The 55,367-nt window shown below is 56.1% G+C and carries 55 protein-coding genes, 3 tRNA genes, 2 pseudogenes and 1 riboswitch (1 of these 61 only partly in view); of the genes and pseudogenes, 34 read left to right on the forward strand and 26 right to left on the reverse strand.

Going from position 1 to position 55,367, the window contains the following annotated elements; all coding sequences use genetic code 11:
• Positions 1–366 carry the 5' end (the start) of a LysR family transcriptional regulator gene (locus ACOTYH_RS02345; RefSeq protein ID WP_017384759.1) on the reverse strand. The gene continues 540 nt to the left of window position 1, outside the view, so 366 of the gene's 906 nt are visible here — the first part of the coding sequence; it begins with the start codon at positions 364–366; its stop codon lies off the left edge, out of view.
• Positions 367–475: 109 nt separating this feature from the next.
• Between ACOTYH_RS02345 and ACOTYH_RS02350 the strand changes: the two genes are divergently transcribed.
• From ACOTYH_RS02350 to ACOTYH_RS02360, 3 genes are all read left to right on the forward strand, one after another.
• Positions 476–1,336 (forward strand): pirin family protein, encoded by an 861-nt coding sequence (locus tag ACOTYH_RS02350; RefSeq protein WP_063413427.1) that lies wholly within the window; start codon positions 476–478, stop codon positions 1,334–1,336.
• A gap of 19 nt (positions 1,337–1,355) precedes the next feature.
• Positions 1,356–2,033, forward strand: coding sequence for an isochorismatase family protein (locus ACOTYH_RS02355; protein ID WP_003858068.1), 678 nt, complete (start codon positions 1,356–1,358; stop codon positions 2,031–2,033).
• A 137-nt stretch (positions 2,034–2,170) separates the two neighbouring features.
• Positions 2,171–2,258, forward strand: a tRNA-Ser gene (locus tag ACOTYH_RS02360).
• A gap of 244 nt (positions 2,259–2,502) precedes the next feature.
• Here the strand turns inward: ACOTYH_RS02360 and ACOTYH_RS02365 are convergent.
• The 5 genes from ACOTYH_RS02365 to efeU form a co-directional block, all read right to left on the reverse strand.
• Positions 2,503–4,008 (reverse strand): alanine/glycine:cation symporter family protein, encoded by a 1,506-nt coding sequence (locus tag ACOTYH_RS02365; RefSeq protein ID WP_017384761.1) that lies wholly within the window; start codon positions 4,006–4,008, stop codon positions 2,503–2,505.
• Between the two features lie 418 nt (positions 4,009–4,426).
• Complete coding sequence (gene phoH, locus ACOTYH_RS02370; RefSeq protein WP_017384762.1) at positions 4,427–5,218, reverse strand: phosphate starvation-inducible protein PhoH; 792 nt, start codon at positions 5,216–5,218, stop codon at positions 4,427–4,429.
• Positions 5,219–5,717: 499 nt separating this feature from the next.
• On the reverse strand, positions 5,718–7,001 hold the full coding sequence (gene efeB / locus ACOTYH_RS02375) for an iron uptake transporter deferrochelatase/peroxidase subunit (RefSeq protein ID WP_023296295.1): 1,284 nt from the start codon (positions 6,999–7,001) through the stop codon (positions 5,718–5,720).
• A gap of 3 nt (positions 7,002–7,004) precedes the next feature.
• Positions 7,005–8,132, reverse strand: a complete 1,128-nt coding sequence (gene efeO, locus ACOTYH_RS02380; RefSeq protein ID WP_421637532.1) for an iron uptake system protein EfeO — start codon at positions 8,130–8,132, stop codon at positions 7,005–7,007.
• Positions 8,133–8,172: 40 nt separating this feature from the next.
• On the reverse strand, positions 8,173–9,006 hold the full coding sequence (gene efeU / locus ACOTYH_RS02385; protein ID WP_017384765.1) for an iron uptake transporter permease EfeU: 834 nt from the start codon (positions 9,004–9,006) through the stop codon (positions 8,173–8,175).
• Between the two features lie 251 nt (positions 9,007–9,257).
• On the opposite strand from efeU, the gene ACOTYH_RS02390 reads away from it, so the two are divergent.
• The gene (locus ACOTYH_RS02390) at positions 9,258–10,442 is read left to right on the forward strand and encodes a NupC/NupG family nucleoside CNT transporter (protein WP_131492736.1); all 1,185 of its coding nucleotides are present in this window, start codon (positions 9,258–9,260) and stop codon (positions 10,440–10,442) included.
• 72 nt (positions 10,443–10,514) lie between these two features.
• Here ACOTYH_RS02390 and ACOTYH_RS02395 read toward each other — a convergent pair whose 3' ends face one another.
• Positions 10,515–10,934 carry a DUF3574 domain-containing protein gene (locus ACOTYH_RS02395; RefSeq protein WP_033487255.1) on the reverse strand — a complete coding sequence of 140 codons (420 nt, stop codon included), beginning with the start codon at positions 10,932–10,934 and terminating at the stop codon, positions 10,515–10,517.
• Between the two features lie 72 nt (positions 10,935–11,006).
• On the reverse strand, positions 11,007–12,515 hold the full coding sequence (gene putP, locus ACOTYH_RS02400) for a sodium/proline symporter PutP (RefSeq protein ID WP_017384768.1): 1,509 nt from the start codon (positions 12,513–12,515) through the stop codon (positions 11,007–11,009).
• A 422-nt stretch (positions 12,516–12,937) separates the two neighbouring features.
• On the opposite strand from putP, the gene putA reads away from it, so the two are divergent.
• Positions 12,938–16,900 carry a trifunctional transcriptional regulator/proline dehydrogenase/L-glutamate gamma-semialdehyde dehydrogenase gene (gene putA / locus ACOTYH_RS02405; RefSeq protein WP_015570863.1) on the forward strand — a complete coding sequence of 1,321 codons (3,963 nt, stop codon included), beginning with the start codon at positions 12,938–12,940 and terminating at the stop codon, positions 16,898–16,900.
• 99 nt (positions 16,901–16,999) lie between these two features.
• Positions 17,000–17,395, forward strand: coding sequence for a lysozyme inhibitor LprI family protein (locus ACOTYH_RS02410; protein ID WP_017384770.1), 396 nt, complete (start codon positions 17,000–17,002; stop codon positions 17,393–17,395).
• Here ACOTYH_RS02410 and rutR read toward each other — a convergent pair.
• Positions 17,392–18,030: an HTH-type transcriptional regulator RutR gene (gene rutR / locus ACOTYH_RS02415; protein WP_003858090.1), complete on the reverse strand. Its 639-nt coding sequence runs from the start codon at positions 18,028–18,030 to the stop codon at positions 17,392–17,394. The two genes, ACOTYH_RS02410 and rutR, sit on opposite strands and share 4 nt — an antisense overlap.
• Before the next feature lie 245 nt (positions 18,031–18,275).
• Here rutR and rutA point away from each other — a divergent pair, with 245 nt between their 5' ends.
• The 7 genes from rutA to rutG are packed head-to-tail and all read left to right on the forward strand — an operon-like array spanning position 18,276 to position 23,710.
• Positions 18,276–19,367 (forward strand): pyrimidine utilization protein A, encoded by a 1,092-nt coding sequence (gene rutA, locus ACOTYH_RS02420; RefSeq protein WP_003858092.1) that lies wholly within the window; start codon positions 18,276–18,278, stop codon positions 19,365–19,367.
• A complete protein-coding gene (gene rutB, locus ACOTYH_RS02425) occupies positions 19,367–20,056 on the forward strand; it encodes a pyrimidine utilization protein B (RefSeq protein ID WP_058689480.1) in 690 nt (229 codons plus the stop codon). Before rutA ends, rutB begins: the two co-directional genes overlap by 1 nt.
• 11 nt (positions 20,057–20,067) lie before the next feature.
• On the forward strand, positions 20,068–20,454 hold the full coding sequence (rutC, locus tag ACOTYH_RS02430) for a pyrimidine utilization protein C (RefSeq protein WP_015570870.1): 387 nt from the start codon (positions 20,068–20,070) through the stop codon (positions 20,452–20,454).
• A 7-nt stretch (positions 20,455–20,461) separates the two neighbouring features.
• Positions 20,462–21,262 carry a pyrimidine utilization protein D gene (rutD, locus tag ACOTYH_RS02435; protein ID WP_023296287.1) on the forward strand — a complete coding sequence of 267 codons (801 nt, stop codon included), beginning with the start codon at positions 20,462–20,464 and terminating at the stop codon, positions 21,260–21,262.
• 9 nt (positions 21,263–21,271) lie between these two features.
• Positions 21,272–21,862 carry a malonic semialdehyde reductase gene (locus ACOTYH_RS02440; protein WP_017693662.1) on the forward strand — a complete coding sequence of 197 codons (591 nt, stop codon included), beginning with the start codon at positions 21,272–21,274 and terminating at the stop codon, positions 21,860–21,862.
• A 12-nt stretch (positions 21,863–21,874) separates the two neighbouring features.
• On the forward strand, positions 21,875–22,366 hold the full coding sequence (gene rutF / locus ACOTYH_RS02445) for an NADH-dependent FMN reductase RutF (protein WP_015570873.1): 492 nt from the start codon (positions 21,875–21,877) through the stop codon (positions 22,364–22,366).
• 21 nt (positions 22,367–22,387) lie between these two features.
• The gene (rutG, locus tag ACOTYH_RS02450) at positions 22,388–23,710 is read left to right on the forward strand and encodes a pyrimidine utilization transport protein G (RefSeq protein WP_032670921.1); all 1,323 of its coding nucleotides are present in this window, start codon (positions 22,388–22,390) and stop codon (positions 23,708–23,710) included.
• A gap of 58 nt (positions 23,711–23,768) precedes the next feature.
• Here rutG and ACOTYH_RS02455 read toward each other — a convergent pair whose 3' ends face one another.
• From ACOTYH_RS02455 to ACOTYH_RS02470, 4 genes are all read right to left on the reverse strand, one after another.
• Positions 23,769–24,290, reverse strand: coding sequence for a GNAT family N-acetyltransferase (locus ACOTYH_RS02455; protein WP_032670168.1), 522 nt, complete (start codon positions 24,288–24,290; stop codon positions 23,769–23,771).
• Between the two features lie 6 nt (positions 24,291–24,296).
• On the reverse strand, positions 24,297–24,566 hold the full coding sequence (locus tag ACOTYH_RS02460; RefSeq protein ID WP_015570876.1) for a DUF1778 domain-containing protein: 270 nt from the start codon (positions 24,564–24,566) through the stop codon (positions 24,297–24,299).
• Positions 24,567–24,639: 73 nt separating this feature from the next.
• The gene (locus tag ACOTYH_RS02465; RefSeq protein WP_421637533.1) at positions 24,640–25,545 is read right to left on the reverse strand and encodes a DMT family transporter; all 906 of its coding nucleotides are present in this window, start codon (positions 25,543–25,545) and stop codon (positions 24,640–24,642) included.
• Between the two features lie 116 nt (positions 25,546–25,661).
• Positions 25,662–25,832, reverse strand: a complete 171-nt coding sequence (locus tag ACOTYH_RS02470; protein ID WP_001273664.1) for a general stress protein — start codon at positions 25,830–25,832, stop codon at positions 25,662–25,664.
• Between the two features lie 390 nt (positions 25,833–26,222).
• Between ACOTYH_RS02470 and wrbA the strand changes: the two genes are divergently transcribed.
• Together wrbA and ACOTYH_RS02480 are read left to right on the forward strand one after the other, a co-directional pair.
• Positions 26,223–26,819, forward strand: coding sequence for an NAD(P)H:quinone oxidoreductase (wrbA, locus tag ACOTYH_RS02475; protein ID WP_006809323.1), 597 nt, complete (start codon positions 26,223–26,225; stop codon positions 26,817–26,819).
• 18 nt (positions 26,820–26,837) lie between these two features.
• Complete coding sequence (locus tag ACOTYH_RS02480) at positions 26,838–27,065, forward strand: YccJ family protein (protein WP_006809324.1); 228 nt, start codon at positions 26,838–26,840, stop codon at positions 27,063–27,065.
• A 32-nt stretch (positions 27,066–27,097) separates the two neighbouring features.
• Here the strand turns inward: ACOTYH_RS02480 and agp are convergent, their stop codons facing one another.
• Positions 27,098–28,339: a bifunctional glucose-1-phosphatase/inositol phosphatase gene (gene agp / locus ACOTYH_RS02485; RefSeq protein ID WP_017693667.1), complete on the reverse strand. Its 1,242-nt coding sequence runs from the start codon at positions 28,337–28,339 to the stop codon at positions 27,098–27,100.
• 153 nt (positions 28,340–28,492) lie between these two features.
• Between agp and ACOTYH_RS02490 the strand changes: the two are divergent.
• Positions 28,493–28,594: pseudogene (locus tag ACOTYH_RS02490) on the forward strand (winged helix-turn-helix transcriptional regulator); the annotation flags it as partial.
• Between the two features lie 71 nt (positions 28,595–28,665).
• On the opposite strand, the gene ACOTYH_RS02495 reads toward ACOTYH_RS02490, so the two are convergent.
• Complete coding sequence (locus tag ACOTYH_RS02495; protein ID WP_017384779.1) at positions 28,666–29,025, reverse strand: winged helix-turn-helix transcriptional regulator; 360 nt, start codon at positions 29,023–29,025, stop codon at positions 28,666–28,668.
• 100 nt (positions 29,026–29,125) lie between these two features.
• Here ACOTYH_RS02495 and ACOTYH_RS02500 point away from each other — a divergent pair, with 100 nt between their 5' ends.
• Positions 29,126–29,875 (forward strand): SDR family oxidoreductase, encoded by a 750-nt coding sequence (locus ACOTYH_RS02500; RefSeq protein WP_069595750.1) that lies wholly within the window; start codon positions 29,126–29,128, stop codon positions 29,873–29,875.
• Position 29,876: 1 nt separating this feature from the next.
• Here ACOTYH_RS02500 and ACOTYH_RS02505 read toward each other — a convergent pair whose 3' ends face one another.
• Entirely contained in the window at positions 29,877–30,380 is a 504-nt protein-coding gene (locus ACOTYH_RS02505; protein ID WP_086524392.1) for a DedA family protein, read from the reverse strand.
• Between the two features lie 159 nt (positions 30,381–30,539).
• Positions 30,540–30,709: riboswitch (M-box (ykoK) riboswitch) on the forward strand.
• Positions 30,710–30,769: 60 nt separating this feature from the next.
• On the opposite strand from ACOTYH_RS02505, the gene ACOTYH_RS02510 reads away from it, so the two are divergent.
• On the forward strand, positions 30,770–31,771 hold the full coding sequence (locus ACOTYH_RS02510; RefSeq protein WP_015570882.1) for a magnesium transporter: 1,002 nt from the start codon (positions 30,770–30,772) through the stop codon (positions 31,769–31,771).
• A 42-nt stretch (positions 31,772–31,813) separates the two neighbouring features.
• Here the strand turns inward: ACOTYH_RS02510 and ACOTYH_RS02515 are convergent.
• A tRNA-Ser gene (locus tag ACOTYH_RS02515) sits at positions 31,814–31,901 on the reverse strand.
• 254 nt (positions 31,902–32,155) lie between these two features.
• On the opposite strand from ACOTYH_RS02515, the gene ACOTYH_RS02520 reads away from it, so the two are divergent.
• Complete coding sequence (locus ACOTYH_RS02520) at positions 32,156–32,674, forward strand: LuxR C-terminal-related transcriptional regulator (RefSeq protein ID WP_421637534.1); 519 nt, start codon at positions 32,156–32,158, stop codon at positions 32,672–32,674.
• Positions 32,675–32,714: 40 nt separating this feature from the next.
• Here the strand turns inward: ACOTYH_RS02520 and ACOTYH_RS02525 are convergent.
• Positions 32,715–34,328 (reverse strand): annotated as a pseudogene (locus ACOTYH_RS02525) (mechanosensitive ion channel family protein).
• 173 nt (positions 34,329–34,501) lie between these two features.
• On the opposite strand from ACOTYH_RS02525, the gene ACOTYH_RS02530 reads away from it, so the two are divergent.
• From ACOTYH_RS02530 to ACOTYH_RS02540, 3 genes are read left to right on the forward strand one after another with little or no spacing between them, the layout of a single operon-like run.
• Entirely contained in the window at positions 34,502–35,509 is a 1,008-nt protein-coding gene (locus tag ACOTYH_RS02530) for an ABC transporter substrate-binding protein (RefSeq protein ID WP_203453298.1), read from the forward strand.
• Positions 35,506–36,537 carry a FecCD family ABC transporter permease gene (locus tag ACOTYH_RS02535; RefSeq protein ID WP_017384785.1) on the forward strand — a complete coding sequence of 344 codons (1,032 nt, stop codon included), beginning with the start codon at positions 35,506–35,508 and terminating at the stop codon, positions 36,535–36,537. The genes ACOTYH_RS02530 and ACOTYH_RS02535 overlap by 4 nt, the downstream gene beginning before the upstream one ends.
• Positions 36,534–37,295 carry an ABC transporter ATP-binding protein gene (locus ACOTYH_RS02540; RefSeq protein ID WP_015570887.1) on the forward strand — a complete coding sequence of 254 codons (762 nt, stop codon included), beginning with the start codon at positions 36,534–36,536 and terminating at the stop codon, positions 37,293–37,295. The genes ACOTYH_RS02535 and ACOTYH_RS02540 overlap by 4 nt, the downstream gene beginning before the upstream one ends.
• A gap of 60 nt (positions 37,296–37,355) precedes the next feature.
• On the opposite strand, the gene ACOTYH_RS02545 is transcribed toward ACOTYH_RS02540, so the two are convergent.
• Positions 37,356–37,443: transfer RNA gene (locus ACOTYH_RS02545), tRNA-Ser, on the reverse strand.
• A gap of 144 nt (positions 37,444–37,587) precedes the next feature.
• Positions 37,588–39,216, reverse strand: a complete 1,629-nt coding sequence (locus ACOTYH_RS02550) for an ABC transporter substrate-binding protein (protein ID WP_023296279.1) — start codon at positions 39,214–39,216, stop codon at positions 37,588–37,590.
• Between the two features lie 270 nt (positions 39,217–39,486).
• Between ACOTYH_RS02550 and yccA the strand changes: the two genes are divergently transcribed.
• Both yccA and tusE read left to right on the forward strand, forming a co-directional pair.
• On the forward strand, positions 39,487–40,146 hold the full coding sequence (yccA, locus tag ACOTYH_RS02555) for an FtsH protease modulator YccA (RefSeq protein WP_003858127.1): 660 nt from the start codon (positions 39,487–39,489) through the stop codon (positions 40,144–40,146).
• Between the two features lie 88 nt (positions 40,147–40,234).
• On the forward strand, positions 40,235–40,564 hold the full coding sequence (tusE, locus tag ACOTYH_RS02560) for a sulfurtransferase TusE (protein WP_003858129.1): 330 nt from the start codon (positions 40,235–40,237) through the stop codon (positions 40,562–40,564).
• Here tusE and yccX read toward each other — a convergent pair.
• Positions 40,561–40,842, reverse strand: a complete 282-nt coding sequence (yccX, locus tag ACOTYH_RS02565) for an acylphosphatase (protein WP_017693676.1) — start codon at positions 40,840–40,842, stop codon at positions 40,561–40,563. The two genes, tusE and yccX, sit on opposite strands and share 4 nt — an antisense overlap.
• Positions 40,843–40,935: 93 nt before the next feature.
• On the opposite strand from yccX, the gene rlmI reads away from it, so the two are divergent.
• Both rlmI and hspQ read left to right on the forward strand, forming a co-directional pair.
• A complete protein-coding gene (rlmI, locus tag ACOTYH_RS02570) occupies positions 40,936–42,126 on the forward strand; it encodes a 23S rRNA (cytosine(1962)-C(5))-methyltransferase RlmI (protein ID WP_063135271.1) in 1,191 nt (396 codons plus the stop codon).
• Positions 42,127–42,186: 60 nt separating this feature from the next.
• Positions 42,187–42,504 (forward strand): heat shock protein HspQ, encoded by a 318-nt coding sequence (gene hspQ, locus ACOTYH_RS02575; RefSeq protein WP_003858136.1) that lies wholly within the window; start codon positions 42,187–42,189, stop codon positions 42,502–42,504.
• Between the two features lie 32 nt (positions 42,505–42,536).
• On the opposite strand, the gene ACOTYH_RS02580 is transcribed toward hspQ, so the two are convergent.
• Positions 42,537–42,950, reverse strand: coding sequence for a CoA-binding protein (locus tag ACOTYH_RS02580; protein ID WP_006809337.1), 414 nt, complete (start codon positions 42,948–42,950; stop codon positions 42,537–42,539).
• A 171-nt stretch (positions 42,951–43,121) separates the two neighbouring features.
• On the opposite strand from ACOTYH_RS02580, the gene csgI reads away from it, so the two are divergent.
• Together csgI and mgsA are read left to right on the forward strand one after the other, a co-directional pair.
• Complete coding sequence (gene csgI, locus ACOTYH_RS02585; protein ID WP_015570892.1) at positions 43,122–43,784, forward strand: curli synthesis inhibitor; 663 nt, start codon at positions 43,122–43,124, stop codon at positions 43,782–43,784.
• A gap of 80 nt (positions 43,785–43,864) precedes the next feature.
• Entirely contained in the window at positions 43,865–44,323 is a 459-nt protein-coding gene (mgsA, locus tag ACOTYH_RS02590; protein ID WP_063135272.1) for a methylglyoxal synthase, read from the forward strand.
• 53 nt (positions 44,324–44,376) lie between these two features.
• On the opposite strand, the gene helD is transcribed toward mgsA, so the two are convergent.
• A complete protein-coding gene (gene helD / locus ACOTYH_RS02595) occupies positions 44,377–46,431 on the reverse strand; it encodes a DNA helicase IV (protein ID WP_421637535.1) in 2,055 nt (684 codons plus the stop codon).
• A gap of 122 nt (positions 46,432–46,553) precedes the next feature.
• Here helD and ACOTYH_RS02600 point away from each other — a divergent pair, with 122 nt between their 5' ends.
• Positions 46,554–47,000, forward strand: coding sequence for a YccF domain-containing protein (locus ACOTYH_RS02600; protein WP_015570894.1), 447 nt, complete (start codon positions 46,554–46,556; stop codon positions 46,998–47,000).
• A gap of 18 nt (positions 47,001–47,018) precedes the next feature.
• Complete coding sequence (gene yccS, locus ACOTYH_RS02605) at positions 47,019–49,181, forward strand: YccS family putative transporter (RefSeq protein WP_015570895.1); 2,163 nt, start codon at positions 47,019–47,021, stop codon at positions 49,179–49,181.
• Here yccS and ACOTYH_RS02610 read toward each other — a convergent pair.
• The gene (locus ACOTYH_RS02610) at positions 49,138–49,764 is read right to left on the reverse strand and encodes a TfoX/Sxy family DNA transformation protein (RefSeq protein WP_063135274.1); all 627 of its coding nucleotides are present in this window, start codon (positions 49,762–49,764) and stop codon (positions 49,138–49,140) included. The genes yccS and ACOTYH_RS02610 overlap by 44 nt on opposite strands.
• Before the next feature lie 217 nt (positions 49,765–49,981).
• Here ACOTYH_RS02610 and sulA point away from each other — a divergent pair, with 217 nt between their 5' ends.
• Both sulA and ompA read left to right on the forward strand, forming a co-directional pair.
• Positions 49,982–50,491, forward strand: a complete 510-nt coding sequence (gene sulA / locus ACOTYH_RS02615; RefSeq protein WP_026094322.1) for an SOS-induced cell division inhibitor SulA — start codon at positions 49,982–49,984, stop codon at positions 50,489–50,491.
• Positions 50,492–50,847: 356 nt separating this feature from the next.
• On the forward strand, positions 50,848–51,900 hold the full coding sequence (ompA, locus tag ACOTYH_RS02620) for a porin OmpA (protein WP_017694761.1): 1,053 nt from the start codon (positions 50,848–50,850) through the stop codon (positions 51,898–51,900).
• Between the two features lie 65 nt (positions 51,901–51,965).
• Here ompA and matP read toward each other — a convergent pair whose 3' ends face one another.
• Complete coding sequence (gene matP, locus ACOTYH_RS02625; protein ID WP_006809347.1) at positions 51,966–52,418, reverse strand: macrodomain Ter protein MatP; 453 nt, start codon at positions 52,416–52,418, stop codon at positions 51,966–51,968.
• Positions 52,419–52,604: 186 nt separating this feature from the next.
• Between matP and ACOTYH_RS02630 the strand changes: the two genes are divergently transcribed.
• Together ACOTYH_RS02630 and fabA are read left to right on the forward strand one after the other, a co-directional pair.
• A complete protein-coding gene (locus tag ACOTYH_RS02630; RefSeq protein ID WP_017384808.1) occupies positions 52,605–54,365 on the forward strand; it encodes an AAA family ATPase in 1,761 nt (586 codons plus the stop codon).
• A gap of 68 nt (positions 54,366–54,433) precedes the next feature.
• Positions 54,434–54,952 (forward strand): bifunctional 3-hydroxydecanoyl-ACP dehydratase/trans-2-decenoyl-ACP isomerase, encoded by a 519-nt coding sequence (fabA, locus tag ACOTYH_RS02635; RefSeq protein ID WP_000227926.1) that lies wholly within the window; start codon positions 54,434–54,436, stop codon positions 54,950–54,952.
• A 71-nt stretch (positions 54,953–55,023) separates the two neighbouring features.
• Here fabA and rmf read toward each other — a convergent pair whose 3' ends face one another.
• A complete protein-coding gene (gene rmf, locus ACOTYH_RS02640; protein ID WP_003858162.1) occupies positions 55,024–55,191 on the reverse strand; it encodes a ribosome modulation factor in 168 nt (55 codons plus the stop codon).
• Positions 55,192–55,367 lie beyond the last annotated feature (176 nt).

The following is a 55,367-nucleotide window of genomic DNA, read 5'->3' on the forward strand; positions in this document are numbered from 1 at the left end:
GTTGATCCCCGGATAGCGCGCCATAAACCGTGCCAGCATGGGCCCCACGTGAACGTGCAGCAAGGTGACAGGACAGGTGATCCGGACCATACCGCGCGGCTCAGCCTGTAAAGCAGCCACCGCCTCCTCCGCAGCTTCAGCTTCCACCAGCATGGCTTTACAGTGCTGATAGAACGTCTGCCCCACCTCCGTCACCGCAAACTGCCGCGTGGTACGTTGGATCAACCGAACGCCCAGGCGTTCTTCCAGCTGCGCAATCCTACGGCTCAGTTTCGACTTAGGCTGATCGAGCGCCCGACCCGCCGCCGCAAAGCCACCATGCTCCACCACCTTCACAAACCATACGAAATCATTGAGATCCTGCATACGCCTCCATTGTTCCATTTAAGGAACAGTGTATGTCATTTTTGCTATCTACTGGGATATTAACCCTGAATATAAGCTAATTCCATCAACAGGACATCAGGAGTTAATCATGAAAAACGTAACAGGCGTGTATACCGCACCTCGTCCGCACTGGGTCGGTGACGGTTTTCCGGTTCGTTCGATGTTTTCTTACCAGACGCACGGCGAGCCCCTGAGCCCGTTCCTGCTGCTGGACTACGCCGGACCGCATACCTTCCCGGGGGACGGCGCGAAACGCGGCGTGGGCGAGCACCCTCATCGCGGTTTTGAAACGGTGACCATCGTCTACTCAGGCGAAGTGGAGCACCGTGATTCCACCGGCAGAGGCGGCGTTATTGGCCCAGGCGACGTGCAGTGGATGACGGCAGGCGCAGGCATTTTGCACGAGGAGTTCCACTCCAGCGCGTTTTCGCAGAAAGGCGGTGAACTGAAAATGATGCAGCTGTGGGTCAACCTGCCCGCCAAAGACAAAATGGCGACGCCTGGCTACCAGAGCATCACTCAGTCGGATATCCCGGTGGTCACCCTGCCGGATAACAGCGGAACATTGCGCGTGATTGCTGGCCGTTTTGGAGAGGTAACCGGCCCGGCGCATACCTTCTCACCGCTGAACGTGTGGGATCTCGCGCTGCGCCAGGGTAGCCATCTGACGCTCAATCAGCCCGAAGGCTGGAGCACGGCGCTGGTTGTCGTTGAAGGCAGCGTGACGGTGAACGGCACCACGCCTGCCGGTGAGGCGCAACTGGTCGTGCTGAGTCAGAGCGGTGACAAACTGCATTTCGAAGCCAGCAGCGATGCCAAAGTGCTGCTGATGGCTGGGGAGCCGCTGAATGAACCCATCGTGGGCTATGGCCCGTTTGTGATGAACAGTAAAACCGAAATTGCCGAGGCTATTCGCGATTTCAACTCCGGCCGCTTTGGCCAAATCTAAACGTAATAAGGAGCGCATTATGTCTACCCCTGCAAACTTCAACGGTGCACGTCCCGTTATTGACGTAAACGATGCCGTTATGCTGCTTATCGATCACCAGAGCGGGCTGTTCCAGACCGTAGGAGACATGCCAATGCCTGAGCTGCGCGCCCGTGCAGCAGCGCTGGCAAAAATCGCCTCGCTGGCGAAGATCCCGGTGATCACCACGGCGTCGGTTCCACAGGGACCGAACGGCCCGCTTATCCCGGAGATCCACGCCAACGCGCCGCACGCACAGTATGTGGCACGCAAGGGTGAGATCAACGCCTGGGATAACCCGGAGTTCGTGGCGGCGGTGAAAGCCACCGGGCGCAAAACGCTGATTATCGCGGGGACGATCACCAGCGTCTGCATGGCCTTCCCGTCCATCAGCGCGGTGGCGGACGGATATAAAGTGTTTGCGGTGATTGATGCCTCCGGCACCTACAGCAAAATGGCGCAGGAGATCACCCTGGCGCGCGTAGTGCAGGCAGGCGTGGTGCCGATGGACACGGCTGCTGTTGCTTCCGAAATTCAGCGCACGTGGAACCGTGAAGATGCGGGTGAATGGGCTGAGGTGTACACACACATCTTCCCGGCCTACCAGCTGCTGATCGAAAGCTACAGCAAAGCGCAGGACGTGGTGAAAAATAGCGAAGTGCTCGATTCGCAGCGTTAATCCTGCGCGCTGCGACATAAGCTGATTAAGGCTTAACCGAACAAGCACGAATGCTGAAAATCTGCTTGACCGTTTTAGCGCAACTCCCTATAGTAGCGCCCCGTTGCCCCCCAAGCGGTCAGGCAGCAAAACAATATGGTGAGGTGTCCGAGTGGCTGAAGGAGCACGCCTGGAAAGTGTGTATACGGCAACGTATCGGGGGTTCGAATCCCCCCCTCACCGCCATATTTAAGATGAGAGCTCGTACGAAAGTACGGGCTTTTTTCTTTTATATTCTCCGAAAAGGGGGGGATGAGAACCCCCGACTGGGGTTCGACAACTGGCGGCAGCCAGTTGGACAGACTGAGAGCATAGCGAACAGGCTGCCCGCAGGGCGAGCGAAGCGAGTCAATCCCCCCCGGTGCGACACGAGCTGCCTCACCTACAAAAAAAAGCCCGTACAAAAGCACGGGCCTGTCTCAACCATTCCTCAGCTATTCAGCTTTCCAGCCGGTTGCTTTCCCTCGGGAGCAAGTCTCTGGCCAATATTCAAACCCGCTTCATCCTTACGCTCCTCCAGCCAGTAATCCGCATTTTTAATCCCCAGCCGAACCGGGTCAAAGTGTGGATCCAACCCCTGTGCATTCTGGATTTCATAATCCTTCAGGCTGGCAAACGCTTTTTTATGCAACAGAACGATGGCAATAATGTTGAGCCATGCCATCAGCCCTACGCCGATATCCCCTAATCCCCAGGCCAGATCCGCGGTGCGTACCGTGCCATATACCGTCGAAGCCATCAGACACAGCTTGAGCAGGAACGTCAGCCACGGGCGATGAATCTTACGGTTGATGTAGGCGATATTCGTTTCAGCGATGTAGTAGTAAGCAATGATCGTGGTGAAGGCAAAGAAGAACAGCGCGATGGCAACAAAATAATTACCGAAGCCCGGCATCATACTTTCCATTGCCGTCTGGACATATCCCGGTCCTGCGGCCACGCCCGCTATTCCGGTATAGAGCGCTGCGCCGTCGACGCCCTGCACGTTATACAGCCCGGTGATCAACAGCATAAACCCGGTCGCGGAGCAGACAAACAGCGTGTCGATGTACACGGAGAACGCCTGAACCAGCCCCTGTTTCACCGGATGGCTTACGGCCGCCGCCGAGGAGGCATGTGGCCCGGTACCCTGCGCCGCCTCGTTGGAATAGACGCCACGCTTCACGCCCCACATGATGGCCTGGCCCAGAATAGCGCCAAACCCAGCTTCAAGGCCAAAAGCACTTTTCCAGATCAGCAATATAACTGAAGGAAGCTGATCAATATTGATAGCGATAATCACGCACGCCACAATAATATAGCCGAGCGCCATAAACGGAACCACCATGCTGCTAAAGCTGGCAATCCTTTTTACGCCACCAAAAATAATAAAACTCAACAGCACAGCAAGTAACGCCGCCGTGACATTTGGGCTCAGACCAAAGGCAATATCCAGGCTCGCACCAATAGAGTTTGCCTGCACACCTGGCAGTAATAATCCGCAGGAGAAAATCGTTACGATGGCAAATAACCATGCGTACCACTTCACGCCTAACCCTTTCTCAATATAAAAGGCAGGACCACCACGATATTCGCCGTTAATTTTCTCTTTATAAACCTGCCCTAACGTGGATTCGACAAAAGCAGAGCTCGCCCCCAAAAATGCCACGATCCACATCCAGAAAAGCGCACCGGGTCCACCAAAGGTAATGGCGGTCGCTACACCGGCAATATTCCCTGTCCCCACGCGGCCCGCCAGCGTCATCGTCAGCGCCTGAAACGACGACACGCCTGCCTCGGTAGGACGCCCCTGAAACATCAGGGTAATCATAAGTTTTATATGCCGTAATTGCAGAAAGCGACTACGCAGCGAGAAATAGAGGCCGACACCCAGACATAAAAATATTAACGCCGGGCTCCAGATAACACCATTAATTGCACTAACCAGTTCGTTCATGTATGACCCTTAGCGTGATGTTCCAGAGGAAACGATCCCCTGGCGAGTTTCTTTTTAGAATTTTGTCTGAACAAGTACGAAACATAGATAATTACCCAAAAGACACCAACTTAATTTTTACTGCTTAGTCATGTTCTGTGACAACATTCACGTTTAATTTTAAACCAATAATTAGCATGATCATTATATTCATAGATATTTTGTGGGTATTATAAATACATATCACATTTCCGTGACCTGTATAAAAAGCGTTCACAGCAAATTAACAGTAATATTATTATTACCGCAAAACGGGGCGTAAATCCCGTTGAATGCTATAGGAAATAAATATGATTTAAAAAAGCCACGCGTGCAGAGGGAATAAAGGAAGCTTCCCGGCATAACGCCGGGAAGAAATGACTTAAAATGTGAAATGATCTTAGTCGGAGTACACTTCCAGAGTTCGTTGGCACAGCGCTGAGCGGACGCAGTCCTCTTTTGTGAAGCGGACCACCCCTATCATCTCATCTTCCTCAAAACGTGACATGGCATCGCTCAGGCCGGACTTCACGCCCGACGGCAGGTCACACTGGGTAATATCGCCGTTGACGATAACCGTCACGTTCTCCCCGAGGCGCGTTAAAAACATCTTCATTTGCGCAGCGGTCACGTTCTGAGCCTCGTCAAGAATAACGACCGCATTTTCAAATGTACGTCCGCGCATATAGGCGAACGGCGCGATTTCCACCTTGCCAATCTCTGGTCGCAGGCAGTACTGCATAAAGGAAGCGCCCAACCGCTTCACCAGCACGTCATAGACGGGCCTGAAGTACGGGGCAAACTTCTCGGAAATATCGCCGGGCAGGAAGCCCAGATCTTCATCCGCTTGCAGTACCGGACGGGTAACGATGATCCTTTCCACGTCCTTATGAATCAGCGCCTCCGCCGCTTTGGCGGCGCTGATCCAGGTTTTCCCGCATCCGGCTTCCCCGGTTGCAAAGATGAGCTGTTTACTCTCGATAGCATTCAGGTAGTGCGCCTGAGCTTCATTCCGCGCCACAATTGGCGATGCATCGCGGCTGTCCCGCGCCATGCCAATGGATTCTACGCCGCTCATCTGCACAAGCGAGGTGACCGATTCTTCTTCACGCTGCTTATGGCTACGTGAATCCCGTCTCAGCACACGTTTTGCTTCACGACGAGCTTTGATCACTGCTTTCTGTCTTCCCATGGATAGCACCTTGAGTTGTTGGTATTCATCACACGCGCCAGCATCGGCACGATTATGCGCACGAACATCAGAGGGTTGGCTTCCTTGTAAGCCATTGCTTGCATTACCGGATGACGATATACAACGGCTACGCGCACCGTTATGCACGTCGGTAGAAAAAGGTTCTTGAGGTGAAGGAGAGAATTTGGTGGTGAAGAAATCGCTGCCGGAGTCTGAGCCTCCGCGCCGGGTACTGCGGTTGATGTGTTTACCTTGTCCAGTACAGGACGCAACCATTCGCGATCTCCATAGTGAGTTAGCATCACTGCCGGGAACTACCGCTGTCTTCTCTTAAGTACATCAGGAATTATCATAAATGCAACATTTATTTTACCTGAATGCAACTTTAGGACTGCCCCTACATGGAAAATCAGTCTTATATAGAAATATTACAGAAATATAACAATAAGATAGTCCTTCGAAAAAATAATGTCCCCGCGAACTGTCGCAGGGACGATTATCAGGCTTCTATCAGACCCTGAGCGAGCCAGGCGTTCGCGTCACGCGCGCCGGGCAGGGCAAAGAAATAGCCGCCGCCGATGGGCTTAATATATTCCTCCAGCGCTTCGCCGTTGAGCCGCTTCTGCACGGTGAGGAATCCCTTCTCCAGATCGTGCTGATAGCAGACAAACAGCAGTCCCATATCAAGCTGACCGGAGTTGGTCACCCCCAGCGAGTAGCTGTAGCCCCTGCGCATCATCAGGCTGGATTGCGTCTCTTTGGTGCGAGGATTGGCGAGGCGAATATGGCTGTCCAGCGCGATGACATCCCCGTTCGGATCGCGGGCGTAGTCGGGTTCATCGTGCTCGTGCTTCATGCCGAGCGGTGCGCCGGTTTGCTTATCGCGACCGAAGATAGTTTGCTGCTCTTTCAGCGGCGTGCGGTCCCAGAACTCCACGTGGAACTGAATGATACGCACCGCCTGATAGGTGCCTCCGACCGCCCAGGCCGGTTCGCCCTGATCCGCCGTCACCCATACCACGTTCTTCATCAACGCGGTATTGCTGCTGTCCGGGTTGGCGGTGCCGTCTTTGAAGCCCAGCAGGTTGACCGGCGTCTCTTTCCCTTTACTGCGCGCGGCGTGGTCAGAGATAAAACCTTCCCGCTTCCAGCGCACGCTCAGCAGATCCGGGGTGTGCTTGATAATATCGCGCAGGGCATGGATCACCGTATCCTGGGTATTAGCGCAGATCTGCAACAGCAGATCGCCGTGGCACAGCGCCGCGTCGAGAGAATCATTCGGGAATCGCGTCATTTTTTGCAGCGCTTTCGGCTTCTGCTTCGCCAGTCCGTAGCGATCATCAAACAGCGATTCCCCCACCGACACGGTGATGGTCAGATTATCGGGAGCGATAAACGCGCCGAGGATGCCGGAATCCATCGGCGGCAGGCGCGGATTCGGTGTTTCCGGTGCGGGACCGCCGGCGGTGAGGAAGGCAATACGCGTGGTCAACAGCCTGAACAGACGCTCAAGGTCGGCTTTATCACTCGCCAGCGAATCGAAAGCCACCAGCATCATCGAGGCCTGCTGCGGCGTCAGGATCCCCGCCTGGTGCTCACCATAAAACGGCTGCGTTTCCATACGCGCATCCGGGGAGAGCGTGCCAGGGGCGCTTTGCGGTTTTGCCGCATGCGCCACCGGACAGCCTCCCGCCAGGGCAAACGCGCCACCCAGCGCCCCTACCCCTTTTAACAACCGACGTCGGGAAGGTTCCGCCACGTCGTATTCGTCATGCTTGTTCATCGCTTAATCCAGACCCAGTACGCCACGCAGCAGGGAGAGATCTTCCGCCAGGGTGGTTATCGGGCCTTTCAGCGCGTTACGGTCAGCATCGGTCAGCTTGTCGTAGGTTTCGAACCCGTCTTTGGTGCGGTATTTCGCCAGGATAGCGTCAACTTTCTTAAAGTTGGCATCCACTTTCGCCAGCAGCTCGCCGTTCTCTTTTTGCAGCTTAGGCCGCAGCAGCTCGACAATTTTCTGTGCGCCGTCGACGTTCGCCTGGAAGTCCCACAGGTCGGTGTGGCTGTAACGATCTTCTTCACCGCTGATTTTGCTGGCGGCCACTTCTTCAATCAGGCCCGCTGCGCCACCCACCACTTTCGACGGTGGGAATGCCAGCTCGCTGATGCGTTTTTGCAGCTCCAGCACGTCGCTGTTGAGCTGCTCGGCGTATTTCTCCATCCCACTGGTGGAGTTATCGCCAAACAGGGCTTTTTCCAGACGGTGGAAGCCGGTGAATTTCGGATCGGCGGCCTTCTGCTCGTAGTCGTCTTCACGGGCGTCAATGCTGCCATCGAGGTCAGAGAACAGTTCGGCAATCGGCTCAATGCGCTCGTAGTGCTGACGGGTAGGCGCATACAGGGATTTCGCTTTTTCGATGTCGCCCGCTTTCACCGCGTCGGTAAAGGCTTTGGTGCCTGCCACCAGGTCCGCTGTCTCTTTGGTGACGTAGGCTTTATAGGCGGTAATGGCGTCGCCGAGGCTCAGCAGCGCCGTGCCTTTGGCCGCGTCCGCCGTCGCTGCGCCTTTGACGATCAGCTTACCTTTCGGGTTAGTCAGCAGGCCGCAGGTCATGTCATATTCCCCGGGCTGAAGATTTGCGGTCATCTTCTGGCTGAAACCCGGCGCGATATTCTCGCGCTCTTCCACCACCATCACGCCTTTCAGGATTTCCCACTCCAGCGCCTTCTGGCTGTGGTTCTGAATAATAAACTGCGTTTTACCGCTGTTAACCGTGATGGTCATCGGCTCGCACTGTTTATCGTTGACGGTGACTTTTACCTGCGGAATATCTGCCGCCTGAGCGGTGAAGGCAGACACGAACAGCGCGGCAATGCCTGCGCATAACGCACTACGACGGAACTGAATGGCCATGACTCTTCCCTTTAAAAGTATGTTGTAACTAAAACAGCACTTACGGCGCTACGCGCGACGTCTGCGAGCCGGTACGCGGCGGCATAGCGAACAGGATCAACGCCGGAACCAGATAGATAAAGTACATCGCCACTTCGCTGACGCTCGGCGTTTCCTGGTAGCCGAAGATCCCTTCGAGCAGTGTACCGGTCAGTGAATGGGTCGACAGGACGTTGCTGAGATCGAACGCCACGTCCTGGAAGTGGTTCCACAGACCCGCTTCGTGGAAGGCGCGGATCGCCCCTGCCGCCAGCCCCGCGGCCACCAGCAGAATAAACAGGCTGGTCCACTTGAAGAACGCGCCCAGGTTAAGACGAATGCCGCCCCAGTAGAGCAGGAAGCCAAGCACAACCGCCGTGGCTAGCCCGAGCACCGCGCCCAGCGGCGGCCAGATGCCCACGTCCTGCTGAAAAGCCGCGAGCAGGAAGAACACAGACTCCAGGCCTTCACGCGCCACGGCGAAAAAGACCATCATGATCAGCGCCCAGCCGTGGTGGTTGCCTTTTTGCAGGGCGTTATCCACCGCCTGCTCAAGCTGTACCTTCACGTTACGGGATACCTTGCGCATCCAGAACACCATCCAGGTGAGGATCACCACCGCAATTACGGCGACGATCCCTTCAAACAGCTCCTGCTCTTTCTGCGGGAACTCCCCGGTGGTTTCGTTGATGAGGATACCGAGGCCCAGGCAGAGCGCCGCAGCAAGGAAAACCCCAACCCACATCACGCCAATCCAGCGTCCGCGCTGGGTACGCTTCAGATAACTGGCGATAAGGCTAACAATCAGGGCCGCTTCAAGGCCTTCACGTAACATAATGAGAAAAGGAACAAACATGCCGACACCTTAAATGTTTATCGCGGTCAACTGATGCAAAGAAAAGTAAATTCTTGTGATAGTGATTATCATTACGGCAACAAGAAAAACAAGCGAAATGTGTTGCGTTTTGATGACCAGATGTAAACGCATTGCGAAGTAATAATTGCCTGAGTAACCGTTACGTTTATAAGGTATAACGAAAATGCCCATTTACGGTTAACCGGGGCTGTGGCTAAATGTCCTCCTCGAAAACCAACTGAAAATAAGCCATGTTTAAAATTGTCCATTTCCTGCTGGCGCTGGTGATTATTCTTGCGCTCGCCTGGCTGGTGAGTTTCGACCGCCGAAAAATTCGTATTCGTTTCGTTTTACAGCTGATCGTGATCGAAATCGCGCTGGCGTTCTTTTTCCTCCACGCAGAAAGCGGCCTGTTTATTATTAAATACGTCTCCGGTTTCTTTGAGTCGCTGCTTAAATTCGCTGCCGAAGGGACGAATTTTGTCTTTGGCGGGATGGGGGAAAAAGGGCTGGCGTTCATTTTCCTTGGCGTGCTCTGCCCCATTATTTTTATCTCGGCACTGATTGGTATTCTTCAGCACTGGCGTATTCTGCCGATCTTTATTCGGGTGATCGGGACGCTGCTGTCAAAACTGAACGGCATGGGCAAGCTGGAATCCTTTAACGCGGTGAGTTCGCTGATCCTCGGTCAGTCGGAAAACTTCATTGCCTACAAAGGCGTGCTGGGCGATCTCTCCTCGCGTCGTCTGTTTACGATGGCTGCCACGGCCATGTCGACGGTTTCGCTGTCGATTGTCGGGGCCTATATGACTATGCTCGACGCCAGATTTGTCGTCGCGGCGCTGATCCTGAACATGTTTAGCACCTTTATTATTCTTTCGGTTATTAACCCGGCCCGCCCGGAAGCGGAGCCGGATATCAGGCTGGAAAAACTGCACGAATCCCAGAGCTTCTTTGAAATGCTGGGCGAGTATATTCTGGCCGGTTTTAAGGTGGCGATGATTATTCTGGCGATGCTGATTGGCTTTATCGCCCTTATTAGCGCCATTAACGCCCTCTTCTCCGGCATATTTGGCATGAGCTTCCAGCAGATTCTGGGTTATGTGTTTTATCCACTGGCGTGGCTTATTGGTATTCCGCTGAGCGATGCCTTAAACGCGGGGAGCATTATGGCAACCAAGCTGGTGGCGAATGAATTTGTGGCGATGATCGAGCTGCAAAAAATAGCCCATCAAATGTCACCGCGCGGGCTGGGTATTTTGTCCGTGTTCCTGGTGTCGTTCGCTAACTTCGCTTCCATTGGCATTGTGGCGGGGGCAATAAAAGGTCTGAATGAGCAACAGGGTAACGTGGTGTCGCGGTTTGGTTTACGCCTTGTATACGGGGCAACGCTGGTAAGCCTGCTGTCGGCAAGCTTTGCGGGGTTGGTGCTGTAAGTTTTGTGCCCGGCGGCGCTTCGCTTGCACGGGCCTACGATAAAACAACGGCGGGATTTCCCGCCGTTTTCATTAAAACTGCACGCACACCGGCTGGTCGACCCGCATCACCGACTCCTGCGCGAAGCGTGACTTATAGATCCCGCGCAACGCTTCGATATTCTTCTCACTCTGCGCGTCTTTAGCGTGGATCAGCATCAATGCCTTGCTCGGCTCGCGCGCCACTTTTCCATCATTCCCCAGCCACTGACCGCGCGCATCAAATACCGTTAAACCATCGCGAAAGCGTGGCGTCACGTCCTGGTCGACAAACTGCTGCCATTCGTTGCCTGTGATTTGCGCCCCGGCAGGACGGTTTAAGCCGAAATAAAGCGTGGTCTGCTGCATCTGATTTTCTGCTTTGCAGGTTTCCACCGCCGCGTGCTGTGCGGGTGCGCTACAGCCCGCCAGCATCACGAATGCTGCCACCATTAACCCTGTTTTAATTCTCATTGATGAAGACTCACATAGGTGAAAGGACTATCCCCTCTCCCCACCGGGGAGAGGGTTAGGGTGAGGGGAAAATTACTCAGCCTGGAGCTTAGACGGCGGCGCTGAGTGATAGTGCGCGTCCGCCTCCGCAAAGCGTTTCTGCATAGACGCAGACGGCGCTTTACCCAGCAGGCTAAACACCACGATACCGAGGCTGCCGAAGATGAAGCCTGGAATGATTTCGTACAGGCCCAGCCACGCGAACTGTTTCCAGACGATAACGGTTACCGCACCGATAATCATCCCCGCCAGCGCGCCGTTGCGGGTCATGCGTGACCACAGTACAGAGAACAGCACCACCGGACCAAATGCCGCACCGAAGCCCGCCCAGGCGTAGCTCACCAGCCCCAGGACGCGGTTTTCCGGGTTTGCCGCCAGCGCAATCGCCACCAGCGCAACCACCAGCACCATAAAGCGCCCTACCCACACCAGCTCTTTCTGGCTCGCGCCCTTACGCAGGAACGCTTTGTAGAGGTCTTCGGTGATGGCGCTGGAGCACACCAGCAGCTGACAGCTCAGGGTGGACATCACCGCCGCGAGGATCGCGGAGAGCAGAATACCGGCAATCCACGGGTTGAACAGGATCTGCGCCAGCTCGATGAACACGCGCTCGGCGTTCTGGTTCACCGCGCCCGCCTGCGCCGGGTTGTTGTTGAAGTACGCGATACCGAAGAAGCCGACCGCACACGCCCCCGCCAGACACAGGATCATCCACGTCATGCTGATGCGACGCGCGTGAACGATGGTGTGGTGAGAATCCGCCGCCATGAAGCGCGCCAGAATGTGCGGCTGGCCGAAGTAGCCCAGGCCCCAGCCCATCAGAGAGACAATGGCGACGAAGTTCAGCCCTTTCAGCATATCGACGTTTTCGATGCTCTTCTGCTTGATCACTTCCAGCGATTCGCCAAAGCCGCCGACGGTGAAAATGACAATCACCGGAGTCAGGATCAGGGCGAAGATCATCAGGCTCGCCTGCACGGTATCGGTCCAGCTTACCGCCAGGAATCCGCCCACGAAGGTATAGAGGATGGTTGCTGCGGCGCCGGCCCACAGGGCGGTTTCATAGCTCATGCCGAAGGTGCTTTCGAACAGGCGCGCGCCCGCCACGATGCCGGAGGCACAGTAGATGGTGAAGAACAGCAGGATCACCACCGCGGAGATAATGCGCAGGATACGGCTGTTATCTTCAAAGCGTCCGGTGAAGTAGTCCGGCAGCGTCAGGGCGTTGTTGTTGGCTTCGGTGTGCACGCGCAGACGGCCTGCCACCAGCTTCCAGTTGATCCACGCGCCAACGGTCAGGCCGATGGCGATCCAGCTTTCGGAGATACCGGAGATGAAAATCGCGCCCGGCAGCCCCATCAGCAGCCAGCCGCTCATGTCGGAAGCGCCCGCAGAGAGTGCGGTGACCATCGGGCCTAAGCTGCGCCCGCCGAGGATGTAGTCGTCAAAGTTTTTAGTGGAACGCCATGCCAAAAACCCTATCAGGATCATGCCAAAAATATAAACGAGAAATGTCACCAGCATCGGTGTGCTAATAGCCATTCAAATTCTCCAAAATGTCGAGCGACAACCGTCCGGGTTGCCTTGTTATGTCATCACCGGAACGTAGTGATGTGTGTATGTGTTTCCGTTGGGCGCGCTATCCTGCCGTATACGCATCCCACTGACAAACGATTTAACACTGCATTTACATGAATTTCATCCCTGGTTTTATACGTCTTTCCTATAGGTTGCACTCGCTCACGCTTTTACGGGTTGCACCTTTAAAAAGTGTTAAGCACCGCATAAAAACTGGGCTCAGAAACGGCCGCACGTTCTTTTTCACAGCTAACTAATCGTTAACAATCCATTCATTTTCCAGCTTGCAGACCAGGTCACATTTAACACGGTTGCACAAAGTTGCAACATGGTGGATATTTCACGCTATCAACAGAACGCTATTACAGAACAACAGGAGTTTTGGCATGGGGATGACCACCATGGGGGTTAAGCTGGATGACGCTACCCGCGAACGGATTAAAACCGCTGCGACCCGCATCGACCGCACACCGCACTGGTTAATCAAGCAGGCGATTTTTAACTATCTGGAAAGACTGGAGAGTGAAGAAGGCCTGCCGGAGCTGCCTGCCCTGCTGGCGGGCGCAGCGAACGAAAGCGAAGAGGCCGCGACGGCCGTTGAAGAGAACCACCAGCCGTTCCTCGAATTTGCCGAGCAGATCCTGCCGCAGTCCGTCAGCCGCGCCGCCATTACCGGCGCCTACCGCCGTGCCGAAACCGACGCCGTGCCGATGCTGCTGGAGCAGGCGCGCCTGCCGGAAGCCGTTGCCGCTCAGGCGCACAGCCTCGCGTATCAGCTCGCCGACAAGCTGCGTAACCAGAAAACCGCCAGCGGACGCGCCGGTATGGTGCAGGGTCTGTTGCAGGAGTTCTCCCTCTCCTCGCAGGAAGGCGTGGCGCTGATGTGTCTGGCGGAAGCGCTGCTGCGTATTCCGGATAAAGCCACCCGCGATGCCCTGATCCGCGACAAAATCAGTAACGGCAACTGGCACTCCCACATTGGCCGCAGTCCGTCCCTGTTCGTTAACGCCGCCACCTGGGGCCTGCTGTTTACCGGCAAGCTGGTCTCCACCCATAACGAAGCCAACCTGTCGCGCTCTCTGAACCGCATCATCGGCAAGAGCGGCGAGCCGCTGATCCGCAAGGGCGTGGACATGGCGATGCGCCTGATGGGCGAGCAGTTCGTCACCGGGGAAACCATTGCCGAAGCGCTGGCGAACGCCCGTAAGCTGGAAGACAAAGGCTTCCGCTACTCCTACGACATGCTGGGTGAAGCGGCGCTGACCGCCGCCGACGCGCAGGCCTACATGGTCTCTTACCAGCAGGCGATCCACGCCATCGGTAAAGCGTCCAACGGTCGCGGTATTTATGAAGGTCCGGGCATCTCTATCAAGCTTTCCGCCCTGCACCCGCGCTACAGCCGTGCGCAGTACGACCGGGTGATGGAAGAACTCTACCCGCGCCTGAAGTCCCTGACCCTGCTGGCGCGCCAGTATGACATCGGCATCAACATCGACGCCGAAGAGGCGGACCGTCTGGAGATCTCCCTCGACCTGCTGGAAAAACTGTGCTTCGAGCCGGAGCTGGCGGGCTGGAACGGGATTGGTTTCGTTATCCAGGCCTACCAGAAACGCTGTCCGTTCGTCATTGACTACCTGATTGACCTGGCCAGCCGCAGCCGTCGCCGCCTGATGATCCGTCTGGTGAAGGGCGCCTACTGGGACAGCGAAATCAAACGCGCCCAGATGGAAGGTCTGGAAGGTTATCCGGTCTATACCCGCAAGGTCTATACCGACGTCTCTTACCTCGCCTGCGCGAAAAAACTGCTCGGCGTGCCGAACCTGATTTATCCTCAGTTCGCCACCCACAACGCCCACACCCTGGCGGCGATCTACAGCCTCGCGGGTCAGAACTACTATCCGGGCCAGTACGAGTTCCAGTGCCTGCACGGCATGGGTGAACCGCTGTACGAGCAAGTGACCGGTAAAGTGGCCGACGGCAAGCTGAACCGTCCGTGCCGAATCTATGCCCCGGTAGGTACCCACGAAACCCTGCTGGCCTACCTGGTGCGTCGTCTGCTGGAGAACGGGGCGAACACCTCCTTCGTTAACCGCATCGCCGATACCACCCTGCCGCTGGACGAACTGGTGGCCGATCCGGTACAGGCCGTTGAGAAGATGGCGGCGCAGGAAGGCCAGATTGGTCTGCCGCATCCGAAGATTGCCCTGCCGCGCGAGCTGTATGGTGCAGGTCGCGTCAACTCGGCGGGTCTGGATCTCGCCAACGAACACCGTCTGGCGTCGCTCTCTTCTGCCCTGCTAAACAGCGCATTGCAGAAGTGGCAGGCCAGGCCGATCCTTGAGCAGTCCGTTGAGGACGGTGAAATGCAGCCGGTGATCAACCCGGCAGAGCCGAAGGATATCGTCGGCTACGTGCGCGAAGCCACGGAAGCGGAAGTGGAGCAGGCCCTGGAGAGCGCGGTGAACAACGCGCCAATCTGGTTTGCCACCCCGCCGCAGGAGCGTGCCGCCATTCTGGAACGCGCGGCGGTGCTGATGGAAGATCAGATGCAGCAGCTTATTGGCATTCTGGTGCGTGAAGCGGGTAAAACCTTCAGCAACGCCATCGCCGAAGTGCGCGAGGCGGTCGACTTCCTGCACTACTACGCCGGTCAGGTGCGCGATGATTTCGACAACGAAACCCACCGTCCGCTCGGCCCGGTGGTGTGTATCAGCCCGTGGAACTTCCCGCTGGCGATCTTCACCGGCCAGATTGCCGCGGCGCTGGCCGCAGGCAACAGCGTGCTGGCGAAACCGGCAGAGCAGACCCCGCTGATTGCCGCCCAGGGCATCAACATTCTGCTGGAAGCGGGCGTACCGGCGGGCGTGGTGCAGCTGCTGCCAGGGCGCGGTGAAACGGTCGGGGCCAAACTGACCTCCGATAACCGCGTACGCGGCGTGATGTTTACCGGTTCTACCGAAGTGGCCTCCCTGCTACAACGCAACATCGCCACCCGTCTGGATGCGCAGGGCCGTCCTACCCCGCTGATCGCTGAAACCGGCGGCATGAACGCCATGATCGTGGACTCCTCCGCACTCACCGAGCAGGTCGTCGTTGACGTTCTGGCCTCTGCTTTCGACAGCGCGGGCCAGCGCTGTTCCGCCCTGCGCGTACTGTGCTTACAGGATGACGTGGCTGACCACACGCTGAAGATGCTGCGCGGTGCGATGGCGGAATGCCGCATGGGCAACCCGGGCCGTCTCACTACCGACATCGGGCCGGTGATCGACGCGGAAGCCAAAGCCAACATTGAAAACCACATTCAGACCATGCGTGCCAAAGGCCGTCCGGTGTTCCAGGCGGTGCGCGAGAACAGCGAAGATGCCCGCGAGTGGCAGACCGGCACCTTCGTGCCGCCAACGCTGATTGAGCTGGCAAGCTTCGACGAGCTGAAAAAAGAGGTCTTCGGTCCGGTACTGCACGTGGTGCGCTACAACCGTAACAACCTCAACGAGCTGATCGATCAGATCAACGCCTCGGGTTACGGCCTGACGCTTGGCGTGCATACCCGTATCGACGAAACCATTGCCCAGGTGACCGGCAATGCTAAAGTCGGCAACCTGTACGTCAACCGCAACATGGTTGGCGCGGTCGTGGGCGTGCAGCCGTTCGGCGGTGAAGGTCTCTCCGGCACCGGCCCGAAAGCGGGCGGTCCGCTCTATCTGTACCGCCTGCTGGCAAACCGTCCGGAAAATGCGCTGGGCGTGACGCTGGCGCGTCAGGACGCGGAATATCCGGTGGATGCGCAGGTGAAAGCCGTGCTGACCCAGCCGCTGGACGCGCTGATTAAGTGGGCTGAAAATCGTCCCGAGCTGCATGCGATTGCACAGCAGTACGGCGAGCTGGCGCAGGCGGGAACACAGCGTCTGCTGCCGGGTCCAACCGGTGAGCGCAACACCTGGACGCTGATGCCGCGCGAGCGTGTGCTGTGCGTGGCGGATAACGAGGAGGATGCGCTGGTGCAGCTGGCAGCCGCAACGGCAACGGGCTGTGAGGTGCTGTGGCCGGAAGATGCCCTGCATCGCGACCTCGCCAAACAGTTGCCAAAAGCGGTCTCGGCCCGCATTCGCTTTGCGAAGGCCGATGCCCTGCTGACCCAGCCGTTTGACGCGGTGATCTACCACGGTGATTCCGACCAGCTGCGCGAACTGTGCGAGCAGGTTGCGGCCCGCAGCGGCGCGATTGTCTCGGTGCAGGGCTTCGCCCGCGGGGAGACCAACCTGCTGCTGGAGCGTCTGTACGTTGAGCGCTCGCTCAGCGTCAACACCGCGGCGGCGGGAGGTAACGCCAGCCTGATGACAATCGGTTAATCGTGTAAACTCTCCCCGGTGACGCTACGCTTACCGGGGCGACAAAACAGCCCAGGCCGGATAAGCACAGCGTATCCGGCTTTTTACATGGAGGGGATGATGAAAAGAGTATTTCTCGCAGGTGCAGCCCTGCTCATGAGCGCCAGCGCGCTGGCCGACGAGTGCGATAACGCGACCACCCAGCTTGAACTGAACACCTGTAGCGCGCAGCAGTACCAGGCCGCCGATAAAAAGCTCAACGAGACGTATCAGGCCGCCATCAAACGTGCGGCAGCGCCTCAGCGCGATCTACTGAAAAAGGCGCAGCAGGCGTGGATTAGCCTGCGCGACGCGGACTGTGCGTTTATCGGTTCGGGTACGGAAGGCGGGAGCGTTCAGCCAATGATTGTTAACCAATGTCTGGCGGAGAAAACCGCGGAGCGCGAAGCGTTTCTGGCCACGCTGATGCAGTGTGAAGAGGGCGACTTAAGCTGTCCTCTTCCGCCGGGAAACTAGCGCACGCGGATCCCTTCGATAATCATCCGCTGTACGTTTTCCAGGGTGCTCTGGAAAAACGCCTCGTCCTGGAGCGTTTTACCAGTCACCGCCTCGACCTGGGCCGCGAAGTCAGCGTAGTGCTGGGTTGAGGCCCAAATCATGAAGATCAGATGATGCGGATCGACGGGCGCCAGTTTTCCGCTGGCGACCCATCCGGCAATAATGGCCGATTTATCGTCCACCAGCTGCTTTAGATCTCCCGTCAGCTCCGCCTGCAACAGCGGCGCGCCCTGCAACATCTCCAGGCAGAACAGCCTTGATGCCTGCGGGTAATCACGCGATACCTCCAGCTTCAGGCGTATGTACTCCTCTATCGCCACCAGCGGGGCCAGCTCTTCGCGAAACGCCTTGAGAGGTGCCAGCCAGATATCGAGGATCTGCTGCATCACCGCGATATAGAGCGCCTCTTTTGACGGGTAGTAGTAGAGCAGATTGGTTTTGGACACCCCGGCCTGCTCGGCCACCTGCTCAAGGCGCGTGCCGTGAATACCAAACTGCGAAAATGTCTCCAGCGCAGCGCTGAGGATCGCCTGTTTCTTGGCGCTCACCGCCTGCGAACGTTTACCGGGTGTTTTCACTGCGCCTTGTGTCATTTTCGCTCTCCATTTTCTGTCCTGCGCTCAGCATAGCAAAACCCCCGTCTCGCCACGACCTTCTGCACCCTCAGCGCGCATGAGTGCCTGTTTTCTGTGCAATGATTTTGACCATCCAGTCCACATTTTCGCTGTTAATTTTAACAACCATCATTTAACACATTAATAACAAAGTGATTTTCAAAACTGGCACTGCCTTTGCAAAAACATCGTGACACCTGCGACGTAATGAAGAGAGGTTCGTGATGAAAATTGGCGTATTTGTACCGATCGGCAACAACGGCTGGCTTATCTCGACCACTGCCCCGCAATACATGCCGACCTTTGAGCTGAATAAAGCCATCGTGCAGAAAGCGGAGCACTACCACTTCGACTTTGCGCTCTCGATGATCAAGCTGCGCGGTTTCGGCGGTAAGACCGAATTCTGGGACCACAACCTGGAGTCCTTCACCCTGATGGCGGGTCTGGCGGCGGTAACCTCGCGCATCCAGATTTACGCCACTGCCGCCACCCTTACCCTTCCCCCGGCAATCGTGGCGCGGATGGCCTCCACCATCGACTCCATCTCCGGCGGGCGCTTTGGCGTTAACCTGGTCACCGGCTGGCAAAAGCCGGAGTACGAGCAGATGGGGATCTGGCCGGGGGACGATTACTTCTCCCGTCGCTACGACTACCTGACTGAATATGTGCAGGTGCTGCGCGATCTATGGGGCACCGGCAAAAGCGATTTCAAAGGCGACTTCTTTACCATGAACGACTGCCGCGTCAGTCCGCAGCCGTCGGTGCCGATGAAGGTGATTTGCGCCGGGCAGAGCGACGCGGGAATGGAATTCTCGGCGAAATACGCCGACTTCAACTTCTGCTTCGGCAAAGGCGTTAACACCCCGGCCGCCTTCGCGCCCACCGCGGCACGCATGAAAGCGGCCGCCGACAAAACCGGGCGCGACGTGGGCTCCTACGTGCTGTTTATGGTGATTGCCGACGAAACCGACGACGCCGCGCGCGCCAAATGGGAACGATACAAGGACGGCGCGGATGACGAAGCGCTGAGCTGGCTTACCGAGCAGAGCCAGAAGGATACCCGCTCCGGCGCGGACACCAACGTTCGCCAGATGGCCGACCCGACGTCTGCCGTCAATATCAACATGGGCACCCTGGTTGGCTCGTATGCCAGCGTCGCCAGAATGCTCGACGAAGTGGCTGCCGTGCCCGGCGCCGAAGGCGTGCTGCTAACCTTCGATGATTTTCTCACCGGCGTGGAAACCTTCGGCGAGCGCATTCAGCCGCTGATGCAGTGCCGCGCCCACATCCCTGCCGTGACGAAGGAGGTGGCGTAATGACGACCCTCAACGCTCGCCCGGAAGCCCTTACCTTTGACGCGCAGCGCAGCGCGCTGATCGTGGTGGATATGCAAAACGCCTATGCCAGTAAAGGCGGGTATCTGGATCTGGCCGGGTTTGACGTCTCCACCACGCAGCCGGTGATTGAGAACATCAAAACCGCCGTGAGCGCCGCGCGTGCTGCGGGCATGCTGATCGTCTGGTTCCAGAACGGCTGGGACGACCAGTACGTCGAGGCTGGCGGTCCAGGTTCCCCCAACTTTCACAAATCCAACGCCCTGAAAACCATGCGCCAACGGCCCGAACTCCAGGGCACGCTGCTGGCGAAAGGCGGCTGGGATTATCAGCTGGTGGATGAGCTGGTACCGGAACCCGGCGATATCGTGCTGCCGAAACCGCGCTACAGCGGCTTTTTCAATACCCCGCTCGACAGCCTGCTGCGCAGCCGGGGCATTCGCCATCTGGTCTTTACGGGCATTGCCACCAACGTGTGCGTGGAGTCGACCCTGCGCGACGGCTTTTTCCTCGAGTATTTTGGGGTGGTGCTGGAGGATGCCACCCATCAGGCCGGGCCGGATTTTGCCCAGAAAGCCGCCCTGTTCAATATCGAAACCTTTTTTGGCTGGGTCAGTAACGTCAATGATTTCTGCGACGCGCTGGATCCCCCGCTCGCCCGCATCGCCTGAGGAGAACCGCTATGCCGAAATCCGTGATTATTCCGCCGGGCACCAGCACCCCGATTGCCCCGTTTGTGCCCGGCACCCTCGCCGACGGCGTGGTGTATGTATCGGGCACGCTGCCGTTTGATAAAGACAACAACGTGGTGTTTATCGATGACCCAAAGGCGCAAACCCGCCACGTGCTGGAGACGATCAAAACCGTGATCGAAACGGCGGGTGGCACTATGGAGGACGTGACCTTCAACAGCATCTTTATCACCGACTGGAAAAACTACGCCGCGATTAACGAGATTTACGCGGAGTTTTTCCCCGGCGATAAACCGGCGCGGTTTTGCATCCAGTGCGGGCTGGTAAAGCCCGAAGCGCTGGTTGAAATTGCCACCGTTGCGCACATCGCGAAGTGAGGCGGCCATGAAACTGTCCATTTCACCGCCCCCCTTTGCGGGCGCGCCCGTGGTGGTGCTGATTGCCGGGCTCGGCGGCAGCGGCAGCTACTGGCTGCCCCAGCTCGCCGTGCTGGGGCAGGAGTATCAGGTGGTGTGCTACGACCAGCGGGGCACGGGGAATAACCCGGATACCCTGCCGGAAGACTACACCCTCGCACACATGGCCGACGAGCTTGCGCTGGCGTTAGCCGAGGCCGGGATCGCCCGTTACTGCGTGGTCGGCCACGCGCTGGGGGCGCTGGTCGGCCTGCGGCTGGCCATCGATAAGCCCGACGCCCTCACCGCGCTGGTCTGCGTCAACGGCTGGCTGACCCTCAATGCCCATACCCGCCGCTGTTTTGACGTTCGCGAACGTCTGCTGCATGCGGGCGGCGCGCAGGCGTGGGTAGAGGCACAGCCGTTGTTCCTCTACCCGGCAGACTGGATGGCCGCCCGCGCCCCGCGGCTGGAGGCCGAGCACGCGCTGGCGCTGGCCCATTTTCAGGGCAAAGCCAATCTGCTGCGCAGGCTGCATGCCCTGAAACAGGCCGATTTCAGCCGCCACGCTGCACGCGTTCGCTGCCCCGTACAGATTATCTGTTCCACCGACGATCTGCTGGTGCCGTCCGTCTGCTCCGCTGAACTGCACGCCGCCCTCCCGCACGCCCGCAAAACGGTCATGCGCCAGGGCGGGCATGCCTGCAATGTGACCGCGCCGGACATCTTTAACACTCTGCTGCTGAACGGGCTTGCCAGCCTGCTGCACAGCCCAGAACCCGCTTTGTAAGGAGCTTGAATGAGCGAAGCCATCACGCCCGCCGCGCTGGAAACGCTGTTTACCGGCGCACGTACCCATAACGGCTGGCTGGATATACCGGTCAGTGACGAGACGCTGCGCGAGATTTATGACCTGATGAAATGGGGGCCGACGTCCGCCAACTGCTCCCCGGCGCGCATTGTGTTTGTGCGAAGCCCGGAAGGAAAAGAGAAGCTGCGCCCGGCGCTCTCCAGCGGCAACCTTGAGAAAACGCTCACTGCCCCGGTCACGGCGATTGTCGCCTGGGACAGCGAGTTTTATGAGCGCCTGCCTGAACTGTTCCCACACGGCGATGCCAGAAGCTGGTTTACCTCCAGCCCCGCGCTGGCGGAAGAGACCGCCTTTCGCAACAGCTCAATGCAGGCCGCGTACCTGATTTTCGCCTGCCGCGCGCTCGGGCTGGACACCGGGCCGATGTCGGGTTTTGACCGGGAAAAAGTGGACGCGGCCTTTTTCACGGGCACGCTACTCAAAAGCAATCTGCTGATTAACATCGGCTATGGCGATACGACCAAACTTTACGGACGCCTGCCGCGTCTGGCCTTTGACGATGCCTGCGGGCTGGCGTAAGGAGCGAACGTGATGACACCGGATAAACAAACCTTTCGCGACGCTATGGCCTGCGTCGGCGCAGCGGTCAATATCATTACCACCGACGGCCCGGCAGGCCTGGCGGGCTTCACCGCCAGCGCGGTATGCAGCGTCACGGATTCCCCGCCTACCCTGCTGGTGTGCCTGAACCGCGGCGCGTCGGTCTGGCCGATTTTCAGCGAGAACCGCACCCTGTGCGTTAACACGCTGAGTGCCGGACAGGAGCCTTTATCCAACCTGTTTGGCGGAAAAACGCCGATGGCGGACCGCTTTGCCGCTGCCCGCTGGCAGACAGGCGACACGGGCTGCCCGCGTCTGGAAAATGCGCTGGCCTCGTTCGACTGCCGCATCAGCCAGGTGGTGAGCGTTGGCACTCACGACATTCTGTTTTGCGACATCGTATCCATTGTACGCCACCCGGCGCCGCAAGGGCTGGTGTGGTTCGACCGCGGCTATCACGCACTTATGCGACCCGCCTGTTAATCCGCATTCAGGAGACAGATCATGTTCGGACTTCCCCACTGGCAGTTGAAATCGACCTCCACAGAAGAAGGCGTGGTCGCGCCGGATGAAAGGCTCCCGCTCGGGCAGACCATGGTGATGGGCGTGCAGCATGCGGTCGCGATGTTTGGTGCGACGGTGCTGATGCCCATGCTGATGGGGCTGGATCCTAACCTCGCCATTTTGATGTCGGGTATGGGTACCCTGCTGTTCTTTTTTGTCACCGGCGGGCGTGTGCCCAGCTATCTGGGCTCCAGCGCCGCCTTCGTGGGGGTGGTCATTGCAGCGACCGGGTTTAACGGTCAGGGTATTAACCCCAACCTGAGCGTGGCCCTCGGCGGCATTATCGCCTGTGGGCTGGTCTACACCCTGACCGGTCTGGTGGTGATGAAAGTCGGCACGCGCTGGATCGAGCGGATGATGCCCCCCGTCGTCACCGGGGCGGTGGTGATGGCGATAGGCCTGAACCTCGCGCCGATTGCGGTGAAGAGCGTATCCGGCTCGCCGTTTGAAAGCTGGATGGCGGTGATAACGGTGCTGTGCATCGGCGTGGTGGCGGTCTTTACGCGCGGCATGATCCAGCGTCTGCTGATCCTGGTCGGGCTGATTGCGGCCTGTCTGGTCTACGCGCTGCTGGCGAACGTGTTCGGTCTCGGCAAACCGGTTGATTTCACACTGATTCACCAGGCCGCCTGGTTCGGCCTGCCGCAGATGACCTCACCCACCTTTAACGCTCAGGCGATGATGCTCATCGCGCCTGTCGCGGTGATTCTGGTGGCTGAAAACCTGGGCCACCTGAAAGCCGTAGCGGGAATGACCGGGCGCAATATGGATCCGTATATGGGGCGGGCGTTTGTGGGAGACGGTCTGGCGACCATGCTCTCCGGCTCGGTCGGCGGCAGCGGCGTGACGACCTACGCGGAAAACATCGGCGTGATGGCTGTGACCAAAGTCTACTCGACGCTGGTCTTCGTGGCGGCGGCGGTGATGGCGATGCTGCTCGGCTTTTCCCCGAAATTCGGCGCATTGATCCACACCATCCCGGCCCCCGTGATTGGCGGCGCCTCGATTGTGGTATTTGGTCTGATTGCCGTGGCAGGGGCACGTATCTGGGTGCAGAATCATGTTGATCTGAGCCAGAACGGTAACCTGATCATGGTGGCGGTAACGCTGGTGTTGGGGGCGGGTGATTTCGCCCTGACGCTGGGCGGATTTACGGTGGGCGGGATTGGCACGGCGACCTTCGGCGCGATCCTGCTCAATGCCCTGCTGAGCCGCCGGGTGGCTGCCGCGCCGCAGGGCGCCGTGGCGACTCAGGATCCATGAGATCTGCACGTCGGGTGACGGCGACGCCTTACCCGACGTGCATGTTCCTTAAGAGCGATCACGCCTGCTCAAACAGTCGTTCGATAGATTGCGTGGGGAAGAACAGCGAACTGCTGTTTTCACCTGCCAACGGGATAAACCCCAGCTTCAGATAAAATCGTTTGGCCCGTTCGTTAAGCGCATCCACAAAAATTCCGTGGACGCCAACAGCCTGCGACGCCAGATAAACAACGCGCATAGCGTGTGTGACAAGCGTTGTTCCCCACTCGTTTCCCTGGAGTTCTTTATGGACAGCCAGACGCCCCAGCGTCACGCTGGGGACGTTGCTGTATGGGATGCGGCGCTGCTGAGTCTTTGAAGGAAGCATCGCTTTTTCAAAGCAACTTCCCGAGAGTGTGTAATAGCCCAGGACACGCGGATGGTCGCGTTCTTTAAGCAGGTAGCCGCGTAAAATACGCCCGCCGTGCTGACGTACCAGGTGCTCGGTAAGGAAGGCATTTAGCGAGGGTTCACCACAATCGAAATCGCCGAAATCGTAATCGGTTCCCTCTGATAACATTTCGATCGTGAGATTTGCCACGACGCTTCACTCCATGTTTCGAAGACGTTTCGCCGCTCGCTTCAGGCGTTCATTTGGCTCTGGCGGATTGTCGATGGCATCCATAACGGCAATCCATGAGGCTTCGTTTAATACGAGACGCCGATGCTGTTCGATGACTTCGGCAGCACGCTCTGACGCACTGTTCACCATAAACTGGGTGATCGTTTGGTTGGTCATCGCTGCCGCTTCTTCAATCATTGTTTTGTCTTCGTCCGACAGGCGAAGATCGATACGCTGTTTTTTGAGTGCTGGCATGGTTTCATTTATCGTGTACGGTTTTCATCCGTACACATCGTAGTTAAACCTGCCCTTTATTTCAATCAAAAGCTTATTCGGCCGTTAAATCGTTCACCGCATTCCGACGCTTTCTGAGCTTTAACTCACTCACCAGCACGCCGAGAACAATAAACGTCGCGCCCACCAGCGCCAGCAGCGGCAGACGCTCCCCGGCGAGTCGCCCGAAAATACCCGCCCACACCGGTTCACCGGTGTAAATGACCGTCGCCCGTGTCGGGGATACGCTGCGCTGCGCCCAGTTCATGGTGACCTGGATAATGGCGCTGAAAATGCCCAGCCCCAGCGCCACGACGATAAGCCCGGTAGACATCGGCGGGACGGACTCCCCTGCCGGCACCATCGTCGCGAACGCCACCAGCGACGCGGTGGCAAGCTGCACGACCGTCACCCGCTTGACGTCCACTTTTCCTGCCCAGGCGCTAATCAGGATAATTTCTGCCGCAATGGCGACGGCCCCCACCAGAGTGATGATCTCCCCCGGCCCCAGCGCCAGCAGATTATTTTCCGGCCCGGCTAATAAAATAAGGCCGATGAACGCCAGCACGATGCCAATGCACGACATCAGGCCCGGCATTCTGCCGAGGCACAGCCACTGCAACAGCGGCACCAGCGGTACGTACATGGCGGTGATGAAGGCGGATTTACTGCTGGAGATAGACTGGAGCCCCCACGTTTGCAGGCTGTAGCCCATGGCAATCGCCACGCCAATGGCGACACCCGCTTTAAGCTCTCTCAGGGTCAACCCGCGCAGGATTTTCAGCGAAATAAGCGCCACGGCAATCGCCGCGGTTGCAAAGCGCAGCCCCACGAAGAAAAACGGATCGCTCATCGTGACCGCGTACTGAACAGCAAGAAAGGTTCCGCCCCAGAACATGGTGATCAAAATCAGGATGGCTTCCTGAGGCTTAATGGAGAAGGTAAAACGGGAAACGGACATGGGACACCAGCACGAAGAATCAATCCTGTAGTGTGCGATGCCTTTGATGACAGTTCAATGTAGCAGACATAAAAAAACCGCCGGGAAACCCGGCGGCAGGGAGTTAACCCGGCGTACTACTTGTTGCTGCCGTGGCTATTTTTACCCCCTTTTTTACCAGCCTCTGATGCGCGCTGAGGGTCGTTTTTAAAGTTGCCCCCGCTAGACTGGCCACCTTTACGACCTGCTTCTGATGCTCTTTCACGGTCTTCAGCGAAATTACCTGAACCACCACGATGGTTTGCCATCTCTAACCTCCAGAGTGTGAAACATTAGACATCATATTGCATTCAGTAAAAGAGGATTCTTTCACCTCGCGGCTCAAGGACAGTGCCTTTATCTGTGCCGCGTGAAACTAAGCTTAGTGTAATGCGGCTATCCGGCAAGCGAGAGGTAATATTCTGCAACATGATCTCAGCCTTTCGTATGTAATATCGGTGAAGTCATTCATAAGCCATTCTTATATTTTGAAAATCCGCGCCGCGAAAGTTGTTTCATTTTGCTACAAGGCGCGTAACCAAAAGATATTGTTATATATCAAAGAAATGCCGTTCATTTTTGCAGTCTGGCTGTGATGTCATATCTTTAAAGGAACGCAGCGATCCGCTGTAAGAAAAACCAACGAGGAGTGATGCAAAATGGCAAAAGTTCTGGTGCTCTATTATTCCATGTATGGACACATTGAAACCATGGCTCACGCAGTAGCAGAAGGCGCAAACAGAGTAGACGGCGTTGAGGTCGTGGTTAAACGCGTACCGGAAACCATGCAGGCGGAAGCCTTCGCCAAAGCCGGGGGGAAAACACAAAACGCCCCGGTCGCCACCCCGCAGGAGCTCGCGGACTATGATGCCATTATCTTCGGTACCCCGACCCGCTTCGGCAATATGTCCGGCCAGATGCGCACCTTCCTCGACCAGACGGGCGGGCTCTGGGCCTCCGGCGCGTTATACGGCAAGCTGGCCAGCGTGTTCAGCTCTACCGGCACGGGCGGCGGCCAGGAGCAGACGATCACCTCCACCTGGACTACTCTTGCCCATCATGGGATGGTGATTGTGCCGATTGGCTACGGCGCGCAGGAACTGTTCGATGTTTCCCAGGTTCGTGGCGGGACACCGTATGGTGCGACCACCATTGCCGGTGGCGATGGTTCACGTCAGCCAAGCAATGAAGAACTTTCAATCGCCCGCTATCAGGGTGAATACGTCGCGGGTCTTGCCAAAAAACTGAACGGCTAACCCAACAGGAGGACAAGTATGCCAACTCAAGAATCCAAAGCTCACCACGTGGGCGAATGGGCAAGTTTACGCAATACCTCTCCGGAGATTGCCGAAGCCATCTTTGAAGTCGCCAATTATGACGAAAAGCTGGCTGAGCAGATTTGGGAAGAAGGCAACGATGAAGTGCTGGTTCGCGCCTTCGAAAAAACCGACAAAGACTCGCTGTTCTGGGGCGAGCAAACCATCGAACGTAAAAACGTCTGAACGTTCCCCCCGCCCACGCGGGGGGTTATCTTCTATTTCGCCGCGTTGTTCATCACCGCATTGAATTTATCGACAGGACAGAAGCCGTTGCCATCCACCGGACAGCCCTTCAGTTCCAGCGTCACGCGCTGCGCAGGGGATTGCAGCGACAGTACGCTGGCGTTACGCAGTTGCTCTGAACTCTGGTAGACATACTCAATTTTCATCAGCTCCTGATTAGTGTTTTTGTCATGCCAGCGCTGGAAGACAATTTTACCGCCAATCGGGGTTCTTTCCTGCTGGTCGTGCAGCTGATAAGGCCTGAAGTCCAGCGCGGTCAGCAGCGAGGCGATGTTAGAGTCGTGCCCCACCAGCAGGGTGATTTTTGGCGCTTTTGCCTGGTCGGTCACCAGCGCTTTATCAATGTACTTCACCAGCGGTTTAGCCACGTTCTGCGCCACCTCCGTCGACGTAAACAGCGAGTCCTGATAGCCGTTTTTCAGCTTCGACAGCACGCGCCACTGCTGATCGGTTTTGATTTCCCCCCAGGCCACCTGGTCTGTCGGGAAGCCTTCGTAATACTGTAGCGTGAACGCATCCACCAGCGAGTTACCCACCTTCAGCGGCCCGGAGACGCCCGGCTCTTTTTCATAATCGGCGCTGAACGTATCTTTCGCCTCCGTCAGGGAGCAGACTTTTTTCTCCTTGCAGGACGGCGAGTCGCTGTAGTTTGTCAGCTGTTCCAGCAGTTTGTAGCTTTCATCCAGCTGCATTTTCTGCCGTTCCGTCTCCATCGCTTTCAGCGCTTTCTCGCGAAACTCAGGGGAGTTATCGGTAATGACCGGATTGAAGGTGGGGTCCATGGTGCCCATTTTTTCCTGGTGATGCACAGGAACATCGCACCCGGGGAACGCGCCGGTGATAAAGAACTGCGCGGTCGCCACGGTGCGCTGGAGGCTGTTGGCGTAGGCATAGACGGTATCCGCTGGCGGGCATTCACCCGTCTTCACCATCCCCTGCTCTGCCAGCCACTCGCGCATATAGTGACCCATATACACTTCCAGTACGCCACCTTTGGTGGTGAGCTGTCCACCCGGGACGTCCCACTCCGGCCACTGCTTCGGCGTGGACTGCTCCAGCACGCTGCCGTTATTGGCAAGCGGCGCGCGCAGGTTGTGGCGGCTCATGATGAGCACCTGTTCCAGCTGATAGCCGTCCGGCGTGTCCTGCGCCTGTGCGCCAAAGGTCACGGAAAGGGTACCTGCCACGGCAACTGCGAGTAGTGCTTTTCTCATCCCTAATTCCTCACACGTTTTTAATGTCGCCCTGAGTGTGACAGATCCGTGACAGGTTTTTCGGGAAGCATTTCTCAAACTGATGATTAACGTGCTTACGGCGTGTGCCGATGAGTTTTATAAAAAAAACCATACCCCACCGGAGAATTCGCTGTGAAACGTACCCGCCTTGAAGAGAGCACCTGCCCCGTCGCCCGTTCGCTGGATATTATCGGCGACTGGTGGTCGCTGCTGATTGTTCGAGACGCGCTACGGAGCGGCGCGCCTTGAGCTGTTCAACAGTGCGCGGACCGGCATTCCGGCACCGCGCTACGTAAAACAGTAGCCTAACGCTGAAGCTGGTCGCCGTATTCGCTCATCCAGGCGGCCAGCGGCGAGAGTGCGTCCTGAAGGGTTAGCCCCAGCTCGGTGATCTGATACTCCACGCGCGGCGGGATCTCCGGGTAGACCGTTCGCGTCACCAGCCCGCGCTGCTCAAACAGGCGCAGCTGCTTTGTCAGCTCTTTCTGGGTGATAGGGGCAGCGGCCCGCAGCAGATCGCCAAAGCGAACGGGCGTATTGAACACAATCAGGCGATAGAGAATGGGGATCGCCCACTTACCGGAAATCAGATTCACAAACTGCGTCATCGGGCAGGTATACGCCTCAGATTTTTTTTCGCAGCACGCTTCCAGCAGCTCTGCCATTTCACACCTCTTGCCTCGTTAGTATCCATTTGGTACCTGGTTTCCTTTCGATACTAACGTTTCTATAGTGCTTTCTCCAGAGACATTTCAGGAGAAGAACATGGGTCGTTTAACCGATAAGTATACGTTGATTACCGGCGGCACCAGCGGTATCGGTCTCGCCACCGCGCAGGCGTTTATCGCCGAAGGGGCGCGCGTCGCCGTGACCGGACGCAACCCGGATACCCTCGCCGAAGCAGAGCGCATTCTGGGCGATAAGGCCTGGGTGATCCCAACCGACGCAGGCGATATTTCGTCGCAAAAAGCGCTGGCGGAGACCCTCACCGCCCGCTGGCCACGCCTGGATGCGGTCTTTCTCAACGCCGGTGACGTAACGCACGCGCCGCTGGAAGTCTGGCAGGAAGAGGCCTGGGACCGTCTGATGAGCATCAACCTGAAGGGACCGTTCTTTTTAATTCAGGCGCTGCTGCCGCTGCTGAATAACCCATCCTCGGTGATCCTCTGCGGCTCCGTGAGCGCGCGCATCGGCCTGCCCACCAGCAGCGCGTATGCCGCGAGCAAGGCCGCCCTGCTGTCGCTGGCGCGTACACTCTCGGCGGAGCTGCTGCCGCGCGGGATCCGCGTCAACGGTCTGAGTCCCGGTCCGGTGGAAACCCCGGCGTTTACGAAAACGGGCTTAAGCGACGAGGCGCTTAACGCGATGATGGCAGAGGTCATTAAGCTGGTGCCGCTGGGCAGAATGGGCTCGACGACCGAGCTGGCAAAAGCCGCACTCTATCTGGCCTCCGACGAGTCGAGCTATACGGTGGGAACGGAACTGCTGGTGGACGGCGGAATGGGGAGCCTGTAATTCAAAAGGCGCTGATGCCGGTGACCGCGCCGACATACAGCGCCGCCCACGCACAGGCGGAAAGCAGGCTGACGGCGTAGATCTTGACGGCGTTCAGCCTGAGCATCCCGGCCGCCAGCGGGACGATGTAACGCAACACCGCCAGGAAGCGCGACGTAAAAAGCACGATGACCCCGTTCTTTTGCAGCTGATGCTGGACCCGCAGGAACTTATTGGCATGCTTTGAGGTGAAGCGCGTGACCATCCGGGTATGCCCCATCAGTTGGCCGATATGGTAATTCAGCACCGAACCCGCCGTTGCCCCCATCACCACGGCGAGCCACGTCAGCGCAGGATGCATGCTCCCCTGGCTGACGGTAATGCCCGCCAGCAGCATCACCGACGCGGGCGGCAGCACGGAGGAGATCAGCACCGTCGATTTGCTCAGCGCCATCACGAATAACAGCACAAACAGATGTGCCGGATACAGCGCAAAATGATTCAGCAGGTTATCAAACCATGTCATTTTCCCCTCCCCCGTTAATAATTTAATTGTCCATTTAAAATGAATAACCTTAAATAAACCCTCAACATTTTATTAATAAGATTTACCTAAACCGTTCTTAAACATTATTTAATTTTCTGAGCACTAAATTTAAACAGGCGTATTATCCCTCTCGTTTTACAACGATCTCGTTATGGCGAGGCTCCTGTACAAATACACGTTATCGCTCTGGTGGGTTCGAGAGAACCGGCACAGGGTAAAACAGGCACTGTCGAATCAAGGCTTTGTCAGTATAACTTCCCTTGTGGGATACGGTGTACAGTGCTGAACCCAGGACGTGGGGATCTCCTTTCCGACATGCCCTGTCTTGCTCGCCCCTGAGAGATTTTATTATTCAAAGGGAATTTACTATGTCTTACGCTATTCATAACCAAAACCTGGCTTTTAATGACAGCGCCATCGCGCAATATATGAATACCGATTTTATCGTTATCGATATTTCATTATGCGTAGCTCTGGCACGCGAGCAGTTCTTTGAAAAATTAAAAGATGATGATATTCCGTCGCATATTTTTATCGAAGATAACGGTCGCCTCGCGGGTTTAATCGCCGTACGCAAATTATTGCAGGCCACGGACACCGTGCAGCCTGTTAAGGGGTTGATGATATCGGATTTTATTCAGCTCAAACCGGAAGATGAGCGGGCGGATGTCGCCGGGCTGCTGGCGCACGCGGGTGCGGATGTAGTGCCGGTGGTGACCCACGGCAAGCTGGTGGGCTGCCTTACCGAGCGTGAAATCGCCCATCTGCTGGAAGATGATGTTACTGAAGATGCCCAGCTTCAGGGGGCGACGCTGCCGCTGGAGAAGCCCTATCTGGAAACCAGCGCCTTCAGCCTGTGGAAGAAACGCTCCGTCTGGCTGCTGCTGCTGTTTGTTGCGGAAGCGTATACCAGTTCGGTGATCCAGCATTTTGAAGAGGCGCTGGAATCTGCCATCGCGCTGGCGTTCTTTATTCCGCTGCTGATTGGCACCGGCGGAAACAGCGGGACGCAGATCACCTCGACGCTGGTGCGCGCCATGGCGCTGGGTGAAGTCCACCTTCGCGATGTGGGTCGCGTGCTGCGCAAAGAGATCAGCACCTCGTTAATGATTGCCGCCACGCTGGGTCTGGCGGGCTGCGTTCGCGCCTGGATGATGGGTATTGGGATGGAAATCACGCTCATCGTCAGCCTGACGCTGGTCTGCATTACGCTGTGGAGCGCCATCGTCTCGTCGGTGATCCCGATGGTACTGAAACGCTGCAAAATCGATCCGGCGGTGGTCTCCGCACCGTTTATCGCCACGCTAATCGACGGCACCGGGCTGATTATCTACTTCAAAATCGCGCAGTATACGCTGGGGCTGGAATAACGAAAAAACCCTGCGATATTGCTATCGCAGGGTTTTCGAATTTGGCGGAAGCGTAGAGATTCGAACTCTAGAACCCTTTCGGGTCGCCGGTTTTCAAGACCGGTGCCTTCAACCGCTCGGCCACGCTTCCAAAGTGAGGCGCACTATAAACATCTCTGAGCATGATGTAAAGCACGAATTTGCATAACATTACACGTCTTCCGTCCTCCCCTTCCGTCCCGCTGATTTCTTCGCCATCGACTGGCTAAAATGTAAACATTTATTTTTACATTCATAACGTTTATTAGATTCGCGGGTGGTCATTTAGACTCTTTTTCGCACAACACCCATTAACCGTAGATCACTGCGATAAGAGATTAGCCATGACTTTATTTAACGACGATTATGAATTTTTTATTTATCAGTGATAACTATTACCTTTGCCATGGTGTATCAAGCTCCCTGACATCAACCCATTTGATTCGCGATGACGCGGATATTCACAATCTTGATGGGGGCGATCAGGCGATGGATTTTATCATTGCGATTGAACAGGATAAGTTACGCAATAAAACCATTCGGCAGGTCAAAAAAGTTAAGCGTGATTACATTGTCCTGATGCATGAGATAGAAGCCAACCGCGCAGTGAGAATCGATAATATTATCTATTCGTCGATGCATTTTACTGCTCACCCTTTTCAGCAGCTGATGCGCTTTTACCGGGCGCTCAGAACACACTCCTTTACGCGACGCGAATATGACGTGCTGAAGCTGTTTCATTTGGAAAACCATGAGATCGCGAAAAAGCTGCAATTGTCACAAAAAACGACCAGCACCTACCGCGTGAGGATCCTCGAGAAATTAAATATGCGCTCAAAAAACATTCTGGCGATGACCCGTGTAAAATCGGCGATCGTCGATTAAAAGCTGTGACATTTTGCCTTGCCACGGAAAAACCGGGCCGTCACGTTTCGCCCTGAGGGGGTTTGGCTGGCGCGGTATACCAGTTCTCTTTGGTAACCATTACGCTGCCCTCTGGCTGCATAACAAAATTCGGGGACATGATCTGCACGTTAAATTCGTTAAACACATCCTGTATCTGGCTATGCAGTTCATTGCGGGCAACCGCGAGGGACTGTTCGGGCAGCAGACGGACCTGCAATTCGTAAGCGATATACCAGTCCATTAACCCTAACTGGCGTACCAGCGGCGGCTCGGAAAGGTCAATCCCTTTTGCCCGTTTCGCGGCCAGCTCCAGCATGGCATGCACCTGACGCCATGGGGTGTCATAACCGATCGTGACGCTGACCGTCAGATTGAGGCTGCCATCGGGCTGTAGCGCGCTCAGATTGGTGATCTTACCGCTCACCACCACCGCGTTGGGCACGGTAACGACATAATTTTCCCGGGTAATAATTTTGGTCGCCAGCATGCCAATTTCACTGACCTTGCCTTCGTTATCCGCCACCCGAATGACATCGCCTTTGCGCAGAGCGCGGGAGTAAATCAGGACCAGACCGCTCATGGCATGGTTCATCACCCCTGCCGAGCCCAGCGTTAACATCAGGCCAAAGAAGACGCTAATACCTTTAAACGCCAGCGAGTTTGCACCGGGAAGAAACGGCCAGGCGGCGGAGAGAGCAAATAGCCAGACGGCAACGGAAATGAGCTTACGGGTAGCCCCCACGGTTTCCGGATGTACGCCGGGAAGTTGCAGACGACCAGCCTCCACCTGATTGAGCACCATCCTGAGAAGCTTCAGAATTAAAGCGGTAATGAGGAAAATGATCAGCACAATCGTCAGCCCCGGCAAGGCCGAGACAATCGCCAGGGCGATTTGCTGCATCACGCGAAGCGTCCAGTCTCCCAGCGACGTGCCCCACACCCGCGTCCACGGAAACAGACTGAATGCCCAGCTCAGCCAGACGTAAAAGCCGATCAACCCCAGCAGGAACATCAGCAAGGCGTAAAGCCGAATCTCAATTGCGCCAATGTACCGCCGCCAGCTTTGCGGCACCCGGCTGCGATTCTCCACAATACGCCGACGGTAGACGCGCCGGAACCAGCGCCAGGATCGCCACGCGCCGTAGCAGAGCAGCAACAGCGCCAGCAGGCCAGTGGCTGTTTTTACCGTCGACAGCGCCAGCCAGCCGGTATCGTATTGATCGCGCAGCGCCATCCTTTGCGCTTCCATGCGCGCCAGCACGCGCTGTGCGGCCTGATTGAGGGTAAGATCGTCCCCTTCGTCCAAATCCCCTTCCGTCAGCAGCATCACAGGTTTCCCGTTCATCACTATTAGCCGTCCCTGCTGGTTATAGCGGGTCACGGGGACGATGCTGAGCGGCTCACGCACATCCGCCTCGGTAAAATTGCGCAGGGTGTTGCGGAAGCGTAAAACGCGCTCTTCCGGCGTGGTCAGGCCAAATTTCGCCTGGAGCATGACGATGGGCTGATGGAAGATCTAGACCGTTCGGGCGCGCTCCTGATCCATAGGCGCCTGGCGGGGCTCTGCGGCATACGATGAGAAGGCGCTCAGGGCGGCAAAACAGAACGCAAACGCGAGCAGGATCTTTTTCATCCTTACTACCCCAGGTCAGAAATCTTGTTATTTTTCAGGCAACCCGCGAGTGCCAGGTGGGTATGTTGAGAATAGTCCAGCCTTTCGTTTCTGCAACAAGCGACGGTGAGCGTGTTGCTCTCAGTCACAATACATGTATTATGTTATAACATAACAATTTTGGATTGCGTTCTATGTTACTTAAAAATGGGTTATTTCTGGCTTCACTGCTCTTCATGGCGCCTGCCGCTTTCGCCGCAACCACCTGGCCCCTCACGATTGAAAATTGCGGCGTTAAGCAGACCTTTACGCAGGCTCCTCAGCGCGTCGTGACCGTGGGTCAGCATGAAACAGAATTACTGCTCGCACTGGGGCTGGAGAAAACGATCGCCGCGACGTCAGTCTGGTTCGGCAAGCTCCCACCCACGCTGGAGGATGCCGGGAAAAACCTCCCCCGGCTTGCGGATAATTCCCCCTCCTTTGAGGCCGTGGTAGGACAGAAACCTGAACTCGTTCTCGCACAGTATCACTGGCACATTGGTCCGCAGGGAGAAGTGGGAACCCGTGAGCAGTTTGCGTCGCTGGGGATTAATACGTGGATCTCCCCTGCCGACTGCACGGATAAAACGGTAACGGAAACCTCAAACGCAGACGGAGCACGTAGCGCGCCGTTTTCACTGGCGGAAATTACACGGGAAGTGACAGATCTGGCGACGATTTTTGATGTTTCTGCGCGAGGTGAGCAGCTCAATCGTGCGCTGGCGGAGCGTATTAAAAAGGCCCAGGCGCGCACCTCCGCGAAACCACTTAGCGTCGTATTCTGGTTCTCCAGCAGCCGTCTGAATGGCGATCCCTGGGTGGCGGGGAATTACGGCGCGCCTGGCTGGATCAGCCGCACGCTGGGGTTGAAGAACATTATTGACTCTCACGACGAATGGCCCGCTGTAACGTGGGAACATATTGCCCGCTCGCAGCCGGACGTGATTGTTATCGCCGGGATGTCCCGCAGGCTCTACCCTGCCGATGACGTTGAGGTAAAAAAAGCGTTCTTGCGCAGTGACCCGGTGACAAAGAACATGCCTGCGGTCAGGAACAACCACATCATCGTGGTGCCAGCGATGTCGTTAAACCCTTCATTGCGTAACGTCGATGCGGTTGAGCTTATCAGCGATCGGCTGGCTTCTTTCCAGGATGAACAATGAGTCATTTCGCTTTTGACCGCCGCCAGCAGGGTTTACTGGCAGCAGGTGCCATGGCGCTGCCGCTGATGCTGGTCTTTGCCGCCAGTATCGGTGATATGCCGGTGTCGTATGCCAGTACCGGGAAAGCGATCCTCAACGGACTGGGTTTGACCTCTTATGCGTTGCCGCAAACGGAGGAAGGTATCGTCTGGCAATATCGCATGAGCCGGGCAGTAATGGCCGCGTGCAACGGCGGCGGCCTGGCGTTGTGCGGGCTGGTGTTACAGTCGATCCTGCGTAACCCTCTGGCTGAGCCTTATCTGCTGGGGATTTCCGCGGGCGCATCGCTGGGGGCCGTCTGCGTGATGCTTCTCGGCATCGGGGGGAGCGTGATTGGCGTAAGCAGCGGTGCGTTTGTCGGCTCGTGCGCCGCCTTTGCGCTCATCATGGTGATAACAAACGGAATGAGTGAAAGCCCGTCGCGCATTTTGCTGGCTGGCATTGCGGGCACCCAGCTCTTCAACGCCATGACCGCGTACGTCGTCAGTACGTCCGCCAATGCCGAGCAGTCCCGTAGCGTCATGTTCTGGCTGCTGGGAAGTCTGAGCGGCGTGCGCTGGCCTGACGCGCTGCTGGCGCTGGCCGTTACGCTTGCGGGTTTACTGGTGGTATTGCTCTTTTCACGGGCGCTGGACACCTTCACCTTCGGGGATGAGGTCTCCACCACGCTGGGGATCCCGGTTACCGCCGTGCGTATTGTCTTATTGCTGACCTGTGCCATTGTTACCGCAACGCTGGTGAGCGCCACGGGCGCAGTGGGGTTTGTCGGGCTGGTCATTCCCCATGTAACGCGCATGCTATGTGGGCCGGGCCATCGTCTATCTATCCCGCTGACGTTTCTTATCGGCGCCCACTTTATGATCCTCGCCGATATCGTCTCACGCACGCTGATTGTGCACCAAGTTCTGCCCATCGGGGTGGTGACTGCGCTGGTGGGCGCCCCCGTCTTTGTGGCGTTGCTTTATCAAAACCGAAAGGAGCATCCATGAATATTACTGTGGCCGGGTTAACCGTAACCCGACAAGCGCAGACGGTGCTTAAGGATATCGATCTCGACCTGCCATCCGGGCAGATTATCGGCCTGTTAGGGCCAAACGGCTCGGGCAAGTCGACGCTGCTGCGCTGTCTCGCCGGGCTGTTTCCACGACTCAGCGAACGCGTGGCGCTTAATGGCACAACGCTCGGCATGATGCCGCTGAAAAAACGCGCGCAGCACATGGCGTTTGTCCCGCAACATGCTGAGGTCGACGGAGAACTGACCGTTGAGGACATTGTCAGACTGGGGCGTACGCCCTACCGGAAAACATTCCAGAAAACCTCGCGCGACGATGAGGCTGCGGTTGAGCAGGCGATTGGCCTGATGCAGTTATGCCGCTTACGCCAGCGGCGATGGCACTCTTTGTCTGGCGGAGAGCGCCAGCGAAGCCAGATAGCCCGCGCGCTGGCCCAGCAGCCGCAGGTGCTGTTGCTCGATGAACCGACAAACCACCTGGACATTCAGCACCAGCTGGAGCTGATGCGGCTCGTTTCACAGCTGCCGCTTACGGTGGTGGTTGCACTGCACGATCTCAATCTTGCGGCCAATTATTGCCAGCGTCTGATCCTCCTGAAGGCCGGGCAGATCGCCGCCACGGGCGCGCCCGAAGCGGTTCTGACGCCGGCAAACATCGAGGACACCTGGTGCGTAAAAGCTCAGGTCTGCAAGGCCGACGCCGGGATCACGATAAGCTACAACATGGTGGCATGACGGAAGACTGGCGCAAAAATAAAAACCCCTGCGATATTGCTATCGCAGGGGTTTCGAATTTGGCGGAAGCGTAGAGATTCGAACTCTAGAACCCTTTCGGGTCGCCGGTTTTCAAGACCGGTGCCTTCAACCGCTCGGCCACGCTTCCTAAGTGAGGCGAACTATAAACACCTCACCGCGCGCTGTAAAGAGTGCGCGCATTCGTTCGCTTTAAAAATAGCCAAAATGCGTTTAATCGGTTGAATAGACGACAGATTGGCCGTTTTGGCAGCATAATATCCACCGCGGATCGTTAGTGCTTTTTGATGTACATATCTTTGGTGTAGTAGTACCCGAGCTTGTCTGGCGTGAAGCCCCCTACCCACGGTTTCACCAGGTGCGTGCGCACGTAATGATAGACCGGGATCGCCGGTACATCCCGTCCCAGCAGATCTTCTGCCTGCTGGTAGAATTTACCGCGCTCCTCCGCCGTTTTCGATTTCGCCGCGTTCACCAGTGCCCGATCGTAGTCCGGATTGCTGTACTGAGTGGTGTTTTGGCTGTCCCCGGTACGGAAGTTGTTCAGGAAGGTTGCCGCATCGTCGTAATCGGCAATCCAGGCGTAGCGTACCGCGTCAAAGTTATGGGTGTGCATGGTATCAAGCATGGTTTTCCACTCCTGATTTTGCAGCTTCGCCTCCACGCCGAGGTTCTTCTTCCACATTGAGCTGGCGGCAATGGCAATACGCTGGTGCGATTCCGAGGTGTTATAGAGGAGATTAAAGCTGAGCGGATGGCTGTCGTTAAATCCGGCTTCGGCCAGCAGCTTTTTCGCCTCGGCAATGCGTTTATCCATCGGCCAGCTGGCGTAATCCGGGTTCTGGAGCTTGACGCCGCCAATATCCGGCTGGCTGATCAGCCATGCCGGGCGCTGGCCCTGCCCTAATACTTTCCCGGCGATGATGTCTTTATCCAGCGCCAGGTTCAGCGCCTTGCGCACGCGGGCGTCGTTGAACGGCGGCCGGGTGGTGTTGAACTGATAATAATAGGTGGCAAGCTGCGGTGAAACGTCCAGCTCGCTCCCCAGCGTTTTCTTCAGCTGAGCAAACTGGTTGATCGGCACCGTGTAAACAATGTCGATTTCGCCCGCTTTGTAGCGGTTGACGTCAGCAGCTTCAGAGGAAATGGGCAGATAGGTCACCTTGTTGATGACGGTATGTTCGTTATCCCAATATTTCGGGTTACGCACCGCCACAATGCGTTCGTTAACCACCCACTGTGACAGTTTATAGGCCCCGCTGCTGACGAAGTGCTCCGGTTTGGTCCACTTATCACCGAAACGGCCTACCAGGACTTTATCAATTGGCACCAGAGACGGGTGAGCCAGCATCGCCAGGAAAGCGGCGTTAGGTTGCGTGAGCGTAACTTCCAGCGTGGTGTCATTGATGGCTTTCACCCCCAGCGACTCGGGCGCTTTTTTGCCTTCTGCGATATCAGTGCCGTTGACGATACGCATACTACCGGGATAGCTGGCATACGGAGAGGCGGTTTTCGGGTCGACCAGCCGCTGCCAGCTCCAGACAATATCTTCCGCGGTGATGGGGGTTCCATCGCTCCAGGTAATGCCCGGACGCAGATGGAACGTCCAGACGGTGTTGTCTTTATTTTCCCATTTCTCCGCCAGGCGCGGCTGGATTTCACCTGCCGGAGAGACGCTGACCAGCCCGTCGAATAAATCGCTGATAATATTGAATTCGACATCGCTTTCGACTTTATGCGGGTCGAGCGAGGCGGGTTCACTGCCGTTGTTCCTGACCAGTTCCTGCTTATCTGCCAGCTGGGTTCCTGCCGGCACGTTAGCCGCCCAGGTTGCCGTACTGGCGCACAGGATCCCTGCGGTTAACAAAGAGAGTGTAAAGTGCGTGCGTGTTTGTGGTTTCATTTCCTTCGCCTTATTGTCTGTTTTTATGACGATCCGGAAATAACTCTTAGCGGCCTTAGGGAAATAACGCAATATTTTTCAGTGACCTATAAGAGGTTGATCTGAATACGCCCTACAAACCGCACTTCATTCTGAGTACAAAGGCTTTGCCAGAATAAAAATCCAGCATAATCCCTAAGGGGCTGAGTAAAGATGGGTAAAACCACTTTGCGTCTGCCGCGCCGTTTCCTATTCTTTGCGCTAATTACATCTGTCATAAGAGAGTGACTCATGGATCGTATAATTACTTCTTCACGCGACCGCACATCGCTACTCAGCACCCATAAGGTGCTGCGCAATACCTATTTCATGCTCAGCCTGACGCTGGCGTTTTCGGCGATCACCGCGACGGCCAGCACTGTACTGATGCTGCCTTCTCCGGGCCTGATCCTCACGCTGGTAGGTATGTACGGTCTGATGTTCCTGACCTACAAAACCGCGGATAAACCGGTGGGTATTCTCTCCGCGTTCGCCTTTACCGGCTTCCTGGGCTACATTCTGGGGCCAATCCTGAATGCCTATCTGTCTGCCGGAATGGGCGACGTAATTGGTATGGCGCTGGGCGGTACCGCGCTGGTGTTCTTCTGCTGCTCGGCCTACGTGCTGACCACCCGTAAGGACATGTCCTTCCTTGGCGGTATGCTGATGGCAGGTATCGTGATTGTGCTGGTCGGTATGCTGGCGAACATCTTCCTGCAATTGCCTGCGCTGCATCTGGCAATCAGCGCGGTGTTTATCCTGATTTCATCCGGCGCAATCCTGTATGAAACCAGCAACATCATTCACGGCGGTGAGACGAACTATATCCGCGCCACTGTGAGCCTGTATGTGTCGCTGTACAACATTTTTGTCAGCCTGCTGAGCATCCTGGGCTTCGCCAGCCGCGATTAACTCACCGTGCTGTGAACAGGGCCCCGCTTATGCGGGGCTTTGTTTTTTTGGTAGACTTAGGCGGTTTTTGACTAACGTGTGAATGAATATGTTGAGTTTTGAAGGCAAAGAGATCGAAACCGATAACGACGGTTATCTGAAAGAGAGCAGCCAGTGGAGCGAAGCGCTGGCGGAGAAAATTGCGGAAAACGAAGGAATCACCCTCTCCCCGGAACACTGGGAAGTGGTGCGCTTCGTGCGAGAATTTTACCTTGAATTCAACACCTCGCCGGCTATCCGCATGCTGGTCAAAGCCATGGCGAATAAATTTGGCGAAGAGAAAGGCAACAGCCGTTATCTGTATCGCCTGTTTCCGAAAGGCCCGGCTAAACAGGCGACAAAAATCGCCGGCCTGCCAAAGCCGGTAAAATGCATTTAATAGCGAATACTGAAGTCAGCGTATTCCCGGTCGGGTTGATGCGGTTCCGTTAGCACCTTATCAACCCGCGCGCTGCGCGGTCCGCCCGCTTTCAGCCACGCCACCAGCTTCTCAACCCGATCCGCCTCACCGCAGGCCACAACCTCCACGCTGCCATCATCCATGTTACGCGCATACCCTGTCAGCCCGAGCTGAAGGGCTTCGCGCTGGGTGCTGTAGCGGAATCCGACGCCCTGTACAAGGCCATGGACCCAGGCAATGGTGCAAACATTTGACATCATCCTTCTCCTTATCCGACTGGCGCGTTGCATTTCCTCACTGAAGTCGGGAAAATGGCGGCCTTTTCATTGGAATCGACAGAATAGCAAATTATGAGTGTACGTTTAGTGTTAGCCAAAGGGCGCGAGAAGTCATTACTGCGCCGTCATCCCTGGGTCTTTTCCGGCGCGGTTGCCCGCATGGAAGGTAAAGCCAGCCTCGGTGAAACCATCGATATTGTTGACCATCAGGGGAAATGGTTAGCACGCGGCGCATACTCGCCAGCATCTCAGATCCGCGCGCGCGTCTGGACGTTCGATAAAGACGAAACCATCGATATCGACTTCTTTGTCCGTCGTTTGCAACAGGCGCAGCAGTGGCGCGAGTGGCTGGCAAAGCGTGACGGGCTGGACAGCTATCGTCTGATTGCCGGAGAGTCCGACGGGCTGCCGGGCGTGACCATTGACCGCTTCGGCAATTTCCTGGTGTTGCAGCTGTTGAGCGCCGGGGCGGAATACCAGCGTGCCGCGCTGATTAGCGCCCTGCAAACCCTGTTCCCGGATTGTGCCATTTACGACCGCAGCGACGTGGCGGTACGTAAAAAAGAGGGCATGGAGCTGACGCAAGGCCCGGTCACCGGCGAACTGCCGCCTGCCCTGCTGCCTATCGAAGAACATGGCATGAAGCTGCTGGTGGATATCCAGGGCGGCCATAAGACCGGTTATTACCTCGACCAGCGTGACAGCCGTCTGGCAACGCGCCAGTACGTTGCCGATAAACGCGTGCTGAACTGCTTCTCTTATACCGGCGGCTTTGCGGTCTCTGCCCTGATGGGCGGCTGTGCTCAGGTGGTGAGCGTCGACACCTCACAGGAAGCGCTGGACGTGGCGAAGCAGAACGTTGAGCTGAACAAGCTGGATCTGAGCAAAGCGGAGTTTGTGCGCGACGACGTATTCAAACTGCTGCGTAAATACCGCGACCAGGGCGAGAAATTTGACGTCATCGTGATGGACCCGCCGAAGTTTGTTGAAAACAAAAGCCAGCTGATGGGCGCCTGCCGTGGCTATAAAGACATCAACATGCTGGCGATCCAGCTGCTGAACCCGGGCGGCGTGCTGCTGACGTTCTCCTGCTCTGGCCTGATGACGACAGATTTATTCCAAAAAATCATCGCCGATGCCGCAATAGATGCGGGTCGTGATGTACAATTTATAGAGCAGTTCCGTCAGGCCGCCGATCACCCGGTGATCGCTACCTACCCGGAAGGGCTGTATCTGAAAGGGTTTGCCTGTCGCGTCATGTAACTTGAAAAGAGAAATATTGCCCGCACATAGTGTGTATGTAATGTTTCCCGGGAGGTGACTATGATTGCCAGCAAATTCGGTATCGGCCAGCAGGTCCGCCACACCTTGCTTGGATATTTGGGTGTGGTCGTGGATATCGACCCGGAGTATTCCCTTGATGAACCGTCAGCAGACGATCTGGCCGTTGACGCAGAGCTTCGCGCCGCGCCCTGGTATCATGTGGTTATGGAGGGCGACGATGGTCAGCCTGTCCATACCTATCTTGCCGAAGCGCAGCTGAGTGGTGAACTACAGGATGAGCATCCGGAACAACCCACTATGGACGAGCTTGCTCAGACCATCCGCAAACAGTTACAGGCACCAAGACTGCGCAACTAAAGGTGTAAAAAAGCCCGTCAAACGGGCTTTTTTTATTTTGCCAGCCCCAGACGGGGAATATCGATTGCCGGACAGCGATCCATCACCACCTTCAGCCCGGCATCGCGCGCCAGCACGGCCGCCTGCTCATTAATCACGCCCAGCTGCATCCACAGCGTTTTCGCGCCGATGGCAATCGCCTCCTGCGCCACGCCCCAGGCCGCCTCTGAATTACGAAAAACGTCCACCATATCCACCTTTTCCGGCACGTCCGCGAGCGTCGCATAGCCCTGCTGGCCCAGCAGCGTTTTCCCCGCCACCTTCGGCGAGACCGGGATCACGTGATAACCCTGATCCAGAAGGTATTTCATGACCCGATAGCTTGGGCGATCCGGTTTATCGCTCGCGCCGACCAGCGCGATAGTGCGCGTGGACGTCAGAATCTCGACAATGTCGTTCTCTTTCATGCTCTTCCTCCTGGCTTTTTTCAAAGTGTACGTCAAAGCGGACATCTCAACCACGCATCCCATACAGAAGTATGAGGGCAAAACGGCAGAATATGTCTATATGTTAGTAAACGTGTTTGTCGAAAACTTTTGATACATTCTTACCGGGTAGTTTGTCTACAGGAGTCTGCTATGAAAACCGGCATTGCCTGGGCTATGGTTGCGTTAATCATGCCGGTTTGTGTTTTCGCAACCACCCTCAGACTCTCAACCGACATTGACCTGCTGGTGCTGGACGGGAAAAAAGTCTCCAGCTCCCTGCTGCGGGGTGCAGACAGTATCGAGCTGGATAACGGCCCGCACCAGGTGGTTTTTCGGGTGGAAAAGACCATTCGCCTCGCCGACAACGAACAGCAGGTGTACATTTCGCCTCCGCTGGTGGTCAGCTTTAATACCCAGCGTATCAGCCAGGTCAATTTTCGTCTCCCGCGCCTTGAGACAGAAAAGGAGTCACTGGCATTTGATGCCTCGCCGCGCATTGAACTGGTGGACGGGGACTCCATGCCCATCCCGGTAAAACTGGATATTCTGGCGCTGACAAAAAGGCCAAAGGGAACAGACTATGAAGCGGACACCGAGACCTACAACAGGGCCAGCAGGCGCGCCTCGCTGCCCCAGTTCGCCACCATGATGGCGGATGACAGTACCCTGCTTTCGGGCGTATCGGAGCTGGATGTACTCCCCCCTCAGTCGCAGACCCTTACTGAGCAACGCCTCAAGTTCTGGTTCCAGAATGCCGATCCGGACACGCGCGCCCGTTTTCTGCAATGGGCGAAGCAACAACCTTCGTCGTAAGCCACATTTTTTCGTCCTTTCTCTTGCAGCATCAGCCAGTTCCCGTCATCGTGTAGCGAGGTAACCTCACGGATAAGATTATGGAACTGACAACACGCGCACTTCCGGCGCGCAAGCACATTGCTCTGGTTGCGCACGATCACTGTAAACAAATGCTGCTTAACTGGGTTCGTCGCCATCAGCCTCTTTTACAGCATCATGCCCTTTCTGCCACGGGAACAACCGGCAACCTGATCCACCGCGAAACCGGTCTGGAAGTGAATGCCATGCTGAGCGGCCCGATGGGGGGTGACCAGCAGGTAGGTGCTCAGATTTCAGAAGGTAAAATTGACGTTCTGATTTTCTTCTGGGATCCGCTGAACGCGGTTCCGCATGATCCGGACGTTAAAGCGCTGCTGCGTCTGGCGACGGTGTGGAACATTCCGGTAGCCACCAATCTTTCAACGGCAGATTTCATCATTGAATCGCCGCAGTTTAACGATCCGGTGGAGATTTTGATCCCGGATTATCAGCGTTATCTTGCGGAGAGACTGAAGTAGTTTTTTGCCCGGTGGCGCTGCGCTTACCGGGCCTACAGAATTTGCCCGGCGCGTTACGGCTTTCTCGCCACCGGCACGTCAATACTTTTCAAAATATCGACAAACACCGACGGCTCCTCTTTGTTGAACAAGAGCCACACGCGATGGCGCGCGCGGGTTATCGCCACGTACAGTAAGCGCCGCTCCTCTGCATCCGGGAAATCTTCCGGAACAGGTAATAACGCCTCTTCCATCACGGATTCCCGCGCCGGTGCCGGGAAACCGTCGCTCCCCTCTTTTAGCCCCACCACAATCACGTAGTCGGCCTGCTGCCCTTTACTGGCGTGAATGGTCATAAAATCGAGCTGAAGTTTTGGCCAGCGCGTCGCCGCTTTTTCCAGCGCCGTCGGCTTGAGGTGGTGATAACGCGCCAGCACCAGAATCCGTTCATCCGGTTTCGCATAGCCACTCAGTTTATCCAGCAGCGGTTCCAGCTGATCGCCCGCCAGCAGCGTGACGGCCTTTTTATCCCCCGACGTCAGGCTGTTAAGCGGTTTCGACAGCTGGTGCGGGTTCTGCTGAATAAAACGGTTGGCTATTTCGCCAATCCGCGCGTTGAAGCGGTAGGTGGTGTCCAGATCGCTGCGATCGCCTTCCCCAAAATAGTGGTGGAAGGCCGTCGTGAGGGATAGTTGCGCCCCGCTGAAACGGTAGATAGCCTGCCAGTCATCGCCCACGGCAAACAGCGACGTGTGTTTATTCTGCGCCCGCAGCGCCGAAAGCAGCGCAGCGCGCTGCGGCGAGATATCCTGAAACTCATCCACCAGAATGTGTTTCCACGGGCTGACGAAGCGCCCTTTCTCCAGAATGATGATGGCCTGATGGATCAGCCCCGAAAAATCGACCGCGTTTTCGTCTTTCAGCGCGGTTTTCCACGCTTTCAGCATCGGCGCCATCAGCTTAACCCGTTTAGAAAACACAGCGCGGATCGACTCCGGTGCGCTTTCTATCATCTCCGCCTGAGAGCCGCCGTGCATGCGCATCAGGCTTACCCACCGGTCGAGACGAGAGCCCAGCCGGCGCGCCAGCTTTTCATCCTGCCAGAAGCTGCCCTCCGGCACCTCCCAGCTGAGTTCCTCTTCAAGCCACTGACGCCAGCCTTTCGCCTGCGCCTTTTTTTCACTGCACTGCTGACGCCATGCCTTGATAAACAGCGCCTGGCGAGCCTGAGCGTCGTTCTCCAGCTTGCTGACAACAGGAACTTTTTTGCTGCCCTGTTGAATGATGTGTAAAGCGAGGGAGTGGAACGTGCGCGCCGAGATATCCTGGGTATGCAAACGCGCCTGAATGCGCTCATCCATCTCCTGCGCAGCCTTGCGACCAAAGGCCAGCAGCAAAATCTGGTCTGCAACCGCCTCGCCCGTTGTCAGAAGCCAACCCGCGCGCGCCATCAGCACCGACGTTTTGCCGCTCCCGGCACCTGCCAGCACCAATAAAGACTGTTCGCCATTCACCACGGCGCGCGCCTGGGCAGGATTGAGGGGCGATGACTCCACTGTACTGAAGAAGTCGGCATATTGCGTAAGCATCGCCTCAGTCCAGGCCTGGTTATGCGCCAGACGGCTTTTCTCGATATCGCTCAGCCAGGCCTGGCACTTCCGCCACGCGTCGCGGCAGTTCTCAAATTCCTCAAGCCGCGCCACCGGTAAAGGCAATGCCGTCAGCGCCTGGGCGATTTTTTGCTGAAGCCCGGCGGTTTGCTGGCGCGTCAGCCACTTCTGCTGCGTATTGCTTAGCGCGATATCGTCCAGCACCTGTTGCAGAACCTGTGCGGCAATCACGCTCATCTCCTGGCTCCACTGCTGCCAGCGCGTGTTCAGATGATGGTGGAAGCGTTGGGTTTCCGCCCACTCGGTCCCGTGGAGTCGCACCACTTTGTCTGCCGGCAGGACGAACTCCAGCTCCCCCCATACCAGCCCTCGTTTACAATGAATGGCCAGTAGCTGATTAAACGGAATAAGGTATTCGTGGCGTTCACCGGAGACTTTCACTCCTGCATTGAGCAGGACAATCTTGTCGTAAGGGTGCTGCGCCAGGCGTTTGCCCATTGAAGTTGCTTTCAGTTCCATATCCTGCCGGATCCACGAGGTCATAATTTGTCAGACAGTTTAACTGCCAGTTTTAAGGTGCTCCAGTCCAAAAAAACGTTACAATCACCGGGCGTTAATCATATCGAAGGAAATGAGGGTTTATGCGTACCGTTCTGAATGTGTTGAATTTTGTCCTTGGCGGTTTTGCCACCACCCTTTCCTGGCTTTTTGCCACTCTGGTGAGCATCGTGCTCATCTTCACCCTTCCGCTGACGCGCTCCTGCTGGGAAATCACCAAACTGTCCCTCGTTCCTTATGGAAATGAAGCCGTACACGTGGATGAGCTGGAGCCGGAAAGAAAAAATGCCTTCATGAATACCGGCGGCACGCTGCTGAATATTTTATGGCTGATCTTCTTTGGCTGGTGGTTGTGTCTGATGCATATCTTCGCCGGTATCGCCCAGTGCATCACGATTATAGGCATTCCGGTTGGCATCGCTAATTTCAAAATTGCTACCATCGCCCTGTGGCCGGTAGGACGCCGTGTTGTCCCGGTCGAAGTCGCGCAAGCCGCGCGTGAAGCCAACGCCCGTCGCCGTTTTCAGTAATAAGGACTGGCCGCACTCATGCTAAGCCCCCTGCTTCGTCGCTATACGTGGAACAGTAACTGGCTGTATAACGTCAGGATCTTTATCGCCCTCTGCGGCACCGTCGCTCTGCCGTGGTGGCTAAATGATGTGAAGCTCACCATCCCCCTCACGCTTGGGGTGGTGGCCGGCGCGCTGGCGGATCTCGACGACCGCCTGGCCGGTCGTTTGCGTAATCTGGTCATTACGCTGGTCTGCTTCTTTATTGCTTCCGCCTCCGTTGAGCTGCTTTTCCCCTGGCCCTGGCTGTTTGCCTTAGGGCTGACGGTGTCCACCAGCGGCTTCATTTTGCTCGGCGGCCTCGGGCAACGCTACGCCACTATCGCGTTTGGCGCCCTGCTGATTGCCATTTACACCATGCTGGGCGTCTCTCTTTACGATCAGTGGTATCAACAACCGGTCCTGCTGCTGTTGGGCGCTATCTGGTATAACCTGCTGACCTTAACCGGGCATCTTATTTTTCCGGTTCGTGCCTTACAGGACAACATTGCCCGCAGTTACGAACAGCTGGCCCACTATCTGGAGCTGAAATCCCGGCTGTTTGATCCGGATATTGAAGAGGACAGCCAGGCGCCCCTGTACGATCTGGCGCTGGCAAATGGCCAACTGGTCGCCACGCTGAATCAGACCAAAGCGTCTCTGCTCACCCGTCTGCGCGGCGATCGCGGTCAGCGCGGTACCCGGCGCACACTGCACTACTACTTTGTCGCCCAGGATATTCACGAGCGCGCCAGCTCCTCGCATGTGCAGTACGCTGACCTGCGCGAGAAATTCCGCTACAGCGACGTGATGTTCCGTTTCCAGCGCCTGCTGTCGATGCAGTCTCAGGCCTGCCAGCAACTTGCGCGCTCAATACTGCTGCGCACGCCCTATCAGCACGATCCTCGCTTTGAACGCGCATTCAGTCATCTGGATGCGGCCCTCGATCGCGTTCAGGCCAGTGGGACATCGCCGGAACAGTTCAAAGCCCTGGGATTCTTGCTCAACAACCTGAGAGCCATCGATGCTCAGCTCGCCACCATTGAGTCTGAACAGGCGATGGCAATGCCGGGCAATGACGCCGACAACCAGCTTGCCGACGACAGTCTCAACGGTTTCAGCGATATGTGGCTGCGCCTGAGCCGTCATTTTACGCCGGAATCCGCCCTCTTTCGCCATGCGGTAAGGATGTCGCTGGTTCTGTGCGTCGGCTATGCATTTATCCAGATAACAGGGTTGCACCACGGTTACTGGATCCTGCTGACCAGCCTGTTTGTCTGCCAGCCGAACTATAACGCTACCCGCCATCGGCTCGCGCTGCGTATTGTCGGGACATTAGTCGGGGTCGCCATCGGGCTGCCGGTGCTCTACTTTGTGCCATCCGTAGAAGGGCAACTGATCCTGATTGTGATTACCGGTGTACTGTTTTTCGCCTTCCGCAATGTGCAGTACGCCCACGCCACGATGTTCATCACGCTGCTGGTGCTGCTCTGCTTCAATCTGCTGGGTGAAGGCTTTGAAGTGGCCCTCCCCCGCGTTATCGACACGCTAATCGGCTGCGCCATTGCCTGGGCGGCGGTGAGCTTTATCTGGCCGGACTGGCGTTTTCGTAACTTACCGCGCGTGTCCGACAGAGCAATGAACGCCAACTGCCGCTATCTGGATGCTATTCTTGAGCAATACCATCAGGGTCGCGATAACCGTCTGGCCTATCGGATTGCCCGTCGCGATGCGCATAACACGGACGCAGAGCTGGCTTCCGTTGTCTCGAATATGTCAACTGAGCCGCGCGCCACGGCAGAAATCCGGGAGACAGCCTTCCGCCTGCTGTGTCTGAACCACACGTTCACCAGCTATATCTCTACCCTTGGCGCCCACCGTGAGAAACTGACAAATCCGGGCATCCTGGCGCTGCTGGACGACGCCGTTTGCTACGTTGATGATGCGCTTCATCATCAACCTGCGGATGAGCCACGGGTTCACCAGGCACTGGATGAACTGGTGCAACGTATCGCACACCTTGATCCTGGCACCGACAACAAAGCTCCGCTGGTCCTACAGCAAATTGGCCTGCTTATCGCTTTGCTGCCGGAAATTTGTCGGCTGCGACAGAAGATCGCTACCTGGCGGAATGATGGCCCTGCGACTCAGGCAGCGCATTAAACCACTCCATAAGCTCCCGGCGAATATCCGCCGGGAGTGCCGCTTCATGTAACCCTTCGATGGCGCCTTCAAGCGCGAACAATACCCGGATACTCAGCGCTTTATTCTTAGAGCGCATTTTCAGCCAGCTCGTCTTCGCCCCCAACTGTCGTAGCGTCTCTTCATTGGTAATGCCCGCCTCCATAAGCAGGACCTCAATCTGAAAGGTCAGGTTCGGCAGATCCTTAAGCCGGTTACGCTGATGGCGCTGGTAGCGCTCTTTCCTGGCGGCATCGAGCGCAAACGAGGAGAGCTGAAGCAGCTTTTCCCTGTTTTGCCACAGACCTTCATCCACACGGTAGTAATTAAGCAGCACTGGCCGTCCTCGTTTCATCAGGGTCAGAAAAGAGGAGGCGTTTTTTACACAGTATTTTGCACTTTGCTCAGAGGCGCGAAGGTACAGCTCGCCGTCAGACACCATCGCGAACACCGCTTCATCCACGGCCAGGGTATAACCGCCAAACAGGGCGCGATGATGAATTTCGCCCAGCGGAGAGAGGTATTCCTGAGATTGATAAATCCGATCATAAGATATCTTTTTCATGATAATTCCATTAAAAATCATACAGTAAACACGATATTTCTTACTAACGGATCCGTTAGCAGGAAAATAGGCAACTTATTGCCGTTGGGCAAGATGATTTTTTCAGGTTCACCAGGAATGGATGAAATTTGCGAGTCGCTTTCCGAAAATGAGGTTGATCTTTATGCACACAGGGGTTACTGTATATCCATACAGTAACTACAGGGCTGGAATGAATATGTACACTTCAGGCTATGCAAATCACTTAACACCTTCCACTTCTGCCGCAGGCAATGCTGCGCAGAATTCTATCGGGCGTGTATCGACAGGGCTTATCAGTGAAGTGGTTTACCGTGAAGACCAGCCGCTGTTAACACAACTCTTACTCCTGCCGCTTTTGCAGCAGCTCGGGCAACAGTCTCGCTGGCAGCTCTGGCTGACGCCACAGCAAAAATTAAGTCGTGAATGGGTTCAGTCGGCTGGCCTGCCGTTAGCGAAGGTGATGCAGATTAATCAACTCTCCCCTTGCGATACGGTCGAGTCGATGGTCCGGGCATTACGTACCGGGAACTATAGCGTCGTGATTGGGTGGTTGCCTGAGGATCTGTCGCAAGAGGAACATTTGCGTCTGACTGAAGCGGCTGAAGAAGGTAACGCGATGGGTTTCATCATGCGGCCGGTTCGTGGAGATTCCTATCGCAGAGGACAACATCCCGGGCTAAAAATTCACTCAAATGTGTACCATTGAGTCATTTTAAGAGTTTTCCTGGAATTTTTTTCGACCGCAGTATGCAAAAAAAGTTCAACGCGCCAAAACTGCGGCAAGGCTTGTCTGACGCGGTTCTCGTTAATTTTACTGCACAAAATTCGTTCGAAAATTGTTAAATATTAGGTATACGGAACTTTTTTTTTCATATGCCTGACGGACTTCACACTTGTAAGTTTTCAGCTACGTTGTAGACTTTACATCGCCAGGGGTGCTCGGCCTAAGCCGAAGATATCGGTAGGTTTATATTTGACCACGCCCCCCGGTGAAGGATTTAACCGTGATTCCTCCGATGGAGATATTCATGGCAAATTTTGGATGATAACGAGGCGCAAAAAATGAAAAAGACAGCTATCGCGATTGCAGTGGCACTGGCTGGCTTCGCTACCGTAGCGCAGGCCGCTCCGAAAGATAATACCTGGTATGCAGGTGGTAAACTGGGCTGGTCTCAGTTCCATGACACCGGTTGGTACAACAGCAGCCTGAACAACGATGGCCCTACTCACGAGAGCCAGCTGGGTGCAGGTGCGTTCGGTGGCTATCAGGTTAACCCGTATGTTGGCTTTGAAATGGGTTACGACTGGTTAGGTCGTATGCCTTACAAAGGCGACAACGTAAATGGCGCTTTCAAAGCTCAAGGCGTACAGCTGACCGCTAAACTGGGTTACCCAGTAACTGACGATCTGGACGTGTACACCCGTCTGGGCGGCATGGTATGGCGTGCAGACTCCAGCAACAGCATCGCTGGTGACGACCACGACACTGGTGTTTCCCCAGTATTCGCTGGTGGCGTTGAGTGGGCAATGACCCGTGACATCGCTACCCGTCTGGAATACCAGTGGGTTAACAACATCGGTGACGGTGCTACCGTTGGCGTTCGTCCAGACAACGGCATGCTGAGCGTTGGTGTTTCTTACCGTTTCGGTCAGCAGGAAGATGCGCCAGTCGTAGCTCCAGCTCCGGCTCCAGCTCCAGAAGTACAGACCAAGCACTTCACTCTGAAGTCTGACGTTCTGTTCAACTTCAACAAAGCTACCCTGAAACCAGAAGGTCAGCAGGCACTGGATCAGCTGTACACCCAGCTGAGCAACCTGGATCCTAAAGACGGTTCTGTAGTGGTTCTGGGCTTCACCGACCGTATCGGTTCTGACGCTTACAACCAGGGTCTGTCTGAGAAACGTGCTCAGTCTGTAGTTGATTACCTGGTATCTAAAGGTATCCCAGCTAACAAGATCTCCCCACGTGGTATGGGCGAATCTAACCCAGTTACCGGTTCTACCTGTGACAACGTGAAACCACGCGCTGCACTGATCGACTGCCTGGCACCAGATCGTCGCGTAGAGATCGAAGTTAAAGGTATCAAAGACGTTGTAACTCAGCCTGCGGCATAAGTTATCGTCTTATAAAAAAACCCCGCGATGCGGGGTTTTTTATTATCTGAAGAAAAGTAAAAAGCTTATTTTTTACCTAACAGTGCCTGTAGATCGTTCTTCAGCGTCGACATCTGGCTGGCATACTTCTCTTTGTGCTCGGCATCTTCAATCAGCTGCACCACCGTTTCCGACAGGGTTTTTCCGCGCCGCTGCGCAAGCCCGGCCAGACGCTGCCAGACCATGAACTCCAGGTCGATCGATTTCTTACGGGTGTGCTGATGCTCGGCATTGAAATGCCGTTTACGACGAGCACGGATAGTTTGCTTCATCCGGTTTAACAAGGCCGGATTAATGTGTTTCTCAATCCAGCCGTTGACCTGTACCGGTTCGTTTTCGAGGGTCAGCAACATATCCACAGCTTCTTGTGCCGCGCTGGCTTCGATGTAGCAGGTGATCAGCTCCCCTTCACGGTGCTTTTTGACCAGGTACTTCCATTTCCAGCCGCTTTCGAGGTTTTCCAGTTGTTGATATTTCATTGCGATCTCAGTGTTACCGTGTAACTCTGTTCAGAATATCAGTTTTTTGGCAATCTGCTGAAAAGAAATCATATCCTGTGAAACGCCGCAGGCGATCCGCATGACGAAAACCCGAATCCTGATTGGGCAGAGTGCGCCGCTTACGGTATACTCCACGGTTTTACTTCTGACTAAAAAACATCAACTTTGACCATTACGAAACTTGCATGGCGTGACCTGGTTCCGGATACCGAGAGCTATCAGGAGCTGTTTGCACAGCCAGACCTCACAAAAGAACACGAATTCATACTTAGCGATACACAACCGCGTTTGCATTACGCGCTGGAGCAGATGTCATCCCCATGGGCTACATCTCCTTTTATGCTGCTCAAAGCCCCGGAAGAAGCCGAGTATCTGACGCTTCTCGGTGATGCCATGCGCCAGTTGCATCCAAAAACGAATGCCGTTTTTGGTGGTCAGTACCATATTGCCGGACGTGACGTGACCTTCGAACCTGCCACGCAGGCAGACGGACAATTCGCTGCAAAAGGCGAAGTGATCACCGCCAACTGGGTGGAAGCAGAACAGCTGTTCGGCTGCCTTCGTCAGTTCAATGGCGATGTGTCACTGCAACCCGGTCTGGTACACCGCGCGAACGGTGGTGTGTTGCTCATCTCCCTTCGCACCCTGCTCGCACAGCCTCTGCTGTGGATGCGCCTGAAAACGGTGGTGATGCAGCAACGTTTTGACTGGATAGGCTACGACGATTCACGTCCGCTGCCTGTTTCCATTCCGTCTATGCCGCTGTCGCTGACCGTCGTGCTGACGGGTGACCGTGAATCTCTGGCTGATTTCCAGGAAATGGAGCCAGAACTCGCGGAGCAGGCGGTTTACAGTGAATTTGAAGACAATATTCAGATCGCCGATGCCGATGACATGGCGCAGTGGTGTCAGTGGGTTATGGCCGTGGCGGAACGTTTCGCGCTGCCCTCGCCTGCCGAGGATGCGTGGCCGGGCTTAATCCGCGAGGCCGTACGATACACTGGCGATCAGGAAACCCTGCCGCTCTGCCCGCTCTGGATCGGTAAACAGCTGCGTGAAGTGGGCGTTATCAGCGGCAACGGTCCGTTTACCGGTGAGCAGCTTAGCCAGATGCTGGCCCAGCGTGAATGGCGTGAAGGTTATCTTGCTGACCGTATGCAGGATGAAATTCTGCTGGAACAGATTCTGGTGGAGACCGAAGGCGAACGTATCGGGCAAATCAACGCCTTGTCCGTCATCGAGTTCCCCGGACACCCGCGCGCCTTTGGCGAGCCTTCCCGTATCAGCTGTGTCGTGCACATTGGTGACGGCGAATTTACCGATATCGAACGCAAGGCCGAACTGGGCGGAAACATTCATGCCAAAGGCATGATGATCATGCAGGCATTCCTGATGTCTGAACTTCAGCTGGAGCAGCAGATCCCCTTCTCTGCCTCGTTGACCTTTGAGCAGTCCTACAGTGAAGTCGACGGCGACAGCGCCTCGATGGCAGAGCTGTGCGCCGTGATCAGCGCGCTTGCAGACGTACCGATTAATCAGAATATTGCGATTACCGGTTCCGTAGATCAGTTTGGTCGTGCTCAACCGGTGGGTGGACTGAATGAGAAAATCGAAGGCTTCTTTGCTATCTGCCAGCAGCGAGGTTTAAACGGCAAACAGGGCGTGATTATTCCGGCGCCTAACGCTCGCCATTTGAGCCTGAGTCAGGCGATTCTGGATGCGGTAGAGCAGGAACAATTCGCCGTCTGGGCCATCGAAGGGGTTGAGGATGCTCTACCCTTACTGACAAACCTGGTCTGGGACGGCGAAGGCCAGACAACCCTGATGCAGACCATTCAGGAACGTATAGCTCAGGCGACACAGCAGGATGCTCGTCATCGTTATCCGTGGCCGTTACGCTGGTTAAGTTGGTTTAGTGCTAACTGATCGGACTTGTTCAGCGTACACGTGTTAGCTATCCTGCGTCCTTCACTAAAATAAGGCTTACTGAGAACATGGTAGATAAACGCGAATCCTATACTAAAGAAGACCTTCTTGCCTCTGGTCGCGGTGAACTGTTTGGTGCGAAAGGCCCGCAGTTACCGGCCCCAAATATGCTGATGATGGACCGTGTCGTGAAAATGACCGAAACCGGCGGCAACTTTGATAAGGGTTACGTAGAAGCAGAACTCGATATCAACCCGGACCTGTGGTTCTTCGGTTGCCACTTTATTGGCGATCCGGTAATGCCTGGCTGCCTGGGCCTCGATGCCATGTGGCAGCTGGTTGGCTTCTATCTGGGCTGGCTTGGCGGTGAAGGTAAAGGCCGTGCGCTGGGCGTAGGCGAAGTGAAATTCACCGGTCAGGTTCTGCCTACCGCGAAGAAGGTCACCTACCGTATCCATTTCAAACGCATCGTTAACCGCCGCCTGATTATGGGCCTGGCGGACGGTGAAGTGCTGGTAGATGGTCGTCTTATCTATACCGCGAACGACCTGAAAGTGGGTCTGTTCCAGGATACCTCCGCTTTCTGATAACGGCATTTAGCCCCTTCCAGAAAGGCGAAACCTCCGCATTGCGGAGGTTTCTTTTTAAAGAGACGGTATCAAGCAAGTACTGCCCTGTCTCCGATGGCTTCTCGCCAGCCCCCTAGCCATTGGGACCTTTGATTCAGGGCCTGATAGGGACACATTTCTTTTGAACGTCCGGCGATGCCAGCCTGATAACCACGTTGATGAGCCCTTTCCAGGCGATCTCGTTTCTGTCTCTTCATGCCTCGTTTCCCTCATTCTTTTGTCTGGTGGAAAGAAAACAGTGGTTGCAATATATGCAAGCACAGTTAACGAATACCCCGAATCGGCGTCAGCGTCAACGTTCAAAATTCATACGGGTGTCATATTTGTGAGCTACATGGAAGATCGTTTGTACAAAAAATGTGACGCGGGACAA

This window comes from Enterobacter cloacae complex sp. SHL001, assembly GCF_049236825.1.
Taxonomy (GTDB): domain Bacteria; phylum Pseudomonadota; class Gammaproteobacteria; order Enterobacterales; family Enterobacteriaceae; genus Enterobacter; species Enterobacter hormaechei_C.

Bases quoted from the DNA above. Each gene is read 5' to 3' on its own strand.
- ACOTYH_RS02350 (WP_063413427.1), top strand. From the start codon at position 476: ATGAAAAACGTAACAGGCGTGTATACCGCACCTCGTCCGCACTGGGTC.
- ACOTYH_RS02355 (WP_003858068.1), top strand. From the start codon at position 1,356: ATGTCTACCCCTGCAAACTTCAACGGTGCACGTCCCGTTATTGACGTA.
- ACOTYH_RS02365 (WP_017384761.1), bottom strand. From the start codon at position 4,008: ATGAACGAACTGGTTAGTGCAATTAATGGTGTTATCTGGAGCCCGGCG.
- phoH (WP_017384762.1), bottom strand. From the start codon at position 5,218: ATGGGAAGACAGAAAGCAGTGATCAAAGCTCGTCGTGAAGCAAAACGT.
- efeB (WP_023296295.1), bottom strand. From the start codon at position 7,001: ATGAACAAGCATGACGAATACGACGTGGCGGAACCTTCCCGACGTCGG.
- efeO (WP_421637532.1), bottom strand. From the start codon at position 8,132: ATGGCCATTCAGTTCCGTCGTAGTGCGTTATGCGCAGGCATTGCCGCG.
- efeU (WP_017384765.1), bottom strand. From the start codon at position 9,006: ATGTTTGTTCCTTTTCTCATTATGTTACGTGAAGGCCTTGAAGCGGCC.
- ACOTYH_RS02390 (WP_131492736.1), top strand. From the start codon at position 9,258: ATGTTTAAAATTGTCCATTTCCTGCTGGCGCTGGTGATTATTCTTGCG.
- ACOTYH_RS02395 (WP_033487255.1), bottom strand. From the start codon at position 10,934: ATGAGAATTAAAACAGGGTTAATGGTGGCAGCATTCGTGATGCTGGCG.
- putP (WP_017384768.1), bottom strand. From the start codon at position 12,515: ATGGCTATTAGCACACCGATGCTGGTGACATTTCTCGTTTATATTTTT.
- putA (WP_015570863.1), top strand. From the start codon at position 12,938: ATGGGGATGACCACCATGGGGGTTAAGCTGGATGACGCTACCCGCGAA.
- ACOTYH_RS02410 (WP_017384770.1), top strand. From the start codon at position 17,000: ATGAAAAGAGTATTTCTCGCAGGTGCAGCCCTGCTCATGAGCGCCAGC.
- rutR (WP_003858090.1), bottom strand. From the start codon at position 18,030: ATGACACAAGGCGCAGTGAAAACACCCGGTAAACGTTCGCAGGCGGTG.
- rutA (WP_003858092.1), top strand. From the start codon at position 18,276: ATGAAAATTGGCGTATTTGTACCGATCGGCAACAACGGCTGGCTTATC.
- rutB (WP_058689480.1), top strand. From the start codon at position 19,367: ATGACGACCCTCAACGCTCGCCCGGAAGCCCTTACCTTTGACGCGCAG.
- rutC (WP_015570870.1), top strand. From the start codon at position 20,068: ATGCCGAAATCCGTGATTATTCCGCCGGGCACCAGCACCCCGATTGCC.
- rutD (WP_023296287.1), top strand. From the start codon at position 20,462: ATGAAACTGTCCATTTCACCGCCCCCCTTTGCGGGCGCGCCCGTGGTG.
- ACOTYH_RS02440 (WP_017693662.1), top strand. From the start codon at position 21,272: ATGAGCGAAGCCATCACGCCCGCCGCGCTGGAAACGCTGTTTACCGGC.
- rutF (WP_015570873.1), top strand. From the start codon at position 21,875: ATGACACCGGATAAACAAACCTTTCGCGACGCTATGGCCTGCGTCGGC.
- rutG (WP_032670921.1), top strand. From the start codon at position 22,388: ATGTTCGGACTTCCCCACTGGCAGTTGAAATCGACCTCCACAGAAGAA.
- ACOTYH_RS02460 (WP_015570876.1), bottom strand. From the start codon at position 24,566: ATGCCAGCACTCAAAAAACAGCGTATCGATCTTCGCCTGTCGGACGAA.
- ACOTYH_RS02465 (WP_421637533.1), bottom strand. From the start codon at position 25,545: ATGTCCGTTTCCCGTTTTACCTTCTCCATTAAGCCTCAGGAAGCCATC.
- ACOTYH_RS02470 (WP_001273664.1), bottom strand. From the start codon at position 25,832: ATGGCAAACCATCGTGGTGGTTCAGGTAATTTCGCTGAAGACCGTGAA.
- wrbA (WP_006809323.1), top strand. From the start codon at position 26,223: ATGGCAAAAGTTCTGGTGCTCTATTATTCCATGTATGGACACATTGAA.
- ACOTYH_RS02480 (WP_006809324.1), top strand. From the start codon at position 26,838: ATGCCAACTCAAGAATCCAAAGCTCACCACGTGGGCGAATGGGCAAGT.
- agp (WP_017693667.1), bottom strand. From the start codon at position 28,339: ATGAGAAAAGCACTACTCGCAGTTGCCGTGGCAGGTACCCTTTCCGTG.
- ACOTYH_RS02495 (WP_017384779.1), bottom strand. From the start codon at position 29,025: ATGGCAGAGCTGCTGGAAGCGTGCTGCGAAAAAAAATCTGAGGCGTAT.
- ACOTYH_RS02500 (WP_069595750.1), top strand. From the start codon at position 29,126: ATGGGTCGTTTAACCGATAAGTATACGTTGATTACCGGCGGCACCAGC.
- ACOTYH_RS02505 (WP_086524392.1), bottom strand. From the start codon at position 30,380: ATGACATGGTTTGATAACCTGCTGAATCATTTTGCGCTGTATCCGGCA.
- ACOTYH_RS02510 (WP_015570882.1), top strand. From the start codon at position 30,770: ATGTCTTACGCTATTCATAACCAAAACCTGGCTTTTAATGACAGCGCC.
- ACOTYH_RS02520 (WP_421637534.1), top strand. From the start codon at position 32,156: ATGAATTTTTTATTTATCAGTGATAACTATTACCTTTGCCATGGTGTA.
- ACOTYH_RS02530 (WP_203453298.1), top strand. From the start codon at position 34,502: ATGTTACTTAAAAATGGGTTATTTCTGGCTTCACTGCTCTTCATGGCG.
- ACOTYH_RS02535 (WP_017384785.1), top strand. From the start codon at position 35,506: ATGAGTCATTTCGCTTTTGACCGCCGCCAGCAGGGTTTACTGGCAGCA.
- ACOTYH_RS02540 (WP_015570887.1), top strand. From the start codon at position 36,534: ATGAATATTACTGTGGCCGGGTTAACCGTAACCCGACAAGCGCAGACG.
- ACOTYH_RS02550 (WP_023296279.1), bottom strand. From the start codon at position 39,216: ATGAAACCACAAACACGCACGCACTTTACACTCTCTTTGTTAACCGCA.
- yccA (WP_003858127.1), top strand. From the start codon at position 39,487: ATGGATCGTATAATTACTTCTTCACGCGACCGCACATCGCTACTCAGC.
- tusE (WP_003858129.1), top strand. From the start codon at position 40,235: ATGTTGAGTTTTGAAGGCAAAGAGATCGAAACCGATAACGACGGTTAT.
- yccX (WP_017693676.1), bottom strand. From the start codon at position 40,842: ATGTCAAATGTTTGCACCATTGCCTGGGTCCATGGCCTTGTACAGGGC.
- rlmI (WP_063135271.1), top strand. From the start codon at position 40,936: ATGAGTGTACGTTTAGTGTTAGCCAAAGGGCGCGAGAAGTCATTACTG.
- hspQ (WP_003858136.1), top strand. From the start codon at position 42,187: ATGATTGCCAGCAAATTCGGTATCGGCCAGCAGGTCCGCCACACCTTG.
- ACOTYH_RS02580 (WP_006809337.1), bottom strand. From the start codon at position 42,950: ATGAAAGAGAACGACATTGTCGAGATTCTGACGTCCACGCGCACTATC.
- csgI (WP_015570892.1), top strand. From the start codon at position 43,122: ATGAAAACCGGCATTGCCTGGGCTATGGTTGCGTTAATCATGCCGGTT.
- mgsA (WP_063135272.1), top strand. From the start codon at position 43,865: ATGGAACTGACAACACGCGCACTTCCGGCGCGCAAGCACATTGCTCTG.
- helD (WP_421637535.1), bottom strand. From the start codon at position 46,431: ATGGAACTGAAAGCAACTTCAATGGGCAAACGCCTGGCGCAGCACCCT.
- ACOTYH_RS02600 (WP_015570894.1), top strand. From the start codon at position 46,554: ATGCGTACCGTTCTGAATGTGTTGAATTTTGTCCTTGGCGGTTTTGCC.
- yccS (WP_015570895.1), top strand. From the start codon at position 47,019: ATGCTAAGCCCCCTGCTTCGTCGCTATACGTGGAACAGTAACTGGCTG.
- ACOTYH_RS02610 (WP_063135274.1), bottom strand. From the start codon at position 49,764: ATGAAAAAGATATCTTATGATCGGATTTATCAATCTCAGGAATACCTC.
- sulA (WP_026094322.1), top strand. From the start codon at position 49,982: ATGTACACTTCAGGCTATGCAAATCACTTAACACCTTCCACTTCTGCC.
- ompA (WP_017694761.1), top strand. From the start codon at position 50,848: ATGAAAAAGACAGCTATCGCGATTGCAGTGGCACTGGCTGGCTTCGCT.
- matP (WP_006809347.1), bottom strand. From the start codon at position 52,418: ATGAAATATCAACAACTGGAAAACCTCGAAAGCGGCTGGAAATGGAAG.
- fabA (WP_000227926.1), top strand. From the start codon at position 54,434: ATGGTAGATAAACGCGAATCCTATACTAAAGAAGACCTTCTTGCCTCT.
- rmf (WP_003858162.1), bottom strand. From the start codon at position 55,191: ATGAAGAGACAGAAACGAGATCGCCTGGAAAGGGCTCATCAACGTGGT.